Here is a 57,671-nt window from a genome sequence, read left to right as displayed (position 1 = left end):
GCTGGACAATTCGCGCGCCTTTACCGACGGTGAATGGAAGTTGGTGCGGACCATTGCCGACGGGCTCGAGTGGTCCTACGGTTGGGAGGCCGCCGCGGCGCAGCGCCTGCGCTTCGTGCTGGATTTTGCCTATGCAACGGGGCTACGTCCCAGCGAGCTGGTAGGAGCCACGCTCGGGGATATCTGGACCGACGCGCAAGGCGACGAATGGCTCGAGCTGACCGGCAAGGGCGGCCGCAGCGGCAACGTGGCAATGCCCCCGTTGGCGCGGCGGGCGGTGGAGCGCTACCTGACGGAACGCGGACTGCCCATCAGTCGGCGTTTGTGGCGTCCCGAGGTCCGCCTGGTCGGTGATCTGGGCAGCGAGCCCGAGATCGGCATCTCCAGCACGCGGCTATGGCATGTGGTGAAGCGGTTCTTCAAGCTGGCTGCGGATGTCATTGGTGCAGACCATCCCGCGGCGGCGGACAAGCTGCGCCGCGCCAGTCCCCACTGGATGCGCCATACGCACGCCACACACGCGCTAGGAAGCGGCGCGGAACTGACCATCGTTCGAGACAACCTGCGGCATGCGTCCGTGTCGACGACGTCGATCTACCTGCACAGCGACGAGGTAAAAAGGGCAAGGCAGATCGGAGAGGCATTTGGGGCGTAAATGACACCCGCAAGGGCGCCAATAGCGGGCTGTACGGACGAATAAGGGACTACAATCTTGCCCCTTCGTTGCCGAGCGGTTCGGGCTCAAAACACGGAATCCTTCAAGCCGAATCCCCTTGTTGGCATCACGGCGACCGTCATGCTGTCGGCGTGTGGCCCCGCCGCGCACAGGGCGATCGCGCGCCGTGCATGGTGACGGCTGCGCAAATCGACGAACTCGAGCATCAGAAAGGCCAAGCAGATGGCCGCCAGCACCAAACCGCCCACGCCGCCGGAAGTCTTGCCATAGGTGAATGCCGCGACGGCCAGGCCGAACATGGTCACGGTGCCGAAGCAAAATGCCCAGAAGCTGGGCGTCACCTGACCTGGTCGGAGCGCGACGTAGGTGGGGCCGGCGGTAAAGCCATGGTCCTCATTGAACCGCAGATAAGGCCAACCGGAGGCCGCCCAGCGCGCGAGCGACAGCGCTGCCGAATGCTGCGCGATGTAGCGCAGTTGGGCGACTGAAAAGCTCCGGCCATAGGCTGCATACATCCGTCCGCAATCGGCCAGCGTCGGTGCGGCAGGGGCCATCACCTCCCACGCTCGCGCTACAGCATCCGGATTTCGCACACATGGCTCGCGCGCCAGCCAAGACAGTACTTGCACGCCCTGTGACCAAGGCACCGCCGAAGATTCCATGTCCGCCCCCCGAATTGTCTGCCACGCCACGGCAGTGTCCTAAAGTAACTTTGCGTCACTTTACACGGCTAGCAAAGAGGCCGACAACTCGGACAGGGGTATCTCGCAGGCGGGGGCGCGAGCACGTGCAAACGGTAGAGAGAGCACACGGCGCTCCCGGCATAGTCGCCGGCTGTGCCGTCATCGAAACTGCCAGCCTCCGAAAGGTAAGCGCCTAGGGGCGGGTAACAAATTTATGCAAAAACGGGTAACAAATTTATGCAAATTAACGAGTGCGAACGCACTCCTGTCCGCGCAATGACTTCGAATTTTACATAAGAAGTATTATCGGCGACAAAGGTGTTGGCCGTTTTTTCTAATGTCGTAACGCCTGGGGCACGTGCTGGAGATCGCGGACAAGGTGCAGGCATTGCGCGACGACCGGCAGACCACCAGGGCCGTCGCGCACGAACAGCGGTCAGGCGCCAGCGCGAGCCAGGAAAAAAGGCCCCGCAAAGCGGCCGCGCTGCAGCGGGACTCAGTGTCGATTGCGCGAGCCGGAAAGCCGCGGCTCTGCCTCTTCATACTCTATTGCCAGCTCCTCCACGACCTCTGCCACACTGCTGACGGCCTTCACCCCCGACACCGAGTGCCCGGCGCTCCAAAGGTCCGCCCAGCGTTGGATCACCGCGCCGTCGGCACCGCCGCCAAACCGGCTGCGGGCTTCATGTACGGACACCGATTCGTCGAGCTGCTGCGGATCGAGTCCGACGCGGCGAATCGACGGGACCAGGAAATTGGCCGGCAAACCGGTAAACGCTCGCGTCGTCACCACATCATCGAGCGTGCTGTTGCACAGCATCGCCTTGTAGTCCTCGCTGGCCAGGCTCTCCCGCGTCCCGATAAAGCGCGTGCCCATCGATACGAGGTCGCAGCCGAGGACCGTGGCTGCCCGCAGCGCAATACCGTCCATCATGCCGCCCGCCAGTATCAGCGGGCCATGGAAGAATGCCCGCACCGCCCGCACGAAGGCAAACGGATTGGCCCAGCCCGTGTGGCCGCCGGCGCCCGCGGTGAGCAACACGAGGCCATCGGCGCCGGCATCCAGGGCGCGGCGGGCGTGGTGCAAGGTGGCGACGTCGGCAAACACGCAGGAGCCCGCCGCTCGCAATGCGGGCATGGCGGCGGCCGGCGAGCCGACGCTGGTGATCACCACCTCGGGTCGATAGCTGGCGATCAATTCGACCTCGGCGCGCAGCTTGGCCGGGTCGCGCCGCATGATCAGGTTGGGGCAATACGCGCCATGGTGCGGTGCGCCGTTGCGCGTGGCCTCTGCGGCTTCGGTCGATAGCCGCGCCAGCCAGGCATCGAGTTCGTCCAGCGAGCGGCAATTGGCGGTCGGGAAGGCGCCGACCACACCGGCGCGACACGCCGCCGATACCAGTTCGATGCCGGACACGCGCAGCATCGGCGCGGCGACGACGGGGACCTTCAGGCGTTCCAGGAATGGCAGCGTCGTCATGATTTCACACGTATCCGATGATCCAGAGAATCGAAGCAGGCCACCGCCTCGGCAAGCAGCGTGGCGACGATCTCAGCCAGCGGCTCGACCCGGCGTGCAAACGCAATGGAAGGCCCCAGCGACACCATGCCGTGCTGCCACTGGCCCTCCCGATAGCAACGGTCGCGTGTGTTGCGACCATCGAGCAGATCGCCATACGCGGCATAGTCGCGTGCGCCATCGCGCTCGAGCGCGGCGACTTGCTCGGCGGTGGCATTGCGCAGCACGCGCCAGGTGTTGCCGAGCGAGCGCAACACCGCGACGGTTGCATGCTCGTCGCATTCGACCAGATGGCGCTTGTACGCCGGATGCGCCTCGACTTCCTCGCTGACCAGGAAGCGGCTGCCGATCACGGCGCCATCGAGTCCCTGCGCCAGCAGTGCCGCGATCTGCCGCCCATGGCCGATGCCGCCACCGATGGCGATGGGCACCCGCACGCGGTCTTGCGCAAGCGCCCCGAGCAACATCGACGGCAGTTCGTTGAGGCCGGGATGGCCGCCCTCCTCCATGCCGACCAGCGCCACCGCGTCGGCGCCATCGCGCTCGGCGGCCAGCGCATGGCGAATGCTGGACGCCTTGTGCAGGACGATGCCGCCACCGTCGTGGATACGCCGGATCAGTTCCCCCGGCCCCCGGCCCGCGGTCTCGAAATGGCGCACGCCACAACGGAGCGCGGCATCGAGCCAGTCGAGCACGGCATCATTGCCGGCGGAACGCCCCGACAGAGTCAGGTTGACGCCGAATGGCCGCCCTTCGGTCAGCAAGGCGCACTGGCGCAACGCGGCTTCGAACGCGGGGCGATCCTCGAACGAACGTGGCGTGATGAAGCCCATGCAACCAGCATTGACGAGCGCGGCGACGTAGCGCGGCTGTGACAGCCACATCAGCCCGCCGCCCAGGATCGGATGGTCGATGCCGAACAGCTCGGTCAGCCGCGTGCGGAACGGCCCGCTGTGCTGCCCACGCGATGGATCACCGCCCGCCATCGCCCCGGCCCTGCTGTCGGCGCGCACTGTCCAGCGCAGGGGCGCGTCCCGGGCCCATCGCGCTCATGCCCTCCAGGGGGACGGGAAAGCGCGCCAGCGGCAAAGGCGCATCGGCGCTGCCCGGATCGAACCGATCGCGCTCGCGGAACTGCGCCAGCGCACCGACGTCGTTGGGTGCGACGACCGGCGCAACTGGCACATCGGCCCGCGCGAGCAGCGCGAACGCGCGGTCGCGCTCGTAGGCGGCGAGCGCTTCGGCCAGACGCGCGTTGATGGCAGCGGCGGCAGGCTTGCGTGCGGCGATGCCACGCCAGGGCTCGCCGTCGAACGGCGCCATCGGCAACGCCTCGCACAGCCGCTTCCAGAAATGGTCCTCGAGCGCGGCCACCGACAGGTACTCGCCGTCGCTGCAGCGGAACGCGCCATAGGCCGGTTTGACCAGCGTCGCTTCGCGCTGCTCGGCGAGCGAGCCTGCCCCCGCCTCGCGCCAGGCGCCGAAGCGTGCGTTCATCCAGTGCAGCGCGCTGTCGGCGAGTGCGACGTCCAGGTACTGGCCACGGCCGCTTCGCTCGCGCTGCAGCAAGGCGGCGAGCGTGGCGGACAGCGCGTACATCGCACCGCACAGGTCGGCCAGCGGCAGGCCGAACGACTGCGCTGGACCGCCGCGCTGCTCCCCCGATACCGCCAGCGCACCGCACGCTGCGAGGTAATTGATGTCATGGCCTGGCAACTGCGCCCACGGTCCCTGCTGGCCATAACCGCTCAGCGACACGTGTACCAGGCGCGGAAAGCGCGCCTGCAGCGTAGCGGCGTCGAGCCCCAGCCGGGCCATCACGCCGGGCCGGTAGGATTCGACCAGCACGTCGGCCTCGTCCAGCAACGCAAGCACTTCACGGCGCCCCGCTTCCTCCTTCAGATCGACGAGCAGGCTCTGCTTTCCCCGATTGACGGCCTCGAACACTCCCGGACCCATACGGCGCGCGTTGTCGCCGTGCGGCGGGCGCTCGATCTTGATCACCCGGGCGCCCAGTTCCGCCAGGTTTTGCGTAAAGAATGGTCCGGGCAGCAGCTCGCTCAAGTCGATGACGGTGACGCCGTCCAGCGGCGGCGCGACGGCAGTGGGATCGGCGGCGCTCATGCGCGAGCCTCCGGTGGCTGTCGCGCGACGATCACCGCATCGAGCGGGATCGCGCCGGCGCCAGGTTTGCCGGGTTCGCTCGCAACGTCGACCCAGACCGGATTCAGGTCCATCTCCTCGATCCACGCGGCGTTGTCGCGCACGAAATCGGAGATCCGGCCGAGCAGCGCCTCCAGCGCTGCCACGTCGGCGGGCGGCCGCCCACGAATCCCTTCCAGCAATGGCCACGCGCGGATCTCGCGGATCATTGCCGCAGCCTCTCCCTTGCCGAGCGGCAGCATCCGGCGCGATACATCGCGCAGTACCTCGACATGGATGCCGCCCATGCCGAAGGTCAGCACATGGCCGAACACCGGATCACGCGTAACGCCGATCAACAGTTCCAGGCCGCGCGGCGGCGCCATCTTCTCAATCAGCACGCCGTCGATGGTGGCGTCGGGGCGATGGCGGTGCGCCGCGGCGGTGATGGCATCCCATGCCTCCTGCACCGCCGCCGCATCCTCCAGACCTACGCGCACTCCGCCGATGTCCGACTTGTGCACGATATCGGCGCTCGCGATCTTTGCCACCACGGGAAAGCCCATCGCACGCGCGATGCGCACCGCATCGTCGCGCGTCCGCGCGATCTCGCACGGCAACAGCGCGATGCCGGCCTCGCGCAGCCGCGCCTTGGCGTTCGCTTCTGACAACGGCTGCGTGACGACTGCACCGTCGGCGACGCTGCTTGCAACAGTGGGCACGCGCAGTGCCAGCTCGCCCCCTTCGGCGGCGCGCCATCGGCCATAGGCGGTCCAGCGGCGAATCGCCGCGATCGCCTTGTTGACCGAGCGTGGCGGCGCGAAGCCGTGCTCGACCAGCAGCTTGTAGCCGTCGCCGAGCCGATCGCTCATCCAGATCGGCACGATTGGCGTGCTGGTGGCGCGTTGTGCGTTCACGATGTTCTGTGCCATGCGCGTGGTGGTCTCGCCGTAGTCCAGCGTAATCGGCAACACGACGAGGCCGACATTCGGATCGGCGGCGACGGCGCCCAGCGTCTTCTCCACCAGCGACGAATCGCTGAGGACGGCGGCGGTCGTGTCCACCGGGTTGCCGATGGCGGCGTAGTCGGGCAGCGTGGTGCGCAAGGTATCGGTGGTCTCGCTGGCAAACTGCGCAAGGGTCAGTCCCTCGGCACCGACCGCGTCGGCGGTCAGCGCCGAGGTGCCGCCCGACGAGCAGTAGATGGCGAGGGCATCGCGACCGGCCGGCAGTGCGCGTGCGAACAGCCATGCGGTATCGACCAGCTCGTCGATGTCGTGCACCTCGATCACCCCGAGCTGCCGGAACACCGCGCTGTTGACCTCGGCCGAACCGGTCAGCGAGGCGGTGTGCGACTGCGCGGCGCGGCGCCCATATTCCGAACGGCCGACCTTGAGCGCTACCACCGGCTTGCCGTTCGCGGCCGCGCGTTGCACGGCCGCCGCGAAGCGCTCGCCATCCTTGATGCCTTCGAGCAGCGTGGCGATGACCTTGATGTCCGGTGCGTCTGCCATGTAGTGGATGAAGTCGGCGACCTGAAGGTCGACCTCGTTGCCGGTCGAAGCCCACAAGCCAATACCGATGCCGCGCTCCATCGCCTGCATCACGTTGCGCCCGAGCCCGCCGCCCTGGGTCGCAAGCCCGATCGGACCCTTGACCAGATCGTGCGGGAACGAGGGCGAAAAGGTCATGCCGAGCTGCGCATTGACATTGGTCAACCCCGGGCAGTTCGGTCCATACAGCCGCATGCCGCTGCGTTCGGCGATGGCTTTCATGCGCTGCTGCTCGCGCTCGCCTTCCGCGCCGGTTTCGCCAAAACCGGAGCTCAGGATGATGGCGAAGCGCACGCCGCGGGAGGCGCATTCGTCGAGCACGGCGAGCACGCCGGCGGCAGGCACCACGATGACGGCGACGTCGGGCGTGTCCGGCAGCGACGCGACGCTTGGCCAGCACCGCCGCCCCATGATTTCGGTCTTGCCTGGATTGACGAGGTAGAGGTCGCCGTCGATGCGCGAATGGACGACCAGGTTGGTCAGGGTCCGTTCACCGATGCTGTTGGGACGATCCGATGCGCCAACCAGCGCGATCGAGCGGGGATGGATCAGGCGGGACAGATCCGTCGTGTTGGAATGCATGACTGGTTCTCCGGAAAGGACAGTCGCCCGGGCAGCCGCGATGGGGCGCCCGTGACGATGGCAGCAGGCCGGCGCAATAGCGCGGGCGCGTGATCAGGCAATGGCCGACATGCCGAGAATCTCCCGGCCGACGATCAGTGTCTGTACCTCGGTGGTCCCTTCGGGAATGGTGCCGCCGCGCGTATCGCGGAAGATGCGCTCGATCGGATAGTCGGTGGCGTAACCCAGGCCGCCATGGACCTGCAGTGCCATATCGGCGACCTCGTGGGCTGCCTCGGTGGCGTACAGCTTGGCGATCGAGCAAGCGGTGCGCGCGTCCTGGTTGGCGTCCAGGGCCGCCGCTGCGCGGTAGCCGAGCGCGCGCGCGGCTTCGACGCGGACCGTCATGTCGACGATATGCTTCTGCACCAGCTGGAAGCTGCCGATGGGGCGGCCGAACTGCGTGCGCGTGCGGGCATAGTCGATCGACAGGTCGAGCGCAGCCTGGGCCGCGCCCACCGCGCCCATGGCGATATTGACCCGGGCGGCATCGAGTCCCTTGAGCATCCGCTTGAGGGCGCTGCCCTCCGTGCCAAGCAGGTTGGCGCGCGGAATGCGTACGTTGTCGAAGTTGAGCTCCGCGGTACCGGTGCTGCGCAACACCATGGTGTCCACGCGCCGCACTTCATACGGCGTCACATCCCGCTCGACGATGAAGGTGGACAGTTGCCCGTCGCAATCGGGACTGAAGGTGCGCGCCACCACGATCGCGAAATCGGCAAAGTAGCCATTGGTGATCCACAGCTTGCGGCCATTGAGCACGTACTCGTCGCCGACCAGGTCCGCACGCGTCTGGATCTGTGCGATGTTCGAGCCCGTTCCGGGCTCGGAGATCGCGGTGCAGCAACGGCGGTCGGAACGCAGCAATGGTTGCAGGAAGCGCGTCTTCTGCTCCGGCGTGCCTTCGCTGGCGAGCTTCAGGATGCCGCCGTTGGTGATGTTGAGCATGGTGCGAAGCGACAGCCAGGCGTAGCCCGCCTCTTCCATCAGCATGCCCCACGTAACGTGGTCCAGCCCCATGCCGCCCTCGGACTCGGGCAGGCGGCCGCCGATATAGCCGAACTGAGACAACCCCTTGAGGATTTCAAAGGGAAAGGTATGTGCCTTGTCATGTTCGGCCACCAGCGGCGCGACCTCGCTCTTCATGTAGCGACGGATGCTGTCGCGCAACAGCACCTGCTCGTTGTCCGGTACGAAATGCATGGGGTGTCTCCTTTGTCTTGTTGCCCGTTGGCCGCCACGTTGGCCGCCCCGATGGCTTCCATGATGGCGGTACGCCATGGCGTACCGCTAACCCTTTGCGTCCTTCCCGGCGGGGCGCTCCCTACACGGCTGGTGCCCTCGCCCTGCCTGTCCTGCGCGCCGCCGTGGCGGGCGGCGAGGCCACTCCCTCGTCGGGCTCCGGACGAAACACCAGGGCCTGCACCTCGCGCAGGGCCTGCAGCATGGCGTCCTTGTTGGCGCGCAGACGGTCGACGGGTCCGGCGATCGACAGCGACAGGGGTTCGCCGCCGACATAGCCGGCCACGGCCATCGCGCCGAGCCCGTCGCCACCCTCGTTTTCCACCCAGATCCACCCCTGCCGGCGCGCCTTCGCTACCTGTGCTTCCAGCACCGACAGGTCGGTGATCGTGCCGGGCGCGATCTTCTTCAGGGGCTTGAGCCGCAATTGGCGCGCCGCTTCCTCCTGCGTGCCCAGAGCGAGGATCGCCTTGCCAAGCGCCGACACATGCAAGGCCAGCTTGTCCCCGACGTTCTGCATATAGCGCAGCGGATGGCGACCCTCGGTAAATGCCAGCACCCGCACGACGCCGCCCTCGATGCGGCCGAACAATCCGGTTTCACCGGTACGGTCCCGCAGCAGTTCGCATGCTTCGGCGCCTACCGCATAGAGCGGATCGCTCGACGATATCTCCTGAGCAATGCTGAGCAGCCGCGCGGTGGGATAGAAGCGCCTGCTGCGGGCAGTGCGTACCAGGTAGCCCAGCTCATGCAAGGTGTGAAGCAGGTCCGAGCAGCTGCTTTCCGGCAGGTCCATCAGGCGCGCCAGGTCCGAGTTCGAGAGTTCGCGTCGCTCGCGCGCAAAGACTTCGAGCAAGGCCATGGTACGGGCGGCGGCTGGTACAAGGGTCGGCATAGAGTCTCCGAAATTTCGTAATGACTCACGAATTATAGCCACATCGATCGACTACATCCGCCCTGCTTCCCGCCGCGCTCCTGTACAGATACGCCGGGATTCCTCGCCGTGCCTGCGTTCGGTGCTCAACCTTTCAACTTGTATATCTACGAAATGCTGGCCTATAGTACGACACGCCGTAGACAAATACAAACGCAAAACGACAAGGAGACACCTCATGCAGACCCTTGGACATGCATTGGCCGGAGCGCTCGCCGCGGCTGCAGTGCTCTCGCCCGGCGCGACGTCAGCCCAGGGCGCACCAGCGAACTGGCCCAGCAAGCCGATCACCTTCGTGGTGCCGTTCACCCCGGGTGGCATCACCGACAACGTGTCACGCATGCTGGCGAAGAAGCTGGGGGAACAGCTGGGCCAGCCGGTGGTGGTGGACAACAAGCCCGGCGCAGGGGGCTCCATTGGCGTCGAAGCGGCCTCGCGACAGCCGCCGGACGGCTACACGATGATCTACGGCACGCAGGGCACGCATGCGGCCAACCTCGCGCTCTACAAGAACCTGCGCTACGACCCGATCGCGGATTTCGTGCCGGTGCACGGCATCTCTACCACGCCGCTGATCCTGGTGGTCAATGCCAGCCAGCCGTTCAAGACCGTGGCCGATGTCGTCGCCTACGCAAAGGCCCATCCCGGCAAGCTGAACTTCGCCTCGGCCGGCCCCGGCACCGGTACCCATCTGACGGCAGAGGTGTTCCAGAAGGCCGCTGGCATCGAGATGACCCACGTGCCTTACAAGGGCAGCAATCCGGCGCTGAACGACTTGACGGCCGGCAACGTCAATCTGATGTTCGACTACCCGGTCGTCGTCATGCCGTTGATCCAGGCCGGCAAGCTTCGCCCCCTTGTCGTGACGGCCAAATCGCGGCTGAAAGTCGTGCCCGATGTGCCCACCATCGCGGAAGCGGGCTATCCGGGCGCGGAGACCAGTGCATGGAGCGCGGTCTTCATGCCTGCCAGGACGCCCCCTGATATCGCCAAGCGGCTGGGCGACGAGATCGCCCGTGCCATCGCCTCCCCGGAAATGCTGGCCATCACCGAAAAGTTCGGCAGCACGCCGCTGACGGACATTCGCGATACGCGGCTGCAGTCGATGGTCAAGTCCGAAATGGTGCGGTGGCGCGAGGTGGTTCGCCAGTCCGGCGCCACGCTCCAATGACGCCCCGTACGCCCTGCGCTGTGCGCACCGTCCGCCGCCATACCTTTTTCTGCTCCACCTGCTGATTGCCCACCTCCGTCATCTCATGACCCTAGCCTCGACCGAGCCGCGCCCGCGGCACCCATCGCTCTACCGGCTGGCCGCCGATGGCCACTCGCTGGACTTCCACTATGCCCGCTGCAATCGCTGCCAGCGGCTCGCCTTTCCGGCGAACTCGCCCGGTTGCCCGCATTGCGGCTCGGCCATGGACGATGCTGAACGCGTGACGCAGCCAGGCGGCGGCACGCTGCTCGAATATGTCACGGTGCATGTCGCGCTGGCACCCGACATGGCCGTGCCGGCCATCGCCGGCGATATCCGCCTTGCCGACGGCATCGTGGAACAGGGCGTGATCGGTGTGTCCGACGAAGCCGGGCTTCGCCCCGGCATGGCCGTCAAGGCTGTGGCGGTATTCCAGCAAGACGGCCAGTCGTACCACTGCGCCTTCGTTCCCGCGCAGGAGGCAATCCGATGAGCAGCTGGATCGACGGCAATGGTGGAGTCTACGTGGCCGGCATCGGCCTGCATCCCTATCAATTCCCCAATGACACGCCCTACACGCATCTGGGCCTGACCGCCGTGCGCGCGGCCCTGGCCGATGCCGGCTTGCGCTTCGACCAGGTCGAGAGTGCCTATGTGGGGACCACGTCGATCGGCATGGCCGCCGGCCGCGTGATGCTGCGCCATCTCGGCTCCACCGGGCTTGCCGTGACGCAGGTGGAGAACGCCTCCGCGTCCGGCTCCTTCGCCTTCCGCCAGGCCTGCCAGGAGGTGGCTGGCGGCATCAGCGACGTGGTGCTCGCGATCGGCGTGGACAAGCATGGCGACGGGCGGCGGGCGGCCAACAAGGATGGACTGGAACGGCTCTCGGATACCGCGACCATCCCGGCGGTGAAGTTCGCCATGATGGCGCGCCGCTATCTGCGCGAGCGAGGGGCCGACATCCACTCGCTGGCCGCCGTGGCCGTCAAGAACCACGGCAATGCGGCACGCAATCCTTTCGCGCAGTTCCGCAAGCCGCGCACGCTCGAGCAGGTGCTCGCTTCGCCCAAGGTGGTTGGCGACCTGACCGTGCAGCAATGCTGCCCTCGCGGCGACGGCGCCGCGGCGGTGCTGGTGGTATCGGGACAGGCGCTGAGGCGGCTCGGGCTGGATGCCGGGCGCTGCGTGCGGGTGCTGGCGTCGAGCGCCAACAGCGAGCGCGACGAGAGCAAGTACGGCGACGGTGCGCTCGAGCTGGTGAAGGCGAGCGCCAGGTCGGCCTGCGAGCAGGCCGCGGTGTCGCCGACGGACCTGGACCTGCTTGAACTGCATGACGCCTTCTCGGTGGAGGAACTGCTCTACAGCGAGGCCATCGGCGTCTGCGAGCCCGGCGAGGGCGCCGCCTACCTGGCGCGGGGCAGCTCTGCCATCAACGGACGCTGCGCCATCAATGCGTCCGGCGGACTGATCGGCATGGGCCACCCCCTTGGCCCGACCGGCATTGGCCAGATCGCCGAACTGACACGGCAATTGCGCGGCGAGGCCAGCGGCCGGCAGCACGAGCGCGCACGGCTGGGCATGGCCCACATGATCGGGCTCGGATCGGTCGCCATCGCGCACGTGCTCGCCGCGCCGGCCCGCTGAGCCAGCGGTCACGGCGACCCGGATGCCATATCACCAGAGGAAACACGCATGACAGAGCCAACCCTGCCCCCACTCGAGACCTTGCGCTACGAAGTGCGCGAGAACGTCGCCATCGTCACGCTGAACCGTCCGGAGCGGATGAATACGCTGGGCGGCACCATGAAACCGGACCTTGCGCGGGCCATCCTGCAATACGCACGTGAAGACCCGCGGGTAGGCGCCGTGCTGCTGACGGGCGCGGGGGACCGCGCCTTCTGCGCTGGCGCGGATATCAAGGAGCGCGCCGGCAACCAGATGCGCGGCACCGAATACTTCTTCGCCCAGCGGGCCACCCACGATCTGTTCCGCAATATCGAGACATTCGAAAAGCCTGTGATCGCCGCGATCAATGGCGTAGCGCTGGGCGGCGGCCTCGAACTGGCGCTGTGCTGCGATATCCGTATCGCCAGCGATGCCGCGCGTTTTGGCCTTCCCGAGGTCAAGCTTGGCGTGATCCCGGCCGCAGGCGGAACGCAGCGGCTGCCTCGCCTGATCGGCGCGGCCCGCGCCAAGGAACTGGTGTTCACCTCCGATCTGATCGATGCGGGAACGGCGCTGCGCTACGGCATCGTGACCCAGGTACTGCCACCGCAGGAGCTGATGCCGGCCGCGCTCGCACTGGCCCAGCGCATCGCCGGGCAGCCGCCGCTGGCGGTGCGCTTTGCCAAGCAGGCAATCGACCGGGGCTTGCAGACCGACCTGGACTCCGGACTGGAGTTCGAACGCTATGCCGCGGCGATGATCGTCGACAGCGACGATCGCAAGGAAGGCATGCGGGCGTTCGTGGAGAAGCGCAAGCCGGTGTTCACGGGACGCTAGGCAGGCCGGGACGAGGGACAGGATTTACCACGACACGCTGTGCAGCGGCCTCCGCGGCAACGTCGCCGCCACGCCGCGCACGGCACAACAACGGAAGACAACTGATGAATCTCGGATTGGAAGGAAAGGTCGCGCTGGTGACCGGCGGTGGCCAGGGCGTCGGCCGCCAGATCTGCATCGAACTGGCCGGCGAAGGCGCCGCGGTCGTAGTCAACGATCTGTTCGCGGAGCGCGCGCAGGCAGTGGCAGGCGAGATCGAAGCGGCCGGCGGGCGGGCGCTGGCCGCTCCCGCCGATATCACCAGGCCGGAGCAGGTCGACGCCATGGTGCGGCTTGCCGCCGAACATTTCGGCAAACCGATCTCCGTGCTGGTCAATAACGCCGGAATCGTGCCCGAGCGCCGCGAAAAAGGTGGCCGTACCCCGCTGTTCCTGGACATGCCGGTGGCCGACTGGGCCAAGGTGGTCGACCTCAATGTCTACGGCACCATGCACTGCTGCCGCGCGGTGCTGCCCGGCATGATCGAACATGGCGCAGGACGCATCGTCAATATCATTTCCGAGGCGGGTCGAGTCGGTGAAGCCCAGTTGGCCGTCTATTCCGGCGCCAAGGCGGCCATCGCCGCGTTCGGCAAGGCCATCGCACGCGAGCATGGGCGCCACCGGATCACCGTCAATTCGGTCGCGCTAGGGGCGGTCTCCCATGCCGGCATCAAGGACGGCCCGCTCAGCGTCGGGGCGACCGTCGACAACGACGAACGGCTGGGCAAGATGCTCAATCTCTATCCGATCGCCAAAGGCCTTGGACGGCTTTGCCGTCCGGAAGACGTCTCCGGCGTGGTGGCGTTCCTCGCATCCGAGCGAGCGCTGTTCGTTACCGGGCAGACCCTGGGTGCTTCGGGCGGTTTCGTGATGCTGTAAGCCGCGCACAGCCATGCCGCAAGGCCGCACGGCGCGGGGCCTGGCCTGCCCCTTGGCACCGCCGTGCGGACTCCTTCGATCGATCGTCTGGCGCTATACTTTCGCCGAATCGAAGGAGCCTCATGGCGAACAAGCAGATCAGCATCCGGGACGTCGCCGCCCTGGCCGGCGTTTCGGTTGGTAGTGCCTCGCGAGTGATCAACGGCGCGGCCAATGTCACCCCGCAAGTCAAGGCAAAGGTCGAGCGTGCGATCTCCGCGTTGCGCTACCAGCCCAACCACGCTGCCCAGACGTTGCGTTCGCGCACCAGCAAGACGATCGGGTGCATGTTCTCCGATGTCACCAACCCGCTCTACGCGCGCGCATTCCGCTCGCTGGAAGAGCGCTTGCGCCGGGATGGCTATATGCTGCTGCTCGCCAATGGCCTGAACGACCCCCAGCGGGAAATCGACATTCTCCGCACGTTCCAGCTGCGCGGCATGGACGGTGTCATCATCGCCCCCGGCAACGAGCGGCATGCCGGCGTGCTGGACGCGGTGCGCGGCCTGACCATGCCGGCGGTGATCTACGACCGCGACATGGACGTCGATGCGGATGCCGTGCTGTTCGACCACGTCAACGGAGTGAAGGCAGCCATCGCCTACCTGTTGTCGCTGGGCCACCGGCGCATCGCACTGGCGCTCTGGCAAGTCAAGAGCCGGCCGGTGCGCCGCCGTATCCAGGGTTATCGCGCGGCGTTCAAGGAGGCCGGCCTGCCTGTGCCCGACCTGATCATCCAGGAAGCCACGCCAACCAGTTCGGCCTTCGACGACGTGTCCAGGCTGCTGCGCGAGGCCGATCCGCCCACCGCCTTCCTGGTGCAGGGCACGCAGACGCTGACCAGCACGCTGCGCGCCATCGGCAAGCAGGGCTTGCGGGTGCCGGACGATATCTCGGTGATCGGCATCGGCGACACCGAATTCGCGCAAACCTACGACCCGCCGCTGACGGTATTGCGCACGCCGGTCGATGATGTGGCCGACATGGCGGCGGAGTTGCTGCTCAAGCGCATCGCCGAGCGCGACGGCCAGGACCGGCCAGCGCCGCCGCGCCATGAGCGGGTCGCCTACGAACTGGTGCTGCGCGAATCCTGCGGGGCGCGTCGCTAGGGAATCACTGCCGCCGGCGCACCGTTACCTGGTAGTCCGCGCGCAGTCAACGCGCCGTCAACGCACCCTCAACGCACAGTCAGCACGATCTTGCCGAAATGCCCGTTGGCGCGCATGTGCCGCAGCGCCTGCGGGGCCTGTTCGAGCGGGAATTCGCAGTCGATGGGCAGCCGCAGTGAGCCCCGCTCGAGCGCGCCGGACAGGTCGCGCAGCATGCGCCCGGTGATCTCGCGCACCTGCTGCGCGGTGCGCGTGCGGAAGGTAACGCCGACAAAGCGGATACGGCGCAGCGCGTGCAGGTCGAAGTCGAATTCCGCCTGCTTACCGGCCAGCCGGCCGACATTGACGATGGTGCCGCCCAGCGTAGTGGCCCGCATCGAGGCATTGAGCGTCGGCCCCGCCAGCATGTCGACGACGATGTCCACACCGTTGCCCCCGGTATGCTGCAGAACCTGGTCCGGCCAGGTCGGGTCCCGTGTGTCCACCGCCAGATCGGCGCCGAACTCCGCCAGCCTGGCACGCCGCTCCGGTTGGGTGGAGCTGCCGATGACCAGCGCCGCTCCCATTTCCCGCGCGATCTGCAGCCCCATCAGCCCCACGCCGCTCGATGCGCCCAGGATCAACACCGACTGCCCGGCATTGCCCGCGCCCAGGCCGCCGTGGGTCACCAGCGCATCGTGCATGGTTTGCAGCGCGACCGGCAGGCAGGCGGCCTGTCGCGGATCATCGCTGCCCTCTGGCAGGGGCAGTACGCGACCGCGGTCGGCAACGGTGTATTCGGCGAAGGCGCCGCGGCCGGAGCCCATCACACGTTGTCCGGGGCGCAGCGACGGCACCCTGGCGCCGGTACGAACCACGACGCCGGACCACTCCATGCCAAGTACGGCGCCCTCGCCGCCGAGGGCGCCATGCTTCGCGCCAGCGGCCATGGCCAGGTCCGCGCGGTTGAGCGCGCACGCCTGCACCTTGACCAGCACCTCGTCCGGGCCGGGCTCGGGTACCGGCACCCGCGCGCATACGGGCGCGCCGTTCCGGCAAATCACTGCTTGCATGGTGGTGGCCGTGCTCATGGGCGGCTCCAGTCTGGTTCGTCGTCAATATGCGTGGCGGCCGGCCGTCGCCCCCGCATCAGCACCATCGATGTGACATTGATGCGCAGCGCCTCCTCCCAGGCGGCGATATCGACATCGACCGCCGCACAAATCAAGCCACGTCGGCAATCTGCTGATCGAGGCGATGGAATTCCTCTCGTATTGACCCGCCGGAAAGATGAAAGTCGACGCAAACATGAACGGCCCTGCAGCACCGCCGAAGAAGCGCGGATCATCTCGCACGGACGTCATTCGTACCCTTCGATGACGACCAGATCCGCCTCGGAGCAAGGCGCACGCAGCGCGATCAATGCCTGATAGTCCGGAGACCGGTAGCATTCGAGCGCGCGCTGGTAGCTGTCGAACTCGATCACCACCACGCGCGACCGCGGATTGCCTTCGACGACGGTCTTCTCGCCATTGCGGACCAGAAAACGCCCGCCGAATTTTTCGAATACTGCCTTGTTGGCAGCGATGTATTTCTGATAGCCGGCCATATCGGCAATATCGACCATCGCAATCCAATAACCCTTGGCCATGTCATCCCCCATCGTTCGACATTGACTTGCCATGCCGCCAAGGCGCTCCGGCGAGCATCCCGGTCAGGCGTCCAGACAAGTCTATAACGTGCGACGGAAAAGTTCGGACCAGAAGCTCGGACCAGAAACCCGGACCAACGGGTCAGCGGCGCCCCGCCGACGGACCACAGCGATACGCCCTACTCCAACCGCGCTCCCGACTCCTTGACGACCTTGCTCCAGCGCTCGATCTCGGCATCGATATGCGCGCCGAGCGCGGCCGGCGTCGATCCGACGGGTTCATAGCCGTTGGCCGCCAACTGCTTCTTCATCCCGGGCTCGGCGATCACCGTGGCGATCTCCTTGCTGAGCCGGTCCACCACCGCCGGCGGGGTCCCGGCCGGGGCGAGTAACGCGTACCAACCGTTGATGTCGAAGCCCGGCACGCCGGCCTCGGCGAGCGTGGGGACGTCCGGGGCCAGCGCGGCCCGCTTGCCGCTGGTCACCGCAAGGGCGCGCAGCTTGCCGCTGCGAATATGCGGCATCGAGGTGGAGATGCTGTCGAAGGTCAGTTGCACCTCCCCGGCCAGCATGGCGGTCACGACCGGGGCGCTGCCCTTGTACGGGACATGGGTCATCCTGACGCCGGTCATCGAATTGAACAGTTCGCCGGCGAGATGGCCGGTATTGCCGTTGCCGGCCGAACCGAAAGTGAGCTTGCCGGGCGCGGCCTTCGCCTCGGCGATCAGTTCGCCGATGGTATTGGCGCGCAGCGACGGACTGCCCGCCACGATCAGCGGCAGGTTGGCCACCAGCGACACCGGGGCGAAGTCCTTGCTGGTGTCGTACGGCAGCCTGGGATACAGGCTGGCGTTGATCGCATGGGCCGCCAGCACCATGATCAGCGTGTGTCCATCCGGCTTGGCGCGCGCCAGCGCCTGCGTGGCGATGGTGCCGCCGGCGCCTGGACGATATTCCAGCACGACCGGCTGCCCCAGCCGCTCCTGCAGTTTGGCGGCCACCGGACGGGCCAGCAGATCGGCGCTGCCACCGGGCGGATAGGGAATCAGCAATTGGATCGGACGAGATGGCCAGGTGTCGGCGCGCGCTGGCGCCCCGGCACCGGCCAGCAGGCCCGCCGCCAGCGTAGTGATCAGCATGGCGCGACGGCGCGGCGTGAACGACTGCGTCTGACTGCCAGGCGTGGTGCCCGTCTTTCCGATTTGGCAGGCGAGCGCCTGCCGCATCCAGCGGAATGCCTTCATTCCTTGTCTCCTGTGTTATGCAGCGCGGCTCTTTGGCCAACTCATAACATAGACGGTCTGCTACAGCGCTGGAATTCGACACTGGCGAACAGGCAGTTAGGCACCGCGAAAGGCTGGGCGTATTGCGCCGCCCGCCCCCGGCACTGGCTCGCGGCCGGGCGCCAGGGACGGCGAGGCGGGACTCACGCCCTGACGAAGTCGAGCAGATCCGCGTTGATGATGTCCGCATGCGTGGTACACATGCCGTGCGGGAAGCCCTCGTAGACCTTGAGGGTGCCCTGCTTCAGCAGTTTGACCGACAGCAAGGCAGAGTCCGCGATGGGAACGATCTGGTCGTCGTCGCCGTGCATCACTAGCGTCGGCACGTCGATCGACTGCAGATCTTCCGTAAAGTCGGTCTCCGAAAACGCCTTGATGCCGTGGTAGTGCGCATTGGCGCCGCCCATCATGCCCTGCCGCCACCAATTGCGTATCACACCGTCCTGTGCCGTCGTCCCCGGACGGTTGTAACCGTAGAACGGCCCGGCGGCGACATCGAGATAGAACTGGGCGCGGTTGGCCGCCAGCTGCTGGCGGAAGCCGTCGAACACCTCGAGCGGCAGTCCGCCTGGATTGGCCGGCGTCTTGACCATCAGCGGCGGCACCGCACCGATCAGCACCAGCTTGGCGACGCGCCCCTTGCCGTGGCGGGCGACATAACGCGTGGCCTCGCCCCCGCCCGTTGAATGGCCGATATGGATCGCGTCGCGCAGATCCAGGTGCTCCACCATCGCGGCAACGTCCGCGGCATAGTGGTCCATGTCGTGGCCGCTTGCCGCCTGCGTCGAGCGGCCGTGCCCCCGCCGGTCATGGGCGATGACGCGGTAGCCCTTGCCGAGGAAGAACAGCATCTGGGCGTCCCAGTCGTCGCCGCTCAGCGGCCAGCCGTGGTGAAAGACGATCGGCTGCCCCTCCCCCCAATCCTTGTAGAAAATCTCGGTGCCATCCTTGGTCGCGATCATGCCCATGGTGTTGCTCCTTTCGGCTTGCTGGCTTTACCCCGGCTTTGCAGAGTGCGCGAGCATCGCCGCGGGCCGACAGCGCTACGGGCGCGCAATGGCCGCAGGCCAGAGGCGAAGAAGCGAAGCGGAACGGTTTGGGAGAGCTCGGGCTGAAGTCGATCGGGTCGACGGCAACCGCGTTCCGCCCGATCTGGTGTGACAGGAAGATTAGTCATTGAGCGGCCCATCGGCAAGGACGCCGATCCGTACCGGTAGCCGTACGGGCCAGGCGTGACCGCCAGCAAGCCGGCCGATTCCCGACCACGCTTACCGGCTGAGTTCGAGGACCTTGTTATCCACGGTGACGAACGCCCCGCCGCTCGCGTCGTAATCCCACCGCTGAACGCGACAATGGTGTCTTCCACCTTCCACGTGGTGCTCGATCACGTTCACCGAATTGGGGATGGTTCCGCGCACCCGGTGCGATACCGCCGTGCCGGCTTGTACCGCCCAGGCACGGCGGCCTGAATTCGTCGGCAGCGGCACCACGTACGGCAGGTGGATATGCCCGCCCAGCACCATGTCTGCGCCGGCATCCACCCACGCCGGTACCGCCGCATCGCGCCCGATCAGCAGATTGGCGGTATCCGATTCGACGACGGCGCGTACCGGTTGATGCACCACGACGATGCGCAGCTGTTCCGGCCGCGCCTGGCGAAGCTGCGTGCAGACGCGGTCGATCTGCTCGCGCGACACCTCGCCGTTCTTGTGCCGCGATGGCCTGGTGGTATTCACGCCGATCGCGAGGACCCGTTCATTGCTGAAGACGGGCTCGAGCGCCATACCGATCGCGCGCCGGTAGCCGCCATAGGGATTCAGGATCCGGGCCGCCACGTTGAAGAGCGGAATATCGTGATTGCCGGGGATGACGAGCGTCGGCAGTCCCAATCTCGTCAGAAACGCGCGCGCCGCGGCGAATTGGTCCGCTCTCGCCCGTTGCGTGATATCGCCCGACAGCACGACGACCTCCGGCAATAGCTCGCGCGCCAATGCCAGCACGGCCTCCACGACGGGCGCTTGCTCGGTACCGAAATGGGTGTCGGACAGGTGCAGGACGCGGGCCACGCTCATGAGCGATCCAACCGGCTCGTGTCTCGCGGAACCAGCAACTGCAGGCGCTTCGGCGAGACTGAGAAATGCAGCGGCGTGCGAGCCCAGTGAATCTCGCCATCCATCGCCACCTTGATGCGCCGGCGGCCGCGAACGCGCACGGTCAGCGCTTCAAAGCCGAAGCTGATGACGCGCGAGGCATCGCCGAGCCGCCCCATCGCCCCCATCAGCAGCAGCCCATACAAGGCCAGCGTGCCCACCGGCTTCGCCAGCATCGCCACCAGACGGCCCTCTTCCAGATGGGCGACTTCCGGAATCCCGATCTGCTCGAGCTGCAAGCTGTTGTTGCCGACCACCAGCGTCGGGGTGCGCAACACCTGGTGTTGCCCATGGGACAGCAGCTCGAGCGTCAGCTGCGCCGGCGTGCGCATCAGCGTGACGAGGGCCGACAGCAGCGCCACCCAGCGCCGCCGGCCGAGCATCTGCTTGTAGACCTCGCGGTCTTCCAGCAGCTGCGGATACAGCCCCAGGCTGGCATTGACGAGGAACGGCCGCCCATCGAGCAGACCGACCTGTACTGGTTCGATGCGGGCATCGAGCAAGCTGGCCACGGCCTCGTCGGTTTCCCGCGAGATGCCATAGGTCCGGCCGAAGTAATTGAACGTGCCGCGCGGCAGGATGCCGAAAGGCAGCCCCGTCGGCAACACGGTTGCCGCCACCGCGTTCAAGGTGCCGTCGCCACCCACTGCGACCACCACGCCGTCGGCCTGCCTGGCGCGTGCGACGGCCATCTCGGCGATCTGCGGCAAATGTTTGGGCCGATCGACCGTGAAGATGGTATAGACGCGTCCCGCCTCGTCCAGTCGCTGCTCGATCTTCCTTCGCGTCTCCGCGGCGTCGTCACTGCCGGAGCCGGCGTTGAAGACGATGAAGAGCGGTTCATTGCCGGACAAGGTGGCGATGGGCTCGGCCTGTGGGCTAGCGGCTGCGTCAGGCATGGGAAGAAGATACCTGCGGCTGCGAACCAGGACAACTCCAGCCTTGCGCTGGGGAAGCCGGCCACACCGGGCCCGCAGCGGGCAACGCGCCCCTACGTTGCATCATGCATCGTGCCGGCATCGCTCGGTCATCCATCGTCATGCGTTCTCTCCATGGTGAAACGCCGGCAATACGGCTTGTGCCAGTTCGTCGATCACCTCGGCTACCGGCCGCTGCGAATTGGTGATGTTGAGCGCCACGTGATGGACGCCGGCGGCCCGCATCTCTTCGAGGATGGCAACGAGAGGCTGGGCGCCAGTCCGGTATCCAAGATTCAATGCCGTCGGCGGTTCCAATGCGTTCTCGCTCAATTCCAGGCGGACCGCCACGCCGAAGGCGCGGAAACGTCCCGGCGCGGTGCGCTCGCAGGCCGCGCGCCACATGCTGTGCCGGTCCCGCTGGGTAGCGGGATCGCGGTGGTAGGTCATCCAGCCGATGGCATGCCGGGCGATCCAGTCCACGCTCTGTCCGCCCGAACCGACCGCCAGCAATGGCACTGCGCGCTGCTGGCGCGGCAGCAGGTAGAACGCGGTCCCATCGTCGGCCTCGCGATCCGGCACCACGTGCGACGGCAGCCCGACCGCCGCACCGACGACCTCCCAATGCTGGCGGAACAGCTCCCGCCGCGCGTTGCCGTCCTGCCCGAACGCCGCGTATTCGGGCGGACGATCGCCGGAGCCAAGGCCGAGAACAAAGCGTCCTCCAGACAGCTCCTGCACGGAGATCGCCGCCTTGGCGATATGCAAGGGATGGCGCAATGGCAGGACCACCGCACCACTGACCAGCATCACGCGGCGCGTGCGCGTGGCCAGTCCCCCGAGGAACACCCAGGGATCGAGATGGCCGATCGGGTCGGGATAGTCCGCGCTGTTGAGCGGCACGTCGCGGACCCACAGGGCACGGAACCCCGCCGCATCCGCCCGCTGGGCCAGATCGAGTTGCGCGGCATAGTCGGGCACCGTCTGTCCCTCGCGAAGCAGCGGCATCACGAGGCCGATCGACAGTTCGTGCTCGCGAAAGAGCGCGGACGCAGCGCTCTGCTGAAGCGGCGAGGTGCTGAAGTCGGACATGGTCCATCCGTCAGGGTTGGTCTCGGACGGATGATGCCACGCGTGGCGGCGCGCTGCCCTTCGGTGGTATCGCGTTCGGACAGACGCCCCGTCATGTCATGCGGTGGCCGCCGTGCCCGGATTCGCCGCGGGCGGCGCGGTTCGCAGCGGCAATACCACCCTCGCGACCAGCCCCGGCCGGCCATCCGCACGTCCCATCAGATCGACGCGGCCGCCGAGATTGCCTGCAATCGTCTGCACGATGGCGAGCCCGAGCCCGCTGCCCTCTTCGTCGGTCGCGCCGCCGCGATAGAAGCGCTCGAACACGCGCAGGCGCGCGGCCTCGGGAATGCCCGGCCCGGTGTCGGCCACTTCGATCACGACATCGCCATTGCCTTTGCCCTCCCCTTCCCCTTCCCCTTCCTCGCGGCGCACGTTCAGGTCCACCCGCCCTCCCCGGCCGCCATACCGGATGGCGTTGTCCGCCAGGTTCTTGATCAGCATGCGCAGGTCCGTCTCCGTGGCGGCGAGCCGCACCTCGTCGAGCCGCTCCACGCCCAGGTCGACGCCGCGGTCGACGGCGAGCGGCAGCAGGTCGGTCACGACATCGCTGACGACCGCGGCCACTGCCACGTTATCCAGCGCGCGGGGCGTGCCGATTTCCGCGCGGGCCAGTTCGAGCAATTTGGCGATCAGGGTTCCCGTGCGACGGATGCCGCGGCGCAGCTCTTCCAGTTGTTCGTCGATATGGTCGCGCGGCGCGTGGATCAGGTTCTCGACCTGCAACTGCAGGGCGGTCAGCGGCGACCGCAGTTCATGCGCGGCATTTGCGATGAAGCTGCGCTCCGTGTCGATCAGCCCGGATAGCCGGACCATCATCCGGTTGACCGATTCGAGAAAGGGTCGCAGTTCCTCGGGCGCCGTGCCGGTATCGACGGGCTCCAGGTGATTGAGGTCGGCCTGCGCCACGCGCTCGCCGATCACGCTCAATGGCCGCAGCGCGTCCCTGACGCTGACGCGGATCGCCCACACCAGCACCGGCAGCAACACCACGACCGGAATCACGGCCCATGCCGCCACGCGCCGGGCATTGGCCGTCCGAACCGCCCGCTGCTGGGCAATCTGCATGTAGGCGTCGCCCGCCTGCAGCGCAAACACGTCCCAGACGATCCCGCCGGTCTCCACGTCGGAGAAGCCCAGCTGCGCCTTTGGAAGCGGCACCCATGGCGCGCTGCTGTGTCCCGGCCGGACGCCGTCCCCCGGCCCCCAGGTCTGCACCAGCACGGGGGGCGCCGCCGGCGGCTTGCCGTGGGACGGTGCCGGCATGACTGGCGGCGCGGCCTGGATGGCGGCGGCAGCCTGCCGCAAGTCGTCGTTGAACTCGGCCGCGGCCTGGTGGACGACGATCCAGGCGCCGATCCCGCCCAGCAATCCCACCAGCAGCGCGAGACTGCCAAGGGACAGGCTCAGACGGCGATGCAGCGATCCGATGGCAGCAGATTTGGCCATGTCCGGCTCCGGTCGAGTTCACGGCTGAAGTGTGGGCGATCGGCTCCCCGATGCCAATTGACGCGCGCCGATCCGGGCAGGCACCGGTTGAGGGTGCGCAGCGGGCATGGCAGCATACGGCGATGCCTGCCGCCCCTCCCGCCCCCTCCACCCCCACCGACACCGTCCTCCGTGACCTCGCCCGCCTGCGCCGCGTCCGCGATCGCATCGACCGGGACTACGCCCAGCCCTTGGACGTCGAAGCGCTGGCTCGGGGCGTTCATATGTCGGCGGGCCATCTGAGCCGGCAGTTCCGGCTGGCCTATGGCGAATCCGTCTATGCCTACCTGATGACGCGGCGCATCGAGCGCGCGATGGCGCTGCTGCGCCGCGGCGACCTGAACGTGACCGAGGTCTGCTTCGCGGTCGGATGCTCGTCGCTGGGCACGTTCAGCACCCGCTTCACCGAGCTGGTCGGCGTCCCGCCCAGCGTTTACCGGCGCGACTACGCGAGCCAGGCCGAGGGTATCCCGTCCTGCGTCGCCAGGCAGGTGACGCGACCGATCAGGAATCGAGAAGCGGGGGAACAGGCGTCCGTCTAGACTGCCGTCCAGGGTCCGGACCCTGCCGCGACGACCGATTCGACCGATTCGACCGATTCGACCGATTCGACCGCGACAACCGCCTCAACCGCGACTCCGGCGACTCCCGCGACGGCGAAGACGCCCGCGGCCAAACGCCCGATTGCCCATCATGGAGACTGATCTTGGATATCACGATTCACTCGACCTTCCTGCCCCACGCCGACCCGGAGGCCTCGCTGGCCTTCTATCGCGACACGCTCGACTTCGAGGTCCGCAAGGATGTCGCCTTTGGCGGCCATCGCTGGATCACCGTCGGCCCGAAGGACCAACCCGAGACGTCCATCGTGCTGTACCCGCCCAACGCCACGCCGGGGGTCACGGACCAGGAAAAACGCACCATCGCCGAGATGATGGCCAAGGGCACCTTCGCGATGCTGCTGCTTGGCGCCAAGGACCTCGAGGCGGTGTTCCAGCGCCTGCAGGACTGCGACGCGGAGATCGTCCAGGAGCCGACGGACCAACCCTACGGCGTGCGCGATCTCGGCGTGCGCGATCCGGCCGGCAACATGATCCGGATTCAGCAGCGCAAGTAGGGCTCGCCCGGCGTGGGGGCTGGCTCGCCTTCGGTCGAGCCGGCCACTTCGCCATGGCTGCCGTTCCGGCGTAGCCAGTGCCAACCGGGATGGGCATCCGCCGCGCAACGATCGCCGTTTTTTCCCACCGTTTTTTCCAATTGCTACCCGCCGGGATTGCATCGCCGCGCCCATACGCACCGGCCCGCACCGACTCGAGCGGGCCCGCGCCGGCCCCAACGCCGGTCGCGGATGTAGCACGGCGCACGTTTACCTCCGATTCCGTACCCGCTCGACGGCCTGCCGCCGGTCCCGCCGCCTTGGCGCAGCCCTTGCGTGGCCGCCCAGAGTGCTCCGCTTTCGCCGGGGCGCCGATGGCGAAACACGGAGGACCGACATGCTGGCACCCGAGCCCAAACCGATCACCGCCTCCCCGGACCCGAACCCGCCGCGTGCCCTGCCCCCGCGGCTGCCGGTACGCCTGCGCATCAACGGCGCGGATTACACGCTACACGTCGAGCCCTGGGTCACGCTGCTGGACCTGCTGCGCGAGCAGCTCGACCTGACCGGCACCAAGAAGGGCTGCGACCATGGCCAGTGCGGCGCCTGCACGATTCTTGCGGACGGGCGCCGGATCAATGCCTGCCTGGCGCTGGCGGTGGCCTACGACCAGGCCGACATCACGACCGTCGAAGGACTGGCCCGCCTGTCCGGCGACGCGCGCGGGCTGCATCCACTGCAGCAGGCGTTCATCGAATGCGATGCCTTCCAGTGCGGCTATTGCACGCCGGGCCAGTTGTGCTCGGCGGCAGGGCTGATGAACGAAACGCCGCCCCGCAACGTGCCGGAGATCCGCGAGCGGATGAGCGGTAATCTGTGCCGCTGCGGCGCCTATCCGCAGATCGTCGAGGCGGTGTCGCGCGTGGTGCTGAACGGGCGCGGCACGGCGCGGGGCGAAGGCCAAGACGAAGGCGACCGCGCGGCGGCCGGCGCAACCCTGTCATCGGCGTCATTGGAAGCGGCACCATCGATGCCATCGTCATCGCCCCCATCGGAGCCGACGCCATGAACCCGTTCCACTACGAACGCGCCGACACCGTGCCCGCGGCGCTCGCCCTGATCCATGAAGCCGCCGAGCGCGCGGAGGGCAACGCCTCCGCACGCTGCCTGGCGGGCGGCACCAATCTGGTCGACCTGATGAAGGTCGACGTGATGCGCCCCGTCAAGGTGGTCGACCTGGGCCTGCTGCCGCTGGCCGAGATCGAGGAGCAGCCCGACGGCAGCGTCCATCTGGGCGCGATGGCCCGCAATGCCGACACCGCGGAGCATCCGCTGGTGCGCGGGCGCTATCCGCTGCTGCGCGCCGCCATCCTGGCCGGGGCCTCGCCGCAGATTCGCAATATGGCGACGAACGGCGGCAACCTGCTGCAGCGCACGCGCTGCTACTACTTCTACGATGCCGGCGTGCCATGCAACAAGCGCGCGCCGGGCACCGGCTGTCCGGCCGCGACGGGACTGGCCCGCCAGCACGCGATTCTCGGCGCCAGCGAGCATTGCATCGCCACCCATCCGTCCGACATGTGCGTGGCGCTGGCCGCGCTGGACGCGACGGTCCATGTCGAATCGGTCAACGGCACGCGCGAGATTCCGTTCGGCGAATTCCATCGGTTGCCGGGCGACCGGCCGGATGTCGATACCACGCTGGTGCCCGACGAAATCATTACGCACCTGTCGCTGCCGCCCGCGGAGGCCTTCGCCGCCCACAGCTGCTATCTGAAGGTGCGCGAGCGCGCCTCGTATGCCTTTGCGCTGGTGTCGGTGGCGGCGGCCCTCGACCTCGGGCCCGATGGCCGTATCCGCGCGGCCCGGCTCGCGTTGGGCGGCGTCGCCCACAAGCCCTGGCGCGACACCGAGGCCGAGGGCTTGCTGGTCGGCAAGCCGGCGGACGCCGAAGCCTTCGCCGAGGCGGCCCGTTTCGTCCTGCGCGATGCGCGTGCCTGGGGCGGTCCGGCTCTGCCGGAAAGCTGGCCGGCCGGCCTGACGGAAGGCTTGGCGGAAAGCCCGCCCGAAGGCGGCCCCAACAACGCCTTCAAGATTCCACTGGCCGAGCGTGCCATCGTGCGCGCCCTGGAAATGGCGGCGGCCGGCATCCTGACCAACACCGGGCAGGACGCCTACCGCGAGGAGACGCTGGCATGACCAAGACCGTGCTCGAACCGATCGACGAGAATCAGCAGCCGGTGGCAGTGCCCGGCTCCGGGCAGTCCGGGATCGGCACGCCGACGCCGCGCATCGACGGCGTCGCCAAGGTGACCGGCCACGCCCGCTATGCGGCCGAACATCCCGCGCCGGACCTGGCCTATGGCGTGGTGGTCAACAGCACCGTCGCGCGCGGGCGCATCGTGTCGATCGACGCCAGCCGGGCGTTGGCGGTGCCGGGCGTCCTCGATGTAATCACGCATGAGAACCGCCCCAAGGTCCGTTCGCTGCGGCTGTCCTACAAGGACATGACCGCCCCGGCCGGCTCGCCGTTCCGGCCGCTGTACGACGACCAGATCCACTACAGCGGCCAGCCGGTCGCGCTGGTGGTGGCGGAAACCTTCGAGCTGGCGCGCTATGCCGCGATGCTGGTGCAGGTCGAATACGAGGCCGCGCCGCACGAAACCAACCTGCTGGCGAACCTGCAGCGCAGCCATGAGCCCTCGTCGCTGAAGGCCGGCTATTCGCCCACGCCGAAGCCCAAGGGCGACGCCGACGCGGCCTTCGAAGCCGCGCCGGTCAAGATCGATGCCGAGTACTACGCCGGCGTCGAGCACCACAACCCGATGGAGATGCACGCCAGCACCGTGATCCGCGACAGCCGCGGCCATCTGCTGATCCACGACAAGACCCAGGGCTCGCAGAATTGCCGCTGGATGGTGTCGCGCGTGTTCGGCCTGCCCAAGCGCAAGGTCGTGGTGCGCAACCAGTTCGTCGGCGGCGCCTTCGGCTCGGGGCTGCGTCCGCAGTACCAGCTGCTGGTGGCGGTAATGGCGGCGCTGAAGCTGCAGCGCTCGGTGCGCGTGGTGCTGACGCGCCAGCAGATGTTCACCTTCGGCCATCGCCCGGAAACGTGGCAACGCGTCCGGCTCGCCGCCGACACCGACGGCCGGCTGAAGGCCGTGATCCACGAGGTCGCGGCGGAGACCTCGCGGCACGAGGACTACGTCGAGGTGGTCGCGAACTGGTCCGGACAGCTCTACGCCAGCGAGAACGTCCGCCTGGAATATCGCCTCGTCGACCTGGACCACTACACGCCGATGGACATGCGCGCGCCGGGCGCCGCCCACGGCGTGCATGCGCTGGAAGTGGCGATGGACGAGCTGTCGTACGCCGTCGGCATGGATCCGCTGGCGCTGCGGCTCGCAAACTACGCCGAGCGCGACGGCAACAAGGGCCTGCCCTTCTCGACCAAGTCGCTGCGCGAATGCTACGAGGAAGGGGCGCGGCGCTTCGGCTGGGCCAAGCGCTCCCCGCAGCCCCGTTCGATGCGCGACGGCCATGAACTGGTCGGCTGGGGCATGGCCACCGGCACCTGGGACGCGATGCAGATGGCCGCGCGCGCCAGCGCCACGCTGCATGCGGACGGCACGCTGGAGGTCGCCAGCGCGGCCAGCGACATCGGCACCGGCACCTATACCGCCATGACGCAGATCGCCGCCTCGGCGATGGGCCTGCCGCTGGAGCGCGTGGTGTTCCGCCTGGGCGATTCGGAATTGCCGTTCGCGCCGATCGAGGGCGGCTCCTCGCATGTGGCGACGGTCGGCTCGGCGGTCGATGGCGCCTGCGAACGCCTGCAACGCCAGCTGTGGCGCCTGGCACGGGGACAGCGCAACGGCCGCTTCCAGGGCTGCACTTTCGAACAGGTGGCGTTTCGGGACGGAATGATCTGCCTGCGCGCCGATCCCGCCGTCGCCATGCCGCTGACAGAACTGCTGTCGGCCCACGGCAAGGCGCAACTGGGCGTGCGCTACCTGCTGGTGCCGAACCTCGCCGAACAGAAGAAGACCGTGCGGGCGGTGCATTCGGCCGTGTTCTGCGAGGTGCGCGTCGACGAGGCGCTGGGCCTGGTGCGCGTCATGCGCGTGGTCAGCGCCGTGGCGGCCGGCCGCATCGTCAATCCGCTGACGGCCCGCAGCCAGGTGATCGGCGGCGTGGTGTGGGGCATCAGCCAGGCGCTGCACGAGGAAACCCATGCCGACCATGCGCTGGGCCGCTTCATGAACCATGACATCGCCGAGTACCACGTCGCCGCCAACGCCGACATCCGCGACATCGACGTCGTCTTCATCGAGGAGGACGACCGCATCGTCAGCCGCATCGGCGCCAAGGGCGTCGGCGAGATCGGCATCGTCGGCGTCGCGGCCGCGATCAGCAACGCGATCTTCCATGCCACCGGACGCCGCCTGCGGACGACGCCGATGACGCCGGACAAGGTGATGGCGCGATAGATCGCCCACCGCCGGACGCAGTCCTTTCGTTGCGCATATGCGCTCGCCGCATATGCGCATGCCAATTTGCAGCTTCGCTCCCGTCCCGCCCGTCCCTACAATGGCCCGGCATGTTTGCCGGCGCTGCAGCGCCGTTCCAGAACAGAGTCGAGAACCAACGGGAGAATTCGATGCGAGTCGCAAGCCGAGTCCGGATACTGGCCACCCTGCTGCTGGCCTTTGGCGCCATGCAGTCCGCCAGCGCGGCGGACCCCGACAAGAAGGAAATCCGCTTCGGTGCGACCGCCGGCCCCTATGCCGACCAGATCCGCCATGGCATCAAGCCGATCCTGGAGGGGCAAGGCTACAAGGTGACGATCGTCGAGTTCAGCGACTACGTGCAGCCGAACCTCGCGCTGGCCGATGGCGCGCTCGATGCCAACGCTTTCCAGCATGCGGTCTACCTGAAGACGTTCTCTGCCGATCGCAAGCTGCAGTTGTCGGAGGTGGTGCAGGTACCGACCGCACCGATCGGCATCTACAGCCGCAAGCACAAGGCACTCAGCGACGTGAAGCCGGGCGCCACCGTGTCGCTGCCGAACGACCCGACCAATCTGGCACGCGCCATCGCGATCCTGCAGCAGATCGGCTGGGTCACGCTCAAGCCCGGCACGGACGCGGTGCGCGCCTCGGAGCGCGACATTGCGGGCAATCCGCACAAGCTCAAGCTGGTGCAGCTCGAAGCGGCCCAGCTGCCCCGCTCGCTCGACGACGTCGACTATGCCTTCGTCAATGGCAATTTCGCGCTGGCATCGGGCCTGAAGCTGACCTCGGCACTGGCGCTGGAGAAGATCCCCGACTACTACATGAACCTCGTCGCCGTCAAAACCAGCGACCTGAACAAGCCCTTTGTGGCCGATATCCGCAACGCCTACCGTTCGGCCTCGTTCAAGGCCGTGACGCAGCAGCGCTTTGCGGGGTTCGTGGTCCCGGCGTACCAGAAGTAGCGCAATCAGAAGCAGCTCATCGTCAAGGCCGCCCCGCGCTCGCGGGGCAGCGTGGCAGCAGCAGTGGCCGGGCCACGATGGCCATCAGCGCCAGCCAGATCAGCGAGAGCGCCATCACCGTATTGGCCAACACCGGCTGCCGGTAGACGAACGTGGCGACGATGAACTGGGTGGTCGGCAACACGAACTGCAGCAGGCCGTTCATCGACAGCGACAGATGGTTGGCCGCGTACGAGAACAGCATCAGCGGGATCGCGGAGACCAGCCCGGCCATGGCCAGCGCAGCCAGATGCAGCGTGGACATGCCGGCCGGCAAGGCCAGCGTCATGTCGGAGAACATCAGCGCCAGGCCGCAGCCGATCGACAGGAACACCGTCTCCATCAGCAGGCCGCTGACCGCATCCAGCGGCGTAAACCTCTTCAGGCAGGCATAACCGCCCCAGCTGATCGCGGCCGTCAGATAGAGCCAGTGCTGCAGTTCGCCGCTGCGCAACAGCAGCAGCGCGATCGCGGCCGCGATCATCAGTAGTGCCGCGGCGACAACCTTGTCGACCTTCTCGCGAAACACGATCACGCCGGCCGCGATCGAAATGCAAGGGGCCGTCAGATAGCCCAGGCCCGTTTCGACGACATGGCCGTGGATCGAACTCCAGATGAAGACGGCCCAGTTCCCCACCACCAGGCACGAGGCCGCGACATGCAGGGCTAGCACGCGCGGCCCCAGCTTGCTGCGCAATGCCCGCAAGCGCCCGGTCAACCAGAGGATGGCCAGCAGCGTCGTCAGCGAAATCAGGATGCGGTAGCCGACCAGCGTCGTCGGCGCGATGCCGGCCAGCAGCCGCCAGTACAGCGACGACGCGCCAAACACGACGTTGGCGGAAACGCCGGCCGCCGCCGCGGCCATGCCGTTGGGAAGTCCGGGACGCGATAGGGTCATGTAGATAAGCCTCGTCGATACGTGGGGAGCGCTTGCCGCAGCCGGACGCAAGGCCCGGGATGTCATCCTGGGATGCCAGCCGGGGATGCAAGCCCGGATGCAAGGTGTCTTCATCCCCACTGTAGGGCCGCCGATCCATCGCGTAAAATGAATTGCCCCGAACCGATCATTCGGAGAAATCGATATGCTGGAATTGTCGGACCTGAAGACCTTCGCCGCGGTCGTGCAGGCGGGCGGCATCAACAAGGCCGCCGAAACGCTGCATCGCGCGCAGTCGAGCATCACGGTGCGTATCCAGCAGCTCGAAGAGAAGCTCGGCGTCACGCTGTTCCATCGCGACGGCCGCAAGCTGCAACTGTCGCCGGCGGGCAAGGTGCTGATGGACTATGCGGAACGGCTGCTCGATCTGGCCGACGAGGCGGCCGAGGCCACCCGCAACGACCGGCCCAGCGGCACGCTGCGGCTCGGCGCGATGGAAAGCACGGCAGCGGTCCGCCTGCCGCAACCGCTGGGCCTGTTCCACGAGATGTATCCGGACGTCGCCCTGGAGCTGTCCTCCGGCGACCCGGCGGAGCTCGCCGAACGGGTCATCGATGGCACCCTCGATGCGGCGCTGACCACCGATCCGGCAGCGGACAAGCGCCTGCATGCGATGCCGATCTACGAGGAGGAACTGGTCATCGTCGCCAATGCCGGCCATCCCCCGATCGCCTCGCCGAAGGACATTCCCTCGAAGACGATCCTGGCCTTCCCGCGCGGCTGTCCGCATCGCCGCTGCCTGGAGGACTGGTTTGCGCGCTCGCGCACCGCGCCGCGGCGCGTCGTCGAGGTCGGCTCCTATCACCTGATTCTGGGCTGCGTGGCGGTCGGCATGGGCGTCGCGCTGGTGCCGCGCAGCATCGTCGGCATCTACAGCGAGCGGGCCCGCCTCAGCCTGCATCCCCTGCCCGCCAAATCCGGCCGCATGGTGACGCGGCTGATCTGGCGCAAGGACGCCGCCGAGGCGAACATCCTGGCGCTCTCGCGGGTGTTGCTCAAAAGCAAGGCCGTGGCGCCGGTCGGTCGGCCATAGCGGCCCCATATTGCGAGTCATTGCCCACGACGCAGGCCATTCGCCCGCCCGCCAGCGCTAGGGCTTGAGCGCCGGATGCTTCAGCGCGTGCGCCGTCTCCACCAGGTGGAAGCGGAAATTGCGCTCGTCGCGGTCGAGCCCCAGCTGGCCATCCCGGTAGGCCATGGCGAGCGCCTGGATCCTTCCCCTCCTCCGCTCCTTTTCGCCCGTCTTTCGCTTTCTTGCCGCCTTGACAGGTTTTGTTTAACTCTGTTATTAATAATGATTACTATTTACAACCTTTCTGACGCCATTTTGCCGTCCGCGTCGGCATGCCGCCTTCCGCTGCGCCGGACCGGCGGCCGAGCGGATCCACCTGCTGGAACATGAGTACGCCGGGCTGCCTCCTCCCTACGAGCATCGAGTCGCTGTATTGCGACCACCATCTATGGCTCAAGGGATGGCTCCATCGGCGTCTGGGCAGCGCCGAGCAGGCCGGCGACCTGGCGCACGACACCTTCGTGCGGCTGCTCAACAGCGATCGCGTGCCGAGCCGCCTGGACGAGCCCCGCGCCTACCTGACCACCGTCGCGCAGCGGCTGGTGTCGAACCACTGGCGCCGCGAAAAGCTCGAGCGCGCCTATCTCGAAGCCCTGGCGCAGGCGCCCAGCCGGGTCGAACTGTCGCCCGAGGAACGGGCGATCCTGCTGGAGACGCTGCTCGAGCTCGACTGCCTGCTCGACGGATTGCCGCGGATCGTCAAGGAGGCCTTCCTGCTGTCCCAGCTCGACGGGCAGACGCACGCGCAGGTGGCAGAGGCGCTGGGCATCTCGATCCCGACGGTCAAGCGCTACATCGTCAAGGCGCTGCAGCGCTGCTTCTTCGCCGACCTGTCGTTCGTCGCATGACGCCGCATGAAGCGGCCTGAAGCCGCAGCCCGTCGAATGAACGCGCATCCCGCCCCATCACCTCGCATCACGATCGGATAACGCCCCCTTGGCTTCCTCCTGGTACCAGACCACAGCCGACGCCGCCAACATTCCGGCCGACGTGGCCGAGCGCGCGCTGGAATGGCTGCTCGAACTGCAGGGCGATGACGTGGCGCCCGAGGTCGTCGAGGCCTGGAAGTGCTGGCGCGCCGCGCATCCCGATCACGAGCGGGCCTGGCAGCGGATCGAATCGGTCAAGGACCGGCTGCGGCCGCTGTCCTCGCCGGTGACCTCCGATATCGCGCGGGCCGCGCTCGCCCCGCCGGGTTCGCCGGGTTCGTCGAAGCGCCGGCGCGCGATCAAGGTGCTGGCGGTCTCGTTGTTCGCCGGGGGCCTCGCCTGGAGCGCGCGGGACCATACGCCGTGGCGCCAATGGGCGGCCGACCATCGCACCGCGGTCGGCGAGCGCCGTTCGCTGGTGCTGGCGGACGGCACGCAGCTGTGGTTGAACACCGCCAGCGCGGTCGACATCGACTTCGACGCGGCACAGCGGCGCGTCAGGCTGCTGGCCGGCGAGATCCTGATTGCCACCGCCAAAGACCAAGCGTCGCCACCCCGGCCCTTCCTGGTCGAGACCGCGCAGGGCACGGTGCAGGCGCTGGGCACCCGCTATGTCGTGCGCCAGCGCGGCGACGATACCGAGGTCAGCGTGTACGAGGGCAAGGTCCAGATCCGCCCCAACCGCAATGCCGCCAGCGCGATCGTGCTGCCGGCCGGCTATCGCGCCAGCTATACGGCGGACAGCATCACCTCCCCTGCCCCGGCCGAGAGCGCCGGCGCGACCTGGGCCGAAGGCTTCATCGTCGCCCGCAGCATGCGCCTGGACGATTTCCTCGTGGAGCTGGGCCGCTACGGCGGCGATGCGCTGTCCTGCGACCCGGCGCTGGCGGGCCTGCGCGTGTCGGGCTCGTTCCCGGTCGACGACATCGGCAAGGTCCTGAGCGCGCTTGGCACGACGCTGGAGGTACGCACCGAAGTGGTGACGAGCCTGTGGGGGCGAAGGGAGATCCGGCTTGTCCGGGCACCTGCCGCAAAGGGGTAATTCACGACGATCTGCAAAAAAGTTGCCGCGAGCTGATCCGTTTTGGTTTCTCGCGGGTCATGGAGGTGAGCACTCCAACTTCTCCTCCTTCAGAAAGGTCAGATCATGGGTTCCCTCCGGGTCCACGTCACGGCGCCGACGCGCCAGCCTACTCACCGATTCCGGCGCAAGCTGCTGGCCCGCGCGGCGCGGCACATCGCCTTCGGCGCCGCCGTTGCCGCGCCGGTGCTGTCCATCCCCGCGATCGCGCACGCCCAGCCGGCGGCCGCGAGCCGAAGCTATGACATCCCCGCCGGCACGCTCGAATATGCGCTCAGCCGCTTCGGCCGCGAGGCCGGCATCATGCTGTCGTTCAAGCCGGAGCTGACCGCCGGCCGCAGCAGCACGGGCCTGCAGGGCAACTACACGGTGCGCCGCGGCCTGGACACGCTGCTGGCCAATTCGGGGCTGGTGGCCGTCGAGCAGGCGAACGGCACCTATGTCGTCAATGCCGCGCCGCGGTCCGCGGATGCCGGCGATGGCGTCGCGATGCTGCCCACGGCCACCGTGGTGGCCTCCGCCAGCGACGGCGCTCTGCCGGCACCCTATGCCGGCGGCCAGGTTGCGCGCGGCGGCGGCCTGGGCGTGCTGGGCACAGCCGACGTGATGGACGTGCCGTTCAGCACCACCAACTACACCGCCGAGATGCTGCAGGACACGCAGGCCCGCACGCTTGCGGACGTGGTCGTCAGCGAGGCCTCGGTGCGCACGCTGACCTCCAGCGGCGGCTTCGGCGAGGATTTCCAGATCCGCGGCTATACCGTGTCGAGCGGCGACGTGGGTTTGAACGGCCTCTACGGCATGGCGTCGGCGAACCGGATGCCCACGCTGATGATGGAGCGAGTCGAGGTCCTCAAGGGCCCGGGCACGCTGATGTACGGCATCGGCCCGAGCGGCAGCATCGGCGGCGCGATCAACGTCGTCACCAAGCGCGCCGGCGACGAACCGCTGACGCGCCTGACCGGCACCTTCCAGAGCAAGTCGCAGCTGGGCGTGCAGGCGGACATCGGCCGCCGCTTCGGCGAGGACAAGGAATGGGGCGTGCGCTTCAACGGCGCCTACCAGAACGGCAAGACGACGCTGGACGACGGCCGCGCCGAACAGACCGTCGGCGCGATCGGCCTGGACTATCGCGGCCGCAGGCTGCGCTGGTCGCTCGATGCCTACAGCCAGCACGAGGGCATCGACAACTTCCGTCCGCAGATCGGCTTCCTGCCGACGGTCACCGCCATTCCGGACGCCCCCTCCGGCCACCGCAATTTCTATCCCGGCACGAAGCTGAACCTGCATGACACGGCCGTGATGAGCCGCGTCGAGTACGACATCGCACCGAACCTGATGGTCTGGGGCGCGGCCGGGTATCACGAGGGATCGACCTATCAGGACTTTCCTTCGGGCCGTGTCAACGCACAGGGCAACTTCACCGTCAACAACGCCTGGTATGACGCGTACAGCAAGACGCGGACCGCCGAGGTCGGCGCGCGCGCGAACTTCGCCACGTGGAACGTCGGCCATACCGTGACGTTCAGCGCCACGCGGCTCGACCAGGAGGCGGGCAACTTCTATCTGGCCAATCCGGCCGCCGACGGCGTGCCTTCCAGCATCTACAACCCCGTGCCGATTCCCTCGGTGCGCGGCATCCGCGGCGATGCGCAGCGCGCTTCGGAAACGGAGCTGACCAGCTTCTCGCTGACCGATACGCTGTCCTTCGCCGACGATCGCGTGCTGATCACCGGCGGCCTGCGCCATCAGCGCGTGGCACTGGAGAACTTCACTGCCGGCGTGCAGAGCGGCAAGTACGACGACAGCGCGGTGTCCCCGCTCGCCGGCATCGTGATCAAGCCGCTGTCCAACGTGTCGGTCTACGGCAACTACACCGCGGGCCTGACGCGCGGCGGCGTCGCCCCGGCCGGCACCGCCAACGCGGGCGAGGTGTTCGCGCCGTACAAGTCCAAGCAATACGAGGCCGGCGTCAAGGTCGACTGGAGCCGCCGCGTCACCACCACCGTGTCGGTGTTCCAGATCGAGCGCCCCAGCGCGGTCACCGATCCGGCCACCAACATCTACAGCTTCGACGGCGAGCAGCGCAACCGTGGCCTCGAGCTGTCGGCCTATGGCGAGGTGATGCGCGGCCTGCGGCTGATGGCGAGCGCCACCTTCTTCGACGCCAAGCTGACCCGTACCGCCGGCGGCGTCAACGACGGCAAGGACGCCAATAACGTGCCCAAGCGGACCTTCAACCTCGGCGTCGACTGGGATACGCCGTGGGTGCAGGGCCTGAGCCTGTCCGGCCGCATGCTGCATACCTCGTCGATGTACTTCAACGCGGCCAATACGCTGAGCCTGCCCAGCTATACCCGCTACGACATCGGCGCCCGCTATCGCACCCGCGTCGGCAGCACGCCGGTGGTGCTGCGCGCCAATGTGCTGAACCTGTTCAACGACAACCACTGGCTGGCCAGCGGTACCTATGTCACCGTGGCCGCTCCCCGCACGCTGATGCTCTCGGCGCAATTCGACTTCTAAGGGCTATCCCATGAAATCTTCCGCATCGCTCGCCTTCGCGCTGATGGCCTTCGCCACCGCGGCGCATTCGCACCAGATCTGGATCGAGCAGGCGCCCGGCCAGAACGCCAGCGTCCGCTTCGGCGAATTCGCCGAGAACCTGCGCGAGGTCTCGCCCGGCACGCTGGACAAGCTCGGTGTGCCGAGCGCCGCGCTGCTGTCGGCCAAGGGCGAGCAGGCCGCCGACGGCGTCAAGACCGGCGACGGCTATACGTTGCCCTTCCAGGCCAAGCGCGGCGACGCGATCGTCGCGCAGGCGCCCCACTACCCGCTGTACCCGTTCAAGCGCGGCGACCAGCAGTTGACCGGCTGGTATTTCCCCGCCGCGCGGCTGGTGACGGACCTCGCGCCGCAGGCGCCCAAGCTGGTGCTCGACGTGGTGCCGGCCGGCAAGGCCGGGGAACTGCAGGTGTTCTTCCGCGGCAAGCCGCTGCCCAAGGCCAAGCTCGCGCTGGTGACGCAGTCGGGCTGGGCCAAGGAGAAGCAGACCGACGAGCAGGGCAAGGTCGCCTTCGATATGCCGTGGCAAGGCGTCTACGTCGCCGAGGTCAGCCATCAGGACGAAACCCCGGGCGAGCGCCTGGGACAGGCCGGGCCCGAGCGATATCATCGCGTCGACTATGTCAGCACGCTGACCTATGTCAAACCCGACGGCCTGCCCGCCGTGCCGGCCATTCCCGCACCCAACGCCGACAAGAAGGCCAAACAGTAAATGCAAGCTGCCGTGCCCCGAGCCCTGAAGATCGGCTCGCTCGTCTCGCGCATCATCGCCGCCGTGCTGGGCGGCTATGCGCTCGCGGCGCTGGCCAGCGTCGCCGCGCTGGCGCTGCCGATCAGCAAGCCGCAAGCCGTGCTGACCGGCATGCTGGCCAGTTTCGCCTTCTATGCGGGCGCCGTGATCTGGGTGTTCGCGGTACGCAGCGCGCGGCGCGCATGGGCCGGACTGCTGGTGGCGGCCGTCCCGCTGCTGCTGGCGGCCTGGTATGCCGGCGTGGGCGGGAGCGCATCGTGAAGTCCACCGCGAAGTCTACGGTGACGCCGCGCAACGTCATCGACAACCACAGCGACATCGCCGCCAGGGGCCGGGGCATCCGCCAGACCATGTCGGACCTGCATACGTGGGCCGGCCTGCTGGTCGGATGGATTCTCTACGCGATGTTCCTGACGGGCACGGTCAGCTATTTCAAGGACGAGATCTCGCAATGGATGCGGCCCGAACTGGCGCATCAGCTCGAAGTGCCCGATCCCGCCGCGGCCGCGCAGCGCGTGGCCGACACGCTGGCGACCGTCGCCGCGGGCAGCCCGCTGTGGGGCATGGAGATGCCGACGGACCGGCACAACGTGGTCAGCGCGTTCTGGCGCACGGTGGGCGCCCCACCCGGCAAGCGCACGTTCGACAGCGGCACCTTCGACCCGGCCACGGGCCAGAAGGTCGCGGCGCGCGAAACCCACGGCGGCGAGTTCTTCTATCGCTTCCACTTCCAGTTCCACTACATGCCGGTGCTGTGGGGACGCTGGCTCGCGGGCTTCTGCGCGATGTTCATGCTGGTGGCGATCGTCAGCGGCGTGATCACCCACAAGAAGATCTTCGTCGACTTCTTCACCTTCCGCTGGGGCAAGGGCCAGCGTTCCTGGCTCGATGCGCACAACGCGCTGTCGGTGTTCGGCCTGCCCTTCCACCTGATGATCACCTATACCGGCCTGGTGACCCTGATGGCGATGTACATGCCATGGGGCCAGCAGGCAGCCTTCAAGACGCCGGCCGAGCGGCAGCAGCTGACGGCGCAGCTGAATGCGTCGCCGCCGCCCGGCAAGCCGAGCGGCATCCCCGCCAAGCTCGCGCCGATTGATGACATGGTGCGCCAGGCCCAGGCGCGCTGGGGCCAGCACAACATCAGCCGCGTGACGATCGCCCATGCCGGCGATGCGTCGGCCCGCGTCACCGTGCTGCGCGGCGAGGCCGCGCGCGTGTCGATGAGCCCGCAGTACCTGGTGTTCAACGGCGCCACCGGCAAGCTGCTCGAGACGCGCGACAGCGTCGGCCCGGCGGCCGAGGTGCGCGGCGTCATGTATGCGCTGCATCTGGGGCGATTCAGCGATCTGCAATTGCGCTGGCTCTACTTCATCGTCAGTCTTGCCGGCACCGCGATGGTCGGCACGGGGCTGGTGATGTGGACCGTCAAGCGTCGCCAGAAGCTGCCTGAGCCGGAGCGGCCGTATTTCGGTTTCTGGCTGGTCGAGCGCCTGAATATCGCCGCGATCGCCGGGCTTTCCGTTGCGATGACGGCGATGCTGTGGGGCAATCGTCTGCTCCCGGCGGAACTGGCAGCCCGCGGCGCCTGGGAGATCCACCTGTTCTTCATCGCGTGGGCGGCGACGCTGCTGGTCGCGCTGATGCGGCCGGCAAAGAAAGCGTGGATCGAACTGCTGTGGCTGGGCGCTGCGCTGCTGGCGCTGCTGCCGGTGCTGAACGCGCTGACCACCGACCGCGGCCTGTGGCGCAGCATGGCCGAGGGCGACTGGGTCTTTGCAGGCTTCGATCTGATGATGTGGGCCCTGGCCGCGCTGCACGCGATGCTGGCGCTGCGCACCGCCCGGCATCGGCCGCGGATCAAGCCGGCCAGAAGAACGCGCGCGAGCACCGCCACCGCCGCCGCCACCACCTCCGCTCCTGCCACGCTGTCGGAGGACCGCGCATGATGGACCTGCTCGCCTTCATCCTTTGCATCGTCGCGTTCGGCGCGCTGGCCCTCGCGATGGAGCGGCATCAGCAAGCGGTGTTTGACGTTCTGCTGCCACGCTCGCGCACGCGCATGCTGCGCGCCGCCGGCTGGCTGGGACTGCTGCTCGCGTTGTGGGTCCTGGTGGGCCACCGCGGCTGGGCGCTCGGGTTGGTGCATTACAGCGGGCAGACCAGCCTTGCCGCGGGCCTCGTCCATGTCGCGTTGATCTGGCGGGAGCGGCGGCGCATGGCTCGCCGCTAGTTGTCTCCGCTGGTCGTCCCCGCCAAGGCGGCATCGATGGCCGCGCGCGCAAACGCCGCGGCCATGGCTCTGTTTCAGCCCTGATACGAATAAAACCGCGCGAGAACCAGACCTGCACAGAATTCATTTGCGTCCATCGTTGCCGTCGCCTCTGATAAGACGTCCCTGTCCTTCCATCGTGTGAGGCATCGGGGGTGCCGAGCGGCACTGCCCCACCCGGATCGCACGGACCGCCTGCTCGCCCGGCCTGGCCGGGCGGTCCTCGATCGACGCAGTACGCCAGGGCACGACGCATGGCCAGCAGCGAAGTCATCCGATACGCGGTGGAATTTGGGGACAGCCTGCGGCGTGCGCTCGGCCCGGCCGCTCCCACCGCGGATCTGGATGCGATGCAGGCGGCCGCACAGCAATTGGATCTGCTCGCGCAGCAGGCGCCGTCCGCGAGCGCCTGGACGGCGGCCGTCGACGCCTGGACCGCCGCGCGCGACAAAATCGCCGCGCATCTGCACCGCTATCTGCTCGAAGGCCTGCCCGATATCCCGGGCCTGCAGGAGCTGGTGCGCGCATTGAACTGGGACAGCCCGCAGGGCCTCAATGGCGAACTGCCGCTCGGCCCGCTGAAGCTGGCGTTTTCCTCGTCATCGCTGGTGCTGCAGCCCAAGCTGCCGGACAACACCACGCTGCCGCCATTCACCGTGGGGCCGCAGCAGCCATCGGGCATCGCGGTATCGCTGCCCTCCCCGTTCGGCGGCGGCCTGCCGGGCGGCGGCGCGATCGTGCGCCTGCCTTCGTCCGCCGGCTTCGGCGGCGCGCTGAACGTGCCGCTGGGCCCGGTATCGGTCAGCGCATCGGCGGTGCTGGAGCGCCTGCCGGACGGCGTGCCGTCCTTTCTGGCGCTGATGGGCGTGTCCTTCGTGCCGCCGATCCAGCTGTCCTTCGGCTTCTCGCTGGACCGCGTCGGCGGACTGGTCGGCGTGCACCGTCGCGCCGATACCGAGGCGCTGGCGCTGGCCGTGCGGACAGGCGCGGCGGCCGACACGCTGCTGGCCACGCGCCCGCCGGCCAACCCCGGCATCGCCATCGAAGCGCTGCGCCGCTTCTTTCCGGCGTTCCGCGACCACCATCTGATCGCGCCGACCTTGCGGCTCGCGTGGCTGTCGGCGGGCGCGGGCAGCTTCCTGTCGCTCGATCTCGGACTGGTGGCCGAGGTCCCCAGCGGCAAGGTCGTGCTGCTCGGGGTCGCCCGCGCCGGCATCCCGGGCGTGCCGGGGCTGGTGCAGTTGCGGCTGGACCTGCTCGGCATCGTCGATCCGGCGCAGGCGTTGATTTCCATCGACGCCAGCCTGGTCGACAGCCATGTGCTCGGCGTCTTCTCGGTCTACGGCGATGCCGCGATGCGGCTGCACTGGGGCAGCCAGGCGTATGCGGTGGTGTCGATCGGCGGCTTCTATCCGGGCTTCAATCCCGAGCCGGCACAGCTGCCGGCCCTGCGCCGCGTCGGACTGTCGCTGCAAACGCTGGGCGGGCCGCTGTCGATACGCGCCGAAGGCTATCTGGCGTTCACGAGCAACACCATTCAGCTCGGCGGGCGCTTCGACATCACGTTCTCGATGGGGCTGACCGCGCATGGCTTCCTGCAGCTCGATGCGCTGGTGCAGTTCCGCCCGTTTGCCTTCGTCGCCAATGCCTCCGCGGGCTTCGACGTGCGCGCAGGCGGCTTCAGCTTCGGCGGCGTGCGGCTCGACGGCACCGTGTCCGGTCCCGGGCCGCTGGTGATTCGCGGCCGGCTGACCATCGAGACCTTCCTGTTCGACGTCTCCTGGGACGAGACCTTTACGCTGGGCAGCGGCCCGGCCGATATGGCGGCCAGCCCCGGCGAACTGCTGACGATCGTGCAGCAGGAGATCGTGCGGGCCGGCAATGTGCGGGCCGCATCGATCGACGATCCGGCCGTGGTGCTGGCCCCGCGCCCCACGCGCCCGGGCGTTGCCGCCGTGCCGCCGACCGGCGCCCTGCAATGGTCCCAACGTCGCGCGCCGCTGGGCCTGCCGATCGACCGCGTCGACGGCCTGCCGCTGCCGGCGCGCGCCGGCGTGCGCGTGTTGACGCCGGGCGATCCGGTCACCGAACGTTTCGCGCCGGGCCACTACTGCAACCTGAACGAGGCCGAACAGCTGAACCGGCCACCGTTCGACATGCTCGATGCTGGCGTGGTGCTGAGCAGCGGCGCGGCGCACTACAGCACGCACGTGGACGACACGCGCAAGGTCGAACTGGTCGTGATCCCGCCCGAACTGCAGGACGCAGAGGTCGCCGCGCGCACCGATCTGCGGGCGATCGCCCACCTGGTCGCGGCCAGCCATCGTCCCCCTGCGCTTGGCAGTAACGCGCAGCTGATCCACGCCACCCGCGAAGTGTGGGCCACGGTTCCGCCCACGGAGTTTGCGAGCTACACCAGTGCCACCGCCGCGCATGCCTTCGCCCGCGGCAACAGCACCGGCGGGGCGGTGCCGATGGCGGACCTGCTGTCGCCGGTGGACCTGTCGGGAATCTGAGCATGGCCAAGTTCCATTCCTGGCAGGTCACCGCGCTGCGCCACGGCGCCAACGGCAACGTGGTGGCGGGACGCCTGCAGGCCGGCGCCACGCTGACGCTGGAGGAAATCGTCCTCAGCGGGACGCCCCGCTCGATCACCGCGCCCGCCCCCTACGAGCTGTTCGGGCCGGGCGATGTGCAACGGCTGGCGCCCGGGACCATTACCCGGCGCTATCCGCCCCCGGGCGCGTCCGATGCGGAAAACACCAAGCGCGCGCTGGTCGAATTCAGCCACGCCGATACGCTGGACCTGCCGTGGCGGTATTCGCCCGATCCGCGCCTGCCCGCCGCGATCCGGCCATGGCTGGTGCTGGTGGTGGGCCTGCCCACCGACGTCGTGCCGGGCCGCGATGGCCGCGTCACGCTGTCGCCGCAGACGCAGGCCGCTCACCCGCTCGGCGACTCGCACCAGTGGGCGCATGTGCATGAGGTCGACGGCGACTGGTACAGCCGCATCCTGAGCCCCGTAAAACTGGAGCCCCAACGCGCCTATGTCGCCTGCCTGGTGCCCGCCTACGTGGTCGAGCCCGACGGCACGCTGCGCGATGCGTGGCCCGTCGTCGCGGGCCAGCCGGTGCGTGTCACGTGCTACGACAGGTGGGGCTTCCGTACCGGCGAAGGCGGCGACTTCGGCGAGATCGCCAAGCGGCTGCGCGCGCCCGCCGATGGCGAGCTGAAGGAGGACTTCGGCCGCGCGAAGCTGCATTGCGTGCGGCGCGGGCAGGCGGCTGCCGGCGAGCCTGCCATCGTGGCCCTCTCGATGGGCGGCGCGCTGCAACGGGTCAGCATGGTGGGCGCGCCGGCCGACCCGGTCGCGCCCTGGCTCGCCGCGGAAACCGCCGCGCTCACCGCGATGCCGCCCATGCCGCCGGGCCGCTGGCTGCTGACCGCGCCGCGCTACCACGCGCCGTTCACGATGCCGGGCACGGCGCCCAGCGCAGGCTGGAGCGCGCAGTTTCATACCGATCCGCGCCATCGCGGCGCGGCCGGTCTCGGCGCATGGGCGGCCATTGCCTGGCAGGACCGCATCGCCAAGGCCGCCGCCGCACGTGCCGGCGACCTGGCGATCGCACGCGAGCGCATCGGCAATGTCGCGCTCGGGGTCGAGGTCTCGCGCTCGCTGTGGTTCCGCCATTTGCCGCCCGATCCCGTCGACAAGCTGGCGGTGCTCGGCGCGATGCTGGGGCGCATGCCGGTCAACGAGCAGCAAACGGTGTCGTCGGCCTTGACCGGCCGCACGCCCGGCATGGTGCCGGCGATCTGGTCCTCGGCAGCGCGGCGTGCGCTGCGTCCTGGTCCTGCGCGCTCGGCGTTGACGCGCGACGGCGTCATTCCGCATCGCGTGCTGCTCGAAGCGGCCGCCGCGTGCCCGGTGGCGCCCGACGATCCCGATGCGATCTGGCACAAGCCGCGCGGGGATGCCGGCCCCATATTGAAGGACGCGGTCCGGCGCGCCTTCGATGACGAGCGGCAGGCCGACGACATGTTCGGGCTGCTGATGGACAGCGAAACGACGACGGACCTGAACCGGCTGGCCGCCGCGCTCGATGCGCTGACGCCCGACGCCGATGGCCGCGTCGATCCGGACAAGGTCATTCGTGCGGTGCGCGAACCGCCAACGCTGATCGACGAGCCAACTACGGGCCAATGGGTCGACACGCTGGCGTCGAGCCGCCCCCGTTGCCGGCCGGTTGACCTGGACCTGCTGGGCCAACGCGTCGCCGATGCCGTCGACCCTTTCGCCGCGCGCCCGCCCGTGGTCAATCGCGTGCTTGCCACCCTGCCCGGCATCGTCGACGTCGGCCCCGTCGAAATCGAACCCGAGCTGGATCTGCCGCTTTGGCAATTCCTCAATGAGGCCGCGCCCGACTGGATGCTGCCCGGCATTGGCGATCTGCAGCAGGACCGCGTGGTGGGCCTGGCCACGCACGCTGCTTTCGTGGAAGGCGTACTGGTCGGCGCCAATCAGCAGGCGCTGGGCGAACTGCGCTGGCGCAATTTCCCGATCGCTCCACGCTGGTCGCCGCTGCGCAAGTTCTGGCAACGCGCCGGTGGCCAGTTCGATATCCATCCGATCCGCAACTGGCCCGCCGATAAGCCATTGGGCAACGCCGCGCTGACGCCGGCCCCGCGAGCCAGCGAGGCGGTGGTGCTGTTCAAGACCCCGCTGTTCCGGCGCTATCCGGACACGGTGGTGTATCTGTACCGGGCCGAGGCCGACTGGACCGTGCCACCCGCGAACCAGCCGCTCGACGAGTCGCGCAAGCAGTTTCCGACCTTCCCCGGCAGGATCGGCCCGGATGTCGCGTTCTTCGCCTTCAACGTGGCACCGGCGGATCTGGCCAATTATTGGGTGGTATTGGAAGAGCCGCCCGCCGGCTACCGCTTCTACAGCTGGCACGACGATCAGGACCGGCCCACCGGCACCGTCGCCGACGGCGCGGCCTACGGCTTCCAGACCTTTGCCCCACCGGTGCGCGTGATGATCGGCAAGCTGGAGCTGGCATGAGCGCCGTCGAAGTATTGGCGCCCCTGCGCATCGAAACCCGCTTCTACGCGCCGGACGGCACCCGGCCCGGCTGGATGCTGCGGCTGCGCGCATGGCCCGACGAGTTCTCGATGGCGCGCCGGCCCATCGCGCCGTCGCCGGCCGAGCTCGACCTCTACGACGACGTGCTGCGCCAATTCCCGCTCGATGCCGGCATGCAATGGCGCATGCTGTGCGCGCGGCTCGGCGTCGAACGCGCGCTGTGGCTGCGGCGGAGCGTTGCCATCGTGGCCGAGCCCGCGCCGCATGCGGATCGCGGCGCAGCCCAGCCGCGCGATCCCTCGGCCTGGCCCGACACGCATCAGCCTTACGGCCTGCCGCCGGCGATCCATGTCTGGTTCGTCGAGGCCGGCCAGGGCGGCGCCCCAACGCTGGCCGGCACGATGCACCCGAACCGCGAACGGATTGCCGAACAGCTCGGTCTGACCGCGTTCGAGACGCCCGCCGCCACCGGCGAACTGCCGCGGACATGGTGGACCTCTTTCGACATCGCCAAGGCGGTCGGGCTGGCAATCGAGATCCCCTTCCCGGCCGGCGCGCAGCCGCCGGCGCTCGATGCCATCGTGGTGGCCGGCATGGGCGACGTCTCCCCGGAACCGCTGATCGCGATGCATGCCGTCACGGGCCGGCTGTCGGTGCTGCGGCCTGGGACCCCGACCAATACCGTGGACGGCGAGGCCACCGCCGACGCTGGCAGCAACCCCGGCAGCAATCCCGGCGGCAATGCGGCCGCATGGGAAGGCATCGACGATGCGCTGCCCGCTGCGGACAGCGCGTCCGCCGCCGTGATGCAGGCGCTGGCCGGGCCGGATGCCGTTCCGATCAAGCTGCAAGGCGGCGACGTCGACACCGGCGGACACGATCCGCTGGTCGTGAATGCGCTGTGGCCCGTGCTGTGGGGCCACGCGCTGCGCAATGTGATCGGCGCCGGCGAAGACGAGGCGCGCCTGGCCGAATGGGCGCAGGCGTGGCTCGCGCCGCAGGGGCCGTATCCGGCGATCCGCGTCGGCGCACAGCCCTACGGTTTGCTGCCGGCCACCGTACTTGCCGGCTGGTCCGGTCAAAACATTACGGCGGGACAGATTCGCGACTGGGCCGGCCCATGGCGCGATGCGGCCGCCGCGGATGCCGCGATCCACCCTGGCACCGTGGTGGGCGCGTCCGCGCAGCGGGCCGTCGATCTGCTGGGCGAAGACACGCCCACGCGCCGCTGGGCCGTTCGCGTCGTCTCGCCGCTGCCGGTGGTCAACGCGATCCGTGCGACGCGGGGCCTGCCGCCGCTCGAGCCGAGCGCCTGGGAGCGGGAGACGGCATCGAGCCTGGCCGGCCGCAAGACGCCGCTGTCGCCGCTGGGCGCCTTCACGGAGCAGGCGCATCTGCCGGCGAGCACGCCGGAAGCCGACGCCGACAACCCCGACACGCTGCGCCTGCTGCTGGAGGAAGACAGCGAAGCTTTCCCGTACCGCTGGGACCGCAAGCTCGGCCTGCTCGGCCATCTGATCTTCGAATCGCTGTGCCTGCTGCGCGCCAGCGTCGGCCAGGCGCGCGAGGCCATCGACCACGGCCAGCCCGTCGACCCGCACACGCCCTTGCCCATGCAGGCGGGCACCGATGCGCTGATCGATCTGGTGCGGCGCGGCTACCCGGGGACGCCGTCGCAACCGCAGCTGGACGACCTGTTTGCTTCGGCCGATCCCGGCGCACACAGCGTGGCCAAGCGCTGTCTGCGCGGCATCGAGGCACTGGTCGGCCTGGTGCGGGCCTACGCCGACGATCCCGACGGCGTCTTCAGTTGCGTGCTGGCCGCGCTGGATACCGCCAGCCATCGCGTGGATCCGTGGATCACGGGCCTTGCCTGTTCACGGCTGCGCGAATTGCAAGACACGCGTGCGCCGTGGCGGCTGGGCGTATACGGCTGGGTCGATGCGCCGGCGCCCTACGATGCGGCCAATCCCGGCCATGGCCTGCCGCCCGGCCCCACCGCCGCCGGGCTGCTGCACGCGCCGTCGCACGCGCAAGCGATGACGGCCGCGCTGCTGCGCGATGCGGCGGTTCGCCATCCAGGCGATACGCGCTGGCAGATCGAGATCGATTCGGCCCGGGTTCGCGCGGCCATGCGCCTGGCCGAGCGTGTCCGCCTCGGCGTGCATCCCTATGAGGCGCTGGGCCTCGAGGTCGAACGCATCGTCGGCGACTGGGATACCGTGCGCAAGCTGCGCGAGGACTACCCGATGCGCGACACGCATGCCGGCACGCGCTGCTGCGACGGCGCGCGCGTGCTGCGGCTGCTGTTCCGGCCGCAGGCGGGCGATCCGCCGCCACCGACGCTGCCGGCCGGCGCGCGCGAAGCGCTGGCGACCTGCGATGCGGCGCTCGACACCTATGCCGATCTGCTGGTGACCGACGGCATCCATGCGCTGGTCACCGGCCATGGCGGCCTGGGCAACGCGGCGATGGAGGCCGCGGCGGGCCTCGGTCCGCCGCCCGAACTGCGGGCCATGCGCACGCCGCGGCAGGCCACCAGCGTGCGTGTCTCGGCGTGGGCGGTGCTGCCGCCGGGCAATGCCGCGGGGACGGGCGCACCCCCGGCCGTGCTTGCCGATCCGGCGTTTGCCAGCCTGCTCGAGCAGGAACTGGGCGCTGCCAGCGGCTGGACCTGGACCATCGGTGCCGATACCGTGAGCCTGGCCGACCTCGGCCTGCATGGCATCGAGGCGTTCGCGCTGCCGCCGGACGAATTGACGCAGCGCCTGCGCGGCGAACGCGACGCGTCGCTGCCATTCGCTTCCGGCACAGGCGCCGACAAGCTGGCCCGAGCCACGCGCCTCGCCGAGCTGCTCGGCGGCGGCGACAGCGATCCGCCGCTGCCCGGTGCGATCGATGGCCGCGACGACGACGCGGCGCCCGCCTCGCCATTGCGCGACGCGATGGTGGCCGATCTGGCGGGCCGCCTGAGCGCGCTGCGGAACCGGCTGACGTCGCTGCTGGGCTCGCTTGCCGCTGCCGATCTGAACGACCCGGCCGCGGTGGCATGGTGCCTTGCGCAATGCCGCGCCTGGGGCGCCGTGCGGGCCGACGATGCCGAGCCGCTGGCGCAGGCGCTGGCGCGCTTGCAGACCCGCCTGGCGGCCGCGCCGGAAGCCGAAGCCGAAGCCAACAACGTGCGCGGCCTGCGGCAATCGATTCGTGCCCTCGTCGGCCACGCCCGCCTGCCGGTGCTGCCGCTGGTGCCGTCGCTCGCCGTCGGTCCGCTGCGCGCCGCGTTGCGCGACGACGAAGGACGCCCGCGCACCGACCGCGAATGGCTCGAGATCGTCGCCGCCGTGCGCCCGCGCCTGGCGAGCCTGGAGGCCTGGCAACTCGATCCCGCAACGCGGCCGTGGCGCGCCGCCGTACGCACCGCCGATGGCTCGGGCGATCCGTGGAGCCCTGCAGGGCCGGTGGTGGTGGCCTACGGGCCGGACCCTGCCGCGCTCGCCGGCAGCATGGCGACGGTGGCGATCGCCGGTCTCGACGCCTGGCAGGACGCGATCCCGTCGACCCGGCACACGACCAGCGCGGCCTTCGGTTTCAACGGCCCGAAGTCGCGCGCGCCGCAGGCGGTGCTGCTGGCCGTGCCGCCCGACGCGAGCCGGCGCCTGAACGACGCGGAACTGGCGGCACTGGTGCTGGAGACGCGGCAGCTCGCGCGTGCCCGCGCCTGCCGTCCGCGGGCGGGCAGCCGGGTCGCGACGCCGGCGGCGCTGTCGTCCCTGCCGGACATGTTCTGGAGCCATTGGACCTGACCGCACGCTTCCCTCCACTACGACTGCTCACAGCCCATCGAGACCGCCATGTCCCTGCACTTCCGCCTCGAACCGCTCAGCCCGCCGACGGACTTCCATCGCGGCCTGCGGGCACGCGTCGCCGATCCCGTCTGGTTCCTGACGCGGCAATGGCAGCTCGGCGAGCTGCAGGGCGAAGACGTATCGAGCCCGATCGCGGTGGCGGTCAGCGTCACGCATGAGCCCTTTCGCTATGCGCCGCGCCGGCCCGATCTCGATCCGGCCCGCATCCCGGCCGAGGCGCTGGTCGAGGCCGAGCCCGGCGACTGGTGGACCATCGGCCGGCGCGTGCGGTTGGGTCGCGCCGCCGCGCCGCTGTTGCCTGCGCTGCCGCCGCAGCGCCTGCGGACCTTGCGCCTCGGTCCGCTGCCGCCGCCTTACGAAGCCATGTCGGAGGAACTGGACGGCCGCGCGATCTTTATCGCGGGCCTGCTCGCCGGCCATGCGCTGTGGAACGAGGTGCCATCGCCGCCCGCCGACAACTGGTCGTCGCGCAAGCTGACGCACGATGCGCACTTCAGCGCGGGCACGCGCGGCCTGGAGATTCGCGATCACGATGGCGGCGACGTCGACTGGTATTCCGCCGACGCGGGCGGTACGGTGCTGCGCGCGGACGCCGGCACCAATGTCGGCACGAACGGCGGCACGTCGGCGTCGATGACCTCGTCGCGGCAACTGCTGGTCAGCCGCCTGTCCTACCCCGGCGCGCCGCATCCACGCTGGTGGCAGATCGAGGATGGTGCCGTGGACCTGGGCGCCTTCTCGCCGGACCGCTCGCATCTGGGCACCGCGCTGCTGCTCGATGTGGCGCTGGCCCATGCCGACGACTGGTTCTGGTTTCCGGTGCCGGAGCCACCGCCGAGTGCCGGCGGCGAGCGGCCGCCCTCGTCCGGCATGCTGGTGACGCTGCGCGACACGGTGGTGCACGACAGCTTCGACGATACGTGGACGCTGGCGCCGCCCCCGGTGGACGGCCCGCAGGCCTGGTCGCTGTTCCGCACCACCGGCATGGAAGCGGGCGCGCTGCTGATCTGGCCCGTCGCGGTGGCGCCGCATGCCGGCCCCTGGCTGGACGACGTCTCGCTCGGCATCGACGAGGACGCCAACGTGGCCTGGGCGGTGGAGCTGCGCGCCGACGGTTGCGTGCTGCTGGCCGACGACACCAGCGAGGCGGCCGCACGCGAGACCACGCGCACCGGTACCCGCCAGTTCCGCTATCTGCCGTCAAACACCCTGCCCGCGCACTGGCATCCGTATCGGCGTACCGGCCCCGACGGACGCTACGGTGACTGGCAGCAGGGGCTGGTGGCCGATCTCGGTGGCGTGCTGCCGCGCGTGCGGCCCGGTCCGGCATCGCGGCTGATCGGCGGGCCGTCGGGGCCCGGCTTCGGACGCGGCCACGAGATCGCGCCCGAGGCGATCGCCAGCAGCGGCGTCTCGCTGCGCCGCCGTGCGCGGCTGGCGCGCGATACGGAGGGCCGCCCGGTGCTGTGGGTCGAACGCAGCCGCACGCCGCTGGCGGGGCCACCGGTCTCGCATCTGCGCTTCGACGTGATGGCGGAAGATGTCGTGCCGCCGGGAGACGGCGATGGCTGAGGCTTATGTCGACGTGAAGCTGTTCGATGGCTTCGTGCTGCCGTACGAGAGTGGCGCCGAGCAGTATCTCGGCGAGCTCAAGCCATGGTGGGACGAGATAGCGGCCAGCTATCCGGGGCTGTCGCTCGATCCGGGCTTTCCGGCGGAGCAGATCCCCTTGCTGGCCCATATGGTGGACGCGGCGCGGATGCTGGGCGGCGAGCCGCCCGATCCCTTCGCGTGGTTCGAGGTGCCATGCGAGGCGGCGCAGCTGGAGGCGCTGACCGGGCTGCTGTACGGGCTGCCCTTCGTCGAATGGGCGGAGCCGCGGATGCCCGCATATCCCGCTGGCCGTATCGCCTATGGCACCAACGAGGATGCGATCGTGTCCCAGCAATTGGCCGCGGCGCCGGGCGGCATCGATGCCTACTACGCCTGGCGCGTGGCGGGCGGTACAGGACGTGGCGTCAACATGGTCGACGTCGAGCACGGCTGGAACCTGCAGCACATCGAGCTGGCCACCGTGCCGATCGTGCCCTACTCGGTGTTCGGCGTGGCGGACCGCGAGGACACGGACCATGGCACGTCGGTCCTGGGTATCGTCGTGGCGCCCGACAACGGCGGCGGCATCGTCGGCATCGCGCCCGAGGCCCGCGCCCATGTGGTGACGTCGATGCGCGCGGATGGGAAGCACTGGCTCGACGCCGCGCTGCTGATCGCCGGCGATGCGGTGCGGCCCGGCGGCGTCGTGCTGATCGAGCTGGCCAGCCCGCGGCCCTGGCTGACGCTTCCCGGCAAGGATCCGGCGCTGCCAGTGGAACTGTCCCTGAAGACTCAGCAGACGATCCAGCTGCTGGTCTTCTTCGGCATCACGGTGATCGAGCCCGCCGGCAACTCCGGCGACGACCTCGATGCCCGGCCTCAATGCGATCACATCAATCCGGCCAAGCCGGTGTTCCGCGATTCGCTGGCCATCATGGTCGGCGGCGCGACCCAGGCAGCGCCGGTGGACGGCGTACGGCAACCCTGGCTGCGCGGTTCGACCTTCGGCGCGCGCGTGGACTGTTTCGCCGATTTCGAGGGCTCACGGGGCCCCTACGAGGATCCGGTCTATCCCTATCACACCTTCGGCGGCACCTCGGGCGCCTCCGCGGTGATCGCCGGCGTCGTCTGCGCGATCCAGGGCATGCAGGCGGCCCGGGACGGCCAATGCCTGTTTCCCACGTCGATTCGCGATCTGCTGCGCAATCCCTCGCTGTGCACGCCGGCCGCGTCCGATCCGCCGGGCAATATCGGCGGCATGCCGGACCTGCGCAAGATCGCCGTGCATATGGGCTGGCCGCGCATCCTGCCCGCGCCGGCCGCCGCGGCCATCGCCGGCGACAGCGCGCTGCTGGTCGGGCTCGGCGCCGATGACCGGCTGAGCCTGCGGATGTGGTCGCGGCTGTTCGGACCCGGCCCCGAACTTCCGCAGCCCGACAGCGCGCCGTTTCAGCTGTCCGATTCGCAGCCGGCGCTGCTGGTGTCGCTGGAAACGGCACCGCTGCTGCGCACCCTATTCGAGGTATTCGTCACCAGCGTTCGCGGCACCTTGCGGTACTACTACTGGGACACGCTGGGCAATACCGGGGACATCGCCAGGGATTGGACCGAGATCGCCAGCCTCGCGCCGGGCTACGACGTGGCGGCGTGCCACCCGCTGTACGAACTGACGACGGTGGCGGCGATCCAGCCGAGCGGCCAGTTGGTCGCGGTCGAATACGACGCCACCGAAATGGGCAATCACGACTTCTCCGCCCCCGTGCAGCTCGACTCGCTCAGCACCTACCGACGCACGCCGGGTCCCGTGATGCTGTCGCGCAAGCCGCGTACCGTCGACGTCGTCGCCATCGACGACGGCGGCGCGCTGCGCTGGATCGCCGGCAACGTGCCCGAGGGCAACACCATCACGTTCTGGCACGAATCGGTGGCCGCCCAGTGCGATGTGGCGATGGAACCGGGGGTCAAACCGGGCATCGCGGGCACGCTCGATGGCGTCGCCGTGGTGGCGGTCGGCACCGACGGGCTGCTCCATGCCTGCGGCTTCGGCCTGCAGCCGCTGCTGTTCGAGACGCTGGTGCCGATCGGACCCGCGCCGGCCTTCGCCGCGCAAGGCCATCTCGGCCTGGCGCTCTTGCACGGCGATACGCTGGTGGCGGTGGCCGTCAGCGTCGACGGCCTGCTGCACGCCGCGTTCCGCCCCCTGGTGCCGGGCGGCGAATGGTCGCCCTTGCTGGCGATCGATCCCTACACCGCGGTCAGCCCGGCCGGCGGCGCCACTGTCGTGACGCAGGGCGATACCGTCATGGTGTTCGCCGTGCTGCCCGATGGCCGCGTTTGCCGCAGCGATTACACGCCGGACAGCGGCTGGTCGCCGATCGTCGCTGGATAATGCGCTCGAACCGGCTGCCGGCTTGCATCGCCTCGCCCGTTGGAAGCGCCATGGGCGGGCAGGACGCCGACCGTACCGCGCGCTGAGCGCGCCAACCCGTTGCGGACGGACCGCGTTCGCGCTTATTGCGTCGTGCCCAGCGCGCCGCCGTATTGCGCCGCGCCCTGTTGCCGCGATACCAGCCGCGCCGGCACCAGCAGCGTTAGCACGGCCCCAACGACCAGGCAGCCGGCGAGCAGGTACATGCCGGCGTTCGTGCTCTGCGTCAGGTCCTTGAGCCAGCCGACCGCATAGGGGCTGATAAAGCCCGCCAGGTTGCCCAGCGAATTGATCATCGCGATGCCGGCCGCCGCGCCGGTGCCGGCAAGGAATGCCGTCGGCAGGCTCCAGAACAGCGGCAGCGTGGTCATGATGCCGATCGTCGCCAGCGTCAGGCCCACCATCGCCAGCACGGTGCGGTCGTACCACAGCACCGACAGCACCAGTCCGATCGCCCCCGCCAGCGCGGGAATGGCGATATGCCAGCGCCGTTCGCCGCGGCGGTCGGCGCTGCGCGCCACCAGCACCATGCCGAGCACGGCCACGCCATAGGGAATCGCGGTCAGCAGTCCGATATCGAGCGCGCTCTTGACGCCGGTCTGCCGGATGATGGTTGGCAGCCAGAAGCTGATGCCGTACAGGCCCATCACGAAGCTGAAGTAGATCGCGCTCATCATCCAGACGCGCGGGCTGGACAGCACGCGGCGCACCGGCAGGTCTTCCTTGTGCGCGGATTCCGCGGCGACATTGCGCTCGAGCACGGCCTTTTCCTCGGCGGTCAGCCACTTGGCATGGCCGATGCGATCGTCGAGGTAGGCCAGCACCCACAGGCCCACCAGCACCGACGGAATGCCTTCGAGCAGGAACATCCATTGCCAGCCGGACCAGCCGTTGTGGCCGTCGAAGGTCTGCATGATCCAGCCCGACAGCGGGCCGCCGATCACGCCCGACAGCGCGACGGCCGTCATGAACCATGTCGTCGTGCGCCCGCGCCGTTCGGCGGGATACCAATAGGTCAGGTACAGGATGATGCCGGGGAAAAAGCCCGCCTCCGCGACGCCCAGCAGGAAACGCAGCACGTAGAACATCGTCGGCGTGGTGACGAACATCATCGCCGCCGAGATCAGGCCCCAGGTGATCATGATCCGCGCGATCCATACACGGGCGCCGACCTTGTGCAGGATCACGTTGCTCGGAATCTCGAACAGGAAATAGCCGATAAAGAAAACGCCCGCCCCGAGGCCATAGACCGTCTCGCTGAACTTCAGGTCGTTGAGCATCTGCAGCTTGGCGAAACCGACATTGACGCGATCCAGATACGCGACCACGTAGCACAGCAGCAGAAACGGAACGAGGCGCCAGCTGACCTTGCGGTAGATCGCGTCTTCGAATCCGGGATCCGTGGAACTCATGGCTGTCTCCTGATGGTTGTCATGCATGACGATGATGTCGACAGTGACGATGCGGTCGCCTCGTGGGCGGCCGCTGCGGGGTGCGAGGCGGTCAGACGCAGCGGCCGCCGTCCACTTCGAGGCAGGTGCCGGTGACGAAGGCCGCTTCGTCCGATGCCAGGTAGAGGCAGGCCGCCGCGATATCGGCGGGCGTGGACATCCGTCCCATCGGAATCGTCGCCAGGAAGGAGGCGCGATTCTCCGGCGTGTCGGGCTTGCCCATGAATTGCTCCAGCAGCCCGGTCGCGCCGATCACCGGATTGACGCAATTGACGCGGATATTGTCCGGTCCGAGCTCGGCGGCCATGGCCTTGCTCGCGGTCACCACCGCGCCCTTGCTGGCGTTGTACCAGACCAGCCCCGGACGCGGCCGGATTGCGGCGGTCGATGCGATATTGACGAAGACGCCGCCGCCGCGTTGGCGGAAATGCGGAATGAAATGGCGCGCGGTCCAATACAGGCTTTTGACGTTGACCGCCTGCACACGATCGAATTCGTCTTCGGTAATGTCGAGAATGGGTTTGTTGCGATGCGTGGTGCCGGCATTGTTGACGACGATGCCGACATCGCCGAATGCGGCCAGCGCGACTTCGCGCATCGCTTCCACATCGCTGCCCTTCGAGACGTCGGCGCGCACGGCGCGGGCCTGTCCGCCCTGCTGCTCGATGGCTTGCGCCACCCCGGTGGCCTTGGCCTCATCGATATCGGCGACCACCACGCGCGCCCCTTCCCGCGCGAACAGATTGGCGATGCCTTCGCCAAAGCCGGAACCGCCACCGGTCACCACTGCCACCTTGCCCGCCAGTCTCATGCTTGTCTCCATCGTTATGGTGTGGCTGTATGGCGGGACATTTTAGCTTCGCTTTGCGATCGGAGTGGCATCCCTTGAAATATTGCCAATTGCCATATTGATGGCGGCGGGAGGCGGAAACACTTACACGGCTTTCGCGGCGGCGCGATCCAGCACCACGAAATATTTGCGCACCGGCTCGATCACTTCGAAAACGCCTTCGAATCCGGCGGGAATCACGCAGGCATCGCCGGGGCCGAATTCGCGCGCTTCACCGGCGGAATCGCTGATGCGCAGGCGGCCGCTGATCACGTGAAAGAATTCTTCCTTGCCCGCCGGAAAGGCAATGCGCCAGGCGCCGGGTTCGCAGGCCCAGATGCCGCAATCGAAATCGCCATGCGCCGCGCTGTAATGCGTCCAGGTGGTGCGGTCGGGATTGCCGCGCACGAGGCGATCGGGACGGGGATTGTCGTGGGTGGGAACGGGGTCGTTGCGGAAGTCGATCAGCTTGGTCATGGGTACCACGGTGTTGTCGTTGGGAATGCTGTTATCCGCCCGCGCCGGTCCAGCGCAATTCGCTCAGATAGTCGTGGCCATCGGTGGCCATCCAGGTGCGCCGGAATTCGACCGGGGCGCCTTGCAGATCGAATGCGACGCGGATCGCCAGCAATACCGGATGTCCGGCCGGCAAGCCGAATTCGCCGGCCATGCCTTGCGGCAATATGCGCGCCTGCAAACGATCCTCGACGCGGCTGATCGATACGCCGCACTGCTGCTCGAGAAACGAGTACACCAGATGCGCGGCGGCGCCGTCCTCGCCCCATTCCTTCGCGCCGACGCGGGCAAGCGGGAAGGCGATGGTCTCCAGCACCAGCGGGGTGTCGTCGATGTCCCGGCGGCGCCGCAGCCGGTAGACCATCGCGTCGGGCGGCAGCTTCAGCGCCGCCATTTCCTCATCGTCGGCGCTCGCCCGTTCGCGGCTCAGGACGGTATCGACCGGCAGCCGCCGTGCGCCATCGGCGCGATCGACCAGGCGGAAGAAGCTGGTGAAGGCGCGCTCGTCGGTGGCGCGCGCGACAAACGTGCCGCGGCCGCGATGGCGCGTGACCAGGCCCTGTCCGCTGAGGACGTCGAACGCCTTGCGCACGGTGCCGACGCTGACTTTCAGTTCCCTGGCAAGCGCCTCTTCGCCGGGCAGCAATTGGCCGGGCAGCCATTCCCCTCCGATGATGCGTTCGCGGATATGCCGGGCAAGGCGGACAAAGGCCGGGCTCAGGTCGATGGCGGTCATCCGCGAATTCTATATAGAACATAGAAATAACACTACAGAATTTGATTCCCAACGGCGGATCGACTCCCTACAGTCACCATCCATCTGCATCGCGAATTGCACAGCGGTGACCACGCAAATTCACCGCCAATTCACCGCAAAGTCATCGCCAATTCCGGCATCGGCATCGATGCAGCGCCAATAACCGGCCGCGAACAAACAGCCTGGAATATCCGACCGGGTCTACGCGCAAGGCCGGAACGACCGAGGAGACAACAGCCATGAACCAACCATCCACCGCCGCGCGCCTGCTTGGCGCGCTGACGCTGGCCGCCGCCTGCGGCGCCGCCGTTGCGCAGACCGCGTATCCGACCCGCCCCGTGACCATCGTGGTGCCCTACTCGCCCGGCGGCACCACCGATATCGTCGCGCGGCTGGCCGCGCAATACCTGTCCGAGTCGCTGGGCAAGAGCTTCGTGGTGGACAACCGCCCCGGCGCCAGCGGCACCATCGCGGCGGGCATGGTGGCCAAGGCCGCGCCCGACGGCTACACGCTGCTGGCCAACGAGGTCGGCCAGACCGCGACGCCGGCGCTGTTTTCCAACCTGAAGTACGACCCGGTCAAGGACCTGACGCCGGTCACGCTGATCGCCGAAACCCCCGTGGTGCTGGCCGTCACGCCTTCTCTGCCGGTACGCACCCTCAAGGACCTGCTGGCCTACGGCAAGGCGCATCCGAATGCGCTGAACTACGGCTCCGGCGGCGCCGGCAGCGGCCCGCATATCGCCGGCGAGCTGTTCAAGCAGGTATCGGGCATTCCGGTCACGCACGTCCCCTACAAGGGCTCGGGCCCGGCGATCACGGACCTGATGGCCGGGCAGATCCAGATGCTCGCCTCCGCCGCGCCGACTATCGCGCCGCACGTGGTCAGCGGCAAGATCCGCGCGCTGGCCGTCGCCGGACCGCGCCGCGTGCCGACGCTGCCCGATGTGCCGACCGCCGCCGAGGCCGGCCTGCCGGGCTTCCAGTTCAGCATCTGGTTCGGGCTGGCCGCGCCCCATGGCACGCCGCCCGAGATCGTCAACAAGCTGAACACCGAACTGCAGAAGATGGGGTCGTCTCAGAAAACGGAAAAAATCGTACGCTAAGACCCGGAGAGCGGACGTAGCGGCCTGAACTTCCCCGCGCCGATCTTGGCGCTGCTACGCCAGAGGTAATCGCCGGTCAGGTTGATGTGT

Annotated in this window: 47 protein-coding genes and 1 pseudogene (1 of these 48 running past the window's edge); 27 read left to right on the top strand and 21 right to left on the bottom strand. The window is 68.3% G+C overall.

Going from position 1 to position 57,671, the window contains the following annotated elements; all coding sequences use genetic code 11:
• Positions 1-655, top strand: the end of a protein-coding gene (locus tag F1599_RS25100) for a phage integrase family protein (protein WP_041672593.1). 1,076 nt of this gene lie to the left of the window's left edge; the window shows 655 of its 1,731 coding nt (coding positions 1,077-1,731); the start codon falls outside the window, past its left edge; its stop codon occupies positions 653-655.
• An 86-nt stretch (positions 656-741) separates the two neighbouring features.
• Here F1599_RS25100 and F1599_RS25095 read toward each other — a convergent pair whose 3' ends face one another.
• From F1599_RS25095 to F1599_RS25065, 7 genes are all read right to left on the bottom strand, one after another.
• Complete coding sequence (locus F1599_RS25095) at positions 742-1,230, bottom strand: hypothetical protein (RefSeq protein WP_012435765.1); 489 nt, start codon at positions 1,228-1,230, stop codon at positions 742-744.
• A gap of 625 nt (positions 1,231-1,855) precedes the next feature.
• Entirely contained in the window at positions 1,856-2,839 is a 984-nt protein-coding gene (locus tag F1599_RS25090) for an NAD(P)H-dependent flavin oxidoreductase (protein WP_150084880.1), read from the bottom strand.
• Entirely contained in the window at positions 2,836-3,864 is a 1,029-nt protein-coding gene (locus F1599_RS25085; protein WP_150084879.1) for an NAD(P)H-dependent flavin oxidoreductase, read from the bottom strand. Before F1599_RS25085 ends, F1599_RS25090 begins: the two co-directional genes overlap by 4 nt.
• Positions 3,851-5,002 carry a CaiB/BaiF CoA transferase family protein gene (locus F1599_RS25080; RefSeq protein WP_150084878.1) on the bottom strand — a complete coding sequence of 384 codons (1,152 nt, stop codon included), beginning with the start codon at positions 5,000-5,002 and terminating at the stop codon, positions 3,851-3,853. The genes F1599_RS25085 and F1599_RS25080 overlap by 14 nt, the downstream gene beginning before the upstream one ends.
• Positions 4,999-7,155 carry an acetate--CoA ligase family protein gene (locus tag F1599_RS25075; RefSeq protein WP_150084877.1) on the bottom strand — a complete coding sequence of 719 codons (2,157 nt, stop codon included), beginning with the start codon at positions 7,153-7,155 and terminating at the stop codon, positions 4,999-5,001. Before F1599_RS25075 ends, F1599_RS25080 begins: the two co-directional genes overlap by 4 nt.
• A gap of 93 nt (positions 7,156-7,248) precedes the next feature.
• Positions 7,249-8,397 carry an acyl-CoA dehydrogenase family protein gene (locus F1599_RS25070; RefSeq protein ID WP_149318352.1) on the bottom strand — a complete coding sequence of 383 codons (1,149 nt, stop codon included), beginning with the start codon at positions 8,395-8,397 and terminating at the stop codon, positions 7,249-7,251.
• 121 nt (positions 8,398-8,518) lie between these two features.
• On the bottom strand, positions 8,519-9,331 hold the full coding sequence (locus F1599_RS25065; protein WP_149318351.1) for an IclR family transcriptional regulator: 813 nt from the start codon (positions 9,329-9,331) through the stop codon (positions 8,519-8,521).
• Between the two features lie 217 nt (positions 9,332-9,548).
• Here F1599_RS25065 and F1599_RS25060 point away from each other — a divergent pair, with 217 nt between their 5' ends.
• From F1599_RS25060 to F1599_RS25035, 6 genes are all read left to right on the top strand, one after another.
• Positions 9,549-10,541, top strand: coding sequence for a Bug family tripartite tricarboxylate transporter substrate binding protein (locus F1599_RS25060; RefSeq protein ID WP_150084876.1), 993 nt, complete (start codon positions 9,549-9,551; stop codon positions 10,539-10,541).
• Positions 10,542-10,626: 85 nt separating this feature from the next.
• Complete coding sequence (locus F1599_RS25055; protein WP_150084875.1) at positions 10,627-11,055, top strand: Zn-ribbon domain-containing OB-fold protein; 429 nt, start codon at positions 10,627-10,629, stop codon at positions 11,053-11,055.
• Positions 11,052-12,206 carry a thiolase family protein gene (locus F1599_RS25050; protein WP_150084874.1) on the top strand — a complete coding sequence of 385 codons (1,155 nt, stop codon included), beginning with the start codon at positions 11,052-11,054 and terminating at the stop codon, positions 12,204-12,206. Before F1599_RS25055 ends, F1599_RS25050 begins: the two co-directional genes overlap by 4 nt.
• 48 nt (positions 12,207-12,254) lie before the next feature.
• A complete protein-coding gene (locus tag F1599_RS25045; protein WP_150084873.1) occupies positions 12,255-13,064 on the top strand; it encodes an enoyl-CoA hydratase/isomerase family protein in 810 nt (269 codons plus the stop codon).
• Positions 13,065-13,168: 104 nt separating this feature from the next.
• Positions 13,169-13,984, top strand: a complete 816-nt coding sequence (locus tag F1599_RS25040) for an SDR family NAD(P)-dependent oxidoreductase (RefSeq protein WP_149318419.1) — start codon at positions 13,169-13,171, stop codon at positions 13,982-13,984.
• 122 nt (positions 13,985-14,106) lie between these two features.
• On the top strand, positions 14,107-15,132 hold the full coding sequence (locus F1599_RS25035) for a LacI family DNA-binding transcriptional regulator (protein WP_150084872.1): 1,026 nt from the start codon (positions 14,107-14,109) through the stop codon (positions 15,130-15,132).
• 68 nt (positions 15,133-15,200) lie between these two features.
• Here the strand turns inward: F1599_RS25035 and F1599_RS25030 are convergent, their stop codons facing one another.
• From F1599_RS25030 to F1599_RS24995, 8 genes are all read right to left on the bottom strand, one after another.
• A complete protein-coding gene (locus F1599_RS25030) occupies positions 15,201-16,202 on the bottom strand; it encodes a quinone oxidoreductase family protein (protein WP_223819873.1) in 1,002 nt (333 codons plus the stop codon).
• 269 nt (positions 16,203-16,471) lie between these two features.
• A complete protein-coding gene (locus F1599_RS25025) occupies positions 16,472-16,762 on the bottom strand; it encodes a DUF1330 domain-containing protein (protein WP_149318345.1) in 291 nt (96 codons plus the stop codon).
• Positions 16,763-16,941: 179 nt separating this feature from the next.
• Positions 16,942-17,901, bottom strand: a complete 960-nt coding sequence (locus F1599_RS25020; protein WP_150084884.1) for a tripartite tricarboxylate transporter substrate binding protein — start codon at positions 17,899-17,901, stop codon at positions 16,942-16,944.
• A 287-nt stretch (positions 17,902-18,188) separates the two neighbouring features.
• On the bottom strand, positions 18,189-19,013 hold the full coding sequence (locus F1599_RS25015; RefSeq protein WP_150084871.1) for an alpha/beta fold hydrolase: 825 nt from the start codon (positions 19,011-19,013) through the stop codon (positions 18,189-18,191).
• 300 nt (positions 19,014-19,313) lie between these two features.
• Positions 19,314-20,111, bottom strand: coding sequence for a metallophosphoesterase family protein (locus tag F1599_RS25010; protein ID WP_150084883.1), 798 nt, complete (start codon positions 20,109-20,111; stop codon positions 19,314-19,316).
• 2 nt (positions 20,112-20,113) lie between these two features.
• The gene (locus tag F1599_RS25005; RefSeq protein WP_150084870.1) at positions 20,114-21,094 is read right to left on the bottom strand and encodes a diacylglycerol/lipid kinase family protein; all 981 of its coding nucleotides are present in this window, start codon (positions 21,092-21,094) and stop codon (positions 20,114-20,116) included.
• A 138-nt stretch (positions 21,095-21,232) separates the two neighbouring features.
• Positions 21,233-22,204 carry a TIGR03571 family LLM class oxidoreductase gene (locus tag F1599_RS25000; RefSeq protein WP_150084869.1) on the bottom strand — a complete coding sequence of 324 codons (972 nt, stop codon included), beginning with the start codon at positions 22,202-22,204 and terminating at the stop codon, positions 21,233-21,235.
• 96 nt (positions 22,205-22,300) lie between these two features.
• Positions 22,301-23,692, bottom strand: coding sequence for a sensor histidine kinase (locus F1599_RS24995; RefSeq protein ID WP_150084868.1), 1,392 nt, complete (start codon positions 23,690-23,692; stop codon positions 22,301-22,303).
• A 122-nt stretch (positions 23,693-23,814) separates the two neighbouring features.
• On the opposite strand from F1599_RS24995, the gene F1599_RS24990 reads away from it, so the two are divergent.
• The 6 genes from F1599_RS24990 to F1599_RS24965 all read left to right on the top strand — a co-directional run bounded on the left by F1599_RS24990 (position 23,815) and on the right by F1599_RS24965 (position 30,303).
• Positions 23,815-24,273, top strand: a complete 459-nt coding sequence (locus tag F1599_RS24990) for a helix-turn-helix transcriptional regulator (RefSeq protein ID WP_150084867.1) — start codon at positions 23,815-23,817, stop codon at positions 24,271-24,273.
• Between the two features lie 164 nt (positions 24,274-24,437).
• A complete protein-coding gene (locus tag F1599_RS24985; protein WP_150084866.1) occupies positions 24,438-24,848 on the top strand; it encodes a VOC family protein in 411 nt (136 codons plus the stop codon).
• Between the two features lie 376 nt (positions 24,849-25,224).
• On the top strand, positions 25,225-25,896 hold the full coding sequence (locus F1599_RS24980) for a (2Fe-2S)-binding protein (protein WP_223819872.1): 672 nt from the start codon (positions 25,225-25,227) through the stop codon (positions 25,894-25,896).
• Positions 25,893-27,026, top strand: a complete 1,134-nt coding sequence (locus tag F1599_RS24975) for an FAD binding domain-containing protein (RefSeq protein ID WP_150084865.1) — start codon at positions 25,893-25,895, stop codon at positions 27,024-27,026. The genes F1599_RS24980 and F1599_RS24975 overlap by 4 nt, the downstream gene beginning before the upstream one ends.
• Positions 27,023-29,317 (top strand): xanthine dehydrogenase family protein molybdopterin-binding subunit, encoded by a 2,295-nt coding sequence (locus tag F1599_RS24970; protein WP_150084864.1) that lies wholly within the window; start codon positions 27,023-27,025, stop codon positions 29,315-29,317. Before F1599_RS24975 ends, F1599_RS24970 begins: the two co-directional genes overlap by 4 nt.
• A 227-nt stretch (positions 29,318-29,544) precedes the next feature.
• Positions 29,545-30,303, top strand: a complete 759-nt coding sequence (locus tag F1599_RS24965) for a MetQ/NlpA family ABC transporter substrate-binding protein (protein ID WP_395897204.1) — start codon at positions 29,545-29,547, stop codon at positions 30,301-30,303.
• 22 nt (positions 30,304-30,325) lie between these two features.
• Here the strand turns inward: F1599_RS24965 and F1599_RS24960 are convergent, their stop codons facing one another.
• Positions 30,326-31,240 (bottom strand): EamA family transporter, encoded by a 915-nt coding sequence (locus tag F1599_RS24960; RefSeq protein ID WP_150084862.1) that lies wholly within the window; start codon positions 31,238-31,240, stop codon positions 30,326-30,328.
• Between the two features lie 184 nt (positions 31,241-31,424).
• Here F1599_RS24960 and F1599_RS24955 point away from each other — a divergent pair, with 184 nt between their 5' ends.
• Positions 31,425-32,312 (top strand): LysR family transcriptional regulator, encoded by an 888-nt coding sequence (locus tag F1599_RS24955; RefSeq protein WP_150084861.1) that lies wholly within the window; start codon positions 31,425-31,427, stop codon positions 32,310-32,312.
• Positions 32,313-32,369: 57 nt separating this feature from the next.
• Here the strand turns inward: F1599_RS24955 and F1599_RS24950 are convergent.
• A pseudogene (locus tag F1599_RS24950) lies at positions 32,370-32,492 on the bottom strand (tetratricopeptide repeat protein); the annotation flags it as partial.
• Positions 32,493-32,677: 185 nt separating this feature from the next.
• Between F1599_RS24950 and F1599_RS24945 the strand changes: the two are divergent.
• From F1599_RS24945 to F1599_RS24890, 12 genes are all read left to right on the top strand, one after another.
• Entirely contained in the window at positions 32,678-33,199 is a 522-nt protein-coding gene (locus tag F1599_RS24945; RefSeq protein ID WP_149318414.1) for a sigma-70 family RNA polymerase sigma factor, read from the top strand.
• 88 nt (positions 33,200-33,287) lie between these two features.
• Positions 33,288-34,322, top strand: a complete 1,035-nt coding sequence (locus F1599_RS24940; protein ID WP_150084860.1) for a FecR family protein — start codon at positions 33,288-33,290, stop codon at positions 34,320-34,322.
• 105 nt (positions 34,323-34,427) lie between these two features.
• The gene (locus F1599_RS24935) at positions 34,428-36,887 is read left to right on the top strand and encodes a TonB-dependent receptor (RefSeq protein ID WP_150084859.1); all 2,460 of its coding nucleotides are present in this window, start codon (positions 34,428-34,430) and stop codon (positions 36,885-36,887) included.
• 10 nt (positions 36,888-36,897) lie between these two features.
• Positions 36,898-37,638, top strand: coding sequence for a DUF4198 domain-containing protein (locus F1599_RS24930; RefSeq protein WP_150084858.1), 741 nt, complete (start codon positions 36,898-36,900; stop codon positions 37,636-37,638).
• Positions 37,639-37,938 carry a DUF3649 domain-containing protein gene (locus tag F1599_RS24925; RefSeq protein WP_150084857.1) on the top strand — a complete coding sequence of 100 codons (300 nt, stop codon included), beginning with the start codon at positions 37,639-37,641 and terminating at the stop codon, positions 37,936-37,938. It abuts the gene before it with no gap.
• A gap of 89 nt (positions 37,939-38,027) precedes the next feature.
• Positions 38,028-39,626, top strand: coding sequence for a PepSY-associated TM helix domain-containing protein (locus F1599_RS24920; protein WP_150084881.1), 1,599 nt, complete (start codon positions 38,028-38,030; stop codon positions 39,624-39,626).
• Positions 39,623-39,910 carry a DUF3325 domain-containing protein gene (locus tag F1599_RS24915; protein ID WP_150084856.1) on the top strand — a complete coding sequence of 96 codons (288 nt, stop codon included), beginning with the start codon at positions 39,623-39,625 and terminating at the stop codon, positions 39,908-39,910. Before F1599_RS24920 ends, F1599_RS24915 begins: the two co-directional genes overlap by 4 nt.
• Before the next feature lie 293 nt (positions 39,911-40,203).
• A complete protein-coding gene (locus F1599_RS24910; protein ID WP_150084855.1) occupies positions 40,204-42,465 on the top strand; it encodes a DUF6603 domain-containing protein in 2,262 nt (753 codons plus the stop codon).
• A gap of 2 nt (positions 42,466-42,467) precedes the next feature.
• Positions 42,468-45,014, top strand: coding sequence for a hypothetical protein (locus tag F1599_RS24905; protein ID WP_150084854.1), 2,547 nt, complete (start codon positions 42,468-42,470; stop codon positions 45,012-45,014).
• Positions 45,011-48,838, top strand: coding sequence for a hypothetical protein (locus F1599_RS24900; protein WP_150084853.1), 3,828 nt, complete (start codon positions 45,011-45,013; stop codon positions 48,836-48,838). The genes F1599_RS24905 and F1599_RS24900 overlap by 4 nt, the downstream gene beginning before the upstream one ends.
• Positions 48,839-48,886: 48 nt before the next feature.
• Positions 48,887-50,473 (top strand): hypothetical protein, encoded by a 1,587-nt coding sequence (locus F1599_RS24895; protein WP_150084852.1) that lies wholly within the window; start codon positions 48,887-48,889, stop codon positions 50,471-50,473.
• The gene (locus tag F1599_RS24890; protein ID WP_150084851.1) at positions 50,466-52,883 is read left to right on the top strand and encodes a S8/S53 family peptidase; all 2,418 of its coding nucleotides are present in this window, start codon (positions 50,466-50,468) and stop codon (positions 52,881-52,883) included. Before F1599_RS24895 ends, F1599_RS24890 begins: the two co-directional genes overlap by 8 nt.
• A gap of 122 nt (positions 52,884-53,005) precedes the next feature.
• On the opposite strand, the gene F1599_RS24885 is transcribed toward F1599_RS24890, so the two are convergent.
• The 4 genes from F1599_RS24885 to F1599_RS24870 all read right to left on the bottom strand — a co-directional run bounded on the left by F1599_RS24885 (position 53,006) and on the right by F1599_RS24870 (position 56,454).
• Positions 53,006-54,334, bottom strand: coding sequence for an MFS transporter (locus F1599_RS24885; protein WP_190286450.1), 1,329 nt, complete (start codon positions 54,332-54,334; stop codon positions 53,006-53,008).
• Positions 54,335-54,425: 91 nt separating this feature from the next.
• On the bottom strand, positions 54,426-55,184 hold the full coding sequence (locus tag F1599_RS24880) for a glucose 1-dehydrogenase (RefSeq protein ID WP_150084849.1): 759 nt from the start codon (positions 55,182-55,184) through the stop codon (positions 54,426-54,428).
• A gap of 123 nt (positions 55,185-55,307) precedes the next feature.
• Entirely contained in the window at positions 55,308-55,679 is a 372-nt protein-coding gene (locus F1599_RS24875) for a cupin domain-containing protein (protein WP_150084848.1), read from the bottom strand.
• 31 nt (positions 55,680-55,710) lie between these two features.
• On the bottom strand, positions 55,711-56,454 hold the full coding sequence (locus tag F1599_RS24870; protein ID WP_150084847.1) for a GntR family transcriptional regulator: 744 nt from the start codon (positions 56,452-56,454) through the stop codon (positions 55,711-55,713).
• A 260-nt stretch (positions 56,455-56,714) separates the two neighbouring features.
• Between F1599_RS24870 and F1599_RS24865 the strand changes: the two genes are divergently transcribed.
• Complete coding sequence (locus tag F1599_RS24865; protein ID WP_150084846.1) at positions 56,715-57,581, top strand: Bug family tripartite tricarboxylate transporter substrate binding protein; 867 nt, start codon at positions 56,715-56,717, stop codon at positions 57,579-57,581.
• Positions 57,582-57,671 lie beyond the last annotated feature (90 nt).

Source organism: Cupriavidus cauae, assembly GCF_008632125.1.
GTDB lineage: Bacteria > Pseudomonadota > Gammaproteobacteria > Burkholderiales > Burkholderiaceae > Cupriavidus > Cupriavidus cauae.
This window is presented reverse-complemented; position numbering and strand designations above follow the sequence as displayed.

Coding starts and splice junctions, on each gene's coding strand:
- F1599_RS24945 (WP_149318414.1), top strand. CDS start 32,678: ATGAGTACGCCGGGCTGCCTCCTCCCTACGAGCATCGAGTCGCTGTAT.
- F1599_RS24975 (WP_150084865.1), top strand. CDS start 25,893: ATGAACCCGTTCCACTACGAACGCGCCGACACCGTGCCCGCGGCGCTC.
- F1599_RS24905 (WP_150084854.1), top strand. CDS start 42,468: ATGGCCAAGTTCCATTCCTGGCAGGTCACCGCGCTGCGCCACGGCGCC.
- F1599_RS25035 (WP_150084872.1), top strand. CDS start 14,107: ATGGCGAACAAGCAGATCAGCATCCGGGACGTCGCCGCCCTGGCCGGC.
- F1599_RS25040 (WP_149318419.1), top strand. CDS start 13,169: ATGAATCTCGGATTGGAAGGAAAGGTCGCGCTGGTGACCGGCGGTGGC.
- F1599_RS24875 (WP_150084848.1), bottom strand. CDS start 55,679: ATGACCAAGCTGATCGACTTCCGCAACGACCCCGTTCCCACCCACGAC.
- F1599_RS24930 (WP_150084858.1), top strand. CDS start 36,898: ATGAAATCTTCCGCATCGCTCGCCTTCGCGCTGATGGCCTTCGCCACC.
- F1599_RS24990 (WP_150084867.1), top strand. CDS start 23,815: ATGCCTGCCGCCCCTCCCGCCCCCTCCACCCCCACCGACACCGTCCTC.
- F1599_RS24895 (WP_150084852.1), top strand. CDS start 48,887: ATGTCCCTGCACTTCCGCCTCGAACCGCTCAGCCCGCCGACGGACTTC.
- F1599_RS25070 (WP_149318352.1), bottom strand. CDS start 8,397: ATGCATTTCGTACCGGACAACGAGCAGGTGCTGTTGCGCGACAGCATC.
- F1599_RS25075 (WP_150084877.1), bottom strand. CDS start 7,155: ATGCATTCCAACACGACGGATCTGTCCCGCCTGATCCATCCCCGCTCG.
- F1599_RS24920 (WP_150084881.1), top strand. CDS start 38,028: ATGTCGGACCTGCATACGTGGGCCGGCCTGCTGGTCGGATGGATTCTC.
- F1599_RS24965 (WP_395897204.1), top strand. CDS start 29,545: ATGCAGTCCGCCAGCGCGGCGGACCCCGACAAGAAGGAAATCCGCTTC.
- F1599_RS24980 (WP_223819872.1), top strand. CDS start 25,225: ATGCTGGCACCCGAGCCCAAACCGATCACCGCCTCCCCGGACCCGAAC.
- F1599_RS25055 (WP_150084875.1), top strand. CDS start 10,627: ATGACCCTAGCCTCGACCGAGCCGCGCCCGCGGCACCCATCGCTCTAC.
- F1599_RS24890 (WP_150084851.1), top strand. CDS start 50,466: ATGGCTGAGGCTTATGTCGACGTGAAGCTGTTCGATGGCTTCGTGCTG.
- F1599_RS24960 (WP_150084862.1), bottom strand. CDS start 31,240: ATGACCCTATCGCGTCCCGGACTTCCCAACGGCATGGCCGCGGCGGCG.
- F1599_RS25060 (WP_150084876.1), top strand. CDS start 9,549: ATGCAGACCCTTGGACATGCATTGGCCGGAGCGCTCGCCGCGGCTGCA.
- F1599_RS24935 (WP_150084859.1), top strand. CDS start 34,428: ATGGGTTCCCTCCGGGTCCACGTCACGGCGCCGACGCGCCAGCCTACT.
- F1599_RS25090 (WP_150084880.1), bottom strand. CDS start 2,839: ATGACGACGCTGCCATTCCTGGAACGCCTGAAGGTCCCCGTCGTCGCC.
- F1599_RS24925 (WP_150084857.1), top strand. CDS start 37,639: ATGCAAGCTGCCGTGCCCCGAGCCCTGAAGATCGGCTCGCTCGTCTCG.
- F1599_RS25080 (WP_150084878.1), bottom strand. CDS start 5,002: ATGAGCGCCGCCGATCCCACTGCCGTCGCGCCGCCGCTGGACGGCGTC.
- F1599_RS24915 (WP_150084856.1), top strand. CDS start 39,623: ATGATGGACCTGCTCGCCTTCATCCTTTGCATCGTCGCGTTCGGCGCG.
- F1599_RS25085 (WP_150084879.1), bottom strand. CDS start 3,864: ATGGCGGGCGGTGATCCATCGCGTGGGCAGCACAGCGGGCCGTTCCGC.
- F1599_RS25000 (WP_150084869.1), bottom strand. CDS start 22,204: ATGTCCGACTTCAGCACCTCGCCGCTTCAGCAGAGCGCTGCGTCCGCG.
- F1599_RS25015 (WP_150084871.1), bottom strand. CDS start 19,013: ATGGGCATGATCGCGACCAAGGATGGCACCGAGATTTTCTACAAGGAT.
- F1599_RS25025 (WP_149318345.1), bottom strand. CDS start 16,762: ATGGCCAAGGGTTATTGGATTGCGATGGTCGATATTGCCGATATGGCC.
- F1599_RS25050 (WP_150084874.1), top strand. CDS start 11,052: ATGAGCAGCTGGATCGACGGCAATGGTGGAGTCTACGTGGCCGGCATC.
- F1599_RS24885 (WP_190286450.1), bottom strand. CDS start 54,334: ATGAGTTCCACGGATCCCGGATTCGAAGACGCGATCTACCGCAAGGTC.
- F1599_RS25045 (WP_150084873.1), top strand. CDS start 12,255: ATGACAGAGCCAACCCTGCCCCCACTCGAGACCTTGCGCTACGAAGTG.
- F1599_RS25030 (WP_223819873.1), bottom strand. CDS start 16,202: ATGAGCACGGCCACCACCATGCAAGCAGTGATTTGCCGGAACGGCGCG.
- F1599_RS25005 (WP_150084870.1), bottom strand. CDS start 21,094: ATGCCTGACGCAGCCGCTAGCCCACAGGCCGAGCCCATCGCCACCTTG.
- F1599_RS24995 (WP_150084868.1), bottom strand. CDS start 23,692: ATGGCCAAATCTGCTGCCATCGGATCGCTGCATCGCCGTCTGAGCCTG.
- F1599_RS24900 (WP_150084853.1), top strand. CDS start 45,011: ATGAGCGCCGTCGAAGTATTGGCGCCCCTGCGCATCGAAACCCGCTTC.
- F1599_RS24870 (WP_150084847.1), bottom strand. CDS start 56,454: ATGACCGCCATCGACCTGAGCCCGGCCTTTGTCCGCCTTGCCCGGCAT.
- F1599_RS24865 (WP_150084846.1), top strand. CDS start 56,715: ATGAACCAACCATCCACCGCCGCGCGCCTGCTTGGCGCGCTGACGCTG.
- F1599_RS25065 (WP_149318351.1), bottom strand. CDS start 9,331: ATGCCGACCCTTGTACCAGCCGCCGCCCGTACCATGGCCTTGCTCGAA.
- F1599_RS25095 (WP_012435765.1), bottom strand. CDS start 1,230: ATGGCCCCTGCCGCACCGACGCTGGCCGATTGCGGACGGATGTATGCA.
- F1599_RS24955 (WP_150084861.1), top strand. CDS start 31,425: ATGCTGGAATTGTCGGACCTGAAGACCTTCGCCGCGGTCGTGCAGGCG.
- F1599_RS24970 (WP_150084864.1), top strand. CDS start 27,023: ATGACCAAGACCGTGCTCGAACCGATCGACGAGAATCAGCAGCCGGTG.
- F1599_RS24880 (WP_150084849.1), bottom strand. CDS start 55,184: ATGAGACTGGCGGGCAAGGTGGCAGTGGTGACCGGTGGCGGTTCCGGC.
- F1599_RS24910 (WP_150084855.1), top strand. CDS start 40,204: ATGGCCAGCAGCGAAGTCATCCGATACGCGGTGGAATTTGGGGACAGC.
- F1599_RS25020 (WP_150084884.1), bottom strand. CDS start 17,901: ATGCTGATCACTACGCTGGCGGCGGGCCTGCTGGCCGGTGCCGGGGCG.